This is a genomic window from Streptomyces sp. NPDC002566 (genome assembly GCF_042889585.1).
Lineage (GTDB): Bacteria > Actinomycetota > Actinomycetes > Streptomycetales > Streptomycetaceae > Streptomyces.
The window spans coordinates 1,538,273-1,592,955 of sequence record NZ_JBIARD010000001.1 but is presented as its reverse complement, the minus strand read 5'-3'; the positions used below and the strand labels follow the sequence as shown (position 1 = coordinate 1,592,955).

General features: G+C 73.3%; 54 protein-coding genes (2 of these 54 running past the window's edge). 23 read left to right on the top strand and 31 right to left on the bottom strand.

The window, feature by feature from the left end:
* Nucleotides 1-674, bottom strand: the start of a protein-coding gene (locus ACFYXA_RS07015; RefSeq protein ID WP_389028910.1) for a M1 family metallopeptidase. The gene continues 736 nt to the left of window position 1, outside the view; the window shows 674 of its 1,410 coding nt (coding positions 1-674); the start codon lies at nucleotides 672-674; the stop codon falls past the left edge of the window.
* 164 nt (nucleotides 675-838) lie between these two features.
* Here ACFYXA_RS07015 and ACFYXA_RS07010 point away from each other — a divergent pair, with 164 nt between their 5' ends.
* A complete protein-coding gene (locus tag ACFYXA_RS07010; RefSeq protein WP_389028907.1) occupies nucleotides 839-1,186 on the top strand; it encodes a DUF488 domain-containing protein in 348 nt (115 codons plus the stop codon).
* 56 nt (nucleotides 1,187-1,242) lie between these two features.
* Here ACFYXA_RS07010 and ACFYXA_RS07005 read toward each other — a convergent pair whose 3' ends face one another.
* Nucleotides 1,243-2,916 carry an FAD-binding dehydrogenase gene (locus ACFYXA_RS07005; protein WP_389028904.1) on the bottom strand — a complete coding sequence of 558 codons (1,674 nt, stop codon included), beginning with the start codon at nucleotides 2,914-2,916 and terminating at the stop codon, nucleotides 1,243-1,245.
* A gap of 61 nt (nucleotides 2,917-2,977) precedes the next feature.
* Nucleotides 2,978-3,637, bottom strand: coding sequence for a TetR/AcrR family transcriptional regulator (locus ACFYXA_RS07000; RefSeq protein WP_389028901.1), 660 nt, complete (start codon nucleotides 3,635-3,637; stop codon nucleotides 2,978-2,980).
* A gap of 131 nt (nucleotides 3,638-3,768) precedes the next feature.
* On the opposite strand from ACFYXA_RS07000, the gene ACFYXA_RS06995 reads away from it, so the two are divergent.
* The 3 genes from ACFYXA_RS06995 (at nucleotide 3,769) to ACFYXA_RS06985 (ending at nucleotide 6,451) form a co-directional block, all read left to right on the top strand.
* Nucleotides 3,769-4,395 carry an alpha-ketoglutarate-dependent dioxygenase AlkB gene (locus ACFYXA_RS06995; RefSeq protein WP_389028898.1) on the top strand — a complete coding sequence of 209 codons (627 nt, stop codon included), beginning with the start codon at nucleotides 3,769-3,771 and terminating at the stop codon, nucleotides 4,393-4,395.
* A gap of 61 nt (nucleotides 4,396-4,456) precedes the next feature.
* Entirely contained in the window at nucleotides 4,457-5,206 is a 750-nt protein-coding gene (locus ACFYXA_RS06990) for an MBL fold metallo-hydrolase (protein WP_352251370.1), read from the top strand.
* Nucleotides 5,207-5,215: 9 nt separating this feature from the next.
* Complete coding sequence (locus ACFYXA_RS06985) at nucleotides 5,216-6,451, top strand: DUF4032 domain-containing protein (RefSeq protein WP_356683194.1); 1,236 nt, start codon at nucleotides 5,216-5,218, stop codon at nucleotides 6,449-6,451.
* Nucleotides 6,452-6,461: 10 nt separating this feature from the next.
* Here the strand turns inward: ACFYXA_RS06985 and ACFYXA_RS06980 are convergent, their stop codons facing one another.
* The gene (locus ACFYXA_RS06980; protein ID WP_351096501.1) at nucleotides 6,462-7,334 is read right to left on the bottom strand and encodes a universal stress protein; all 873 of its coding nucleotides are present in this window, start codon (nucleotides 7,332-7,334) and stop codon (nucleotides 6,462-6,464) included.
* Nucleotides 7,335-7,587: 253 nt separating this feature from the next.
* Between ACFYXA_RS06980 and ACFYXA_RS06975 the strand changes: the two genes are divergently transcribed.
* From ACFYXA_RS06975 to ACFYXA_RS06940, 8 genes are all read left to right on the top strand, one after another.
* Complete coding sequence (locus ACFYXA_RS06975) at nucleotides 7,588-9,264, top strand: FAD-dependent oxidoreductase (RefSeq protein ID WP_389028892.1); 1,677 nt, start codon at nucleotides 7,588-7,590, stop codon at nucleotides 9,262-9,264.
* Between the two features lie 11 nt (nucleotides 9,265-9,275).
* Entirely contained in the window at nucleotides 9,276-10,763 is a 1,488-nt protein-coding gene (locus ACFYXA_RS06970) for an ATP-binding protein (protein WP_389028889.1), read from the top strand.
* A complete protein-coding gene (locus ACFYXA_RS06965; RefSeq protein WP_352251379.1) occupies nucleotides 10,760-11,113 on the top strand; it encodes a UBP-type zinc finger domain-containing protein in 354 nt (117 codons plus the stop codon). Before ACFYXA_RS06970 ends, ACFYXA_RS06965 begins: the two co-directional genes overlap by 4 nt.
* A gap of 169 nt (nucleotides 11,114-11,282) precedes the next feature.
* Entirely contained in the window at nucleotides 11,283-12,542 is a 1,260-nt protein-coding gene (locus tag ACFYXA_RS06960) for a serine hydrolase domain-containing protein (protein ID WP_389028886.1), read from the top strand.
* A gap of 184 nt (nucleotides 12,543-12,726) precedes the next feature.
* Nucleotides 12,727-13,767, top strand: coding sequence for a tetratricopeptide repeat protein (locus ACFYXA_RS06955; RefSeq protein ID WP_352251383.1), 1,041 nt, complete (start codon nucleotides 12,727-12,729; stop codon nucleotides 13,765-13,767).
* Nucleotides 13,764-14,801, top strand: coding sequence for a polyprenyl synthetase family protein (locus ACFYXA_RS06950; protein WP_389028882.1), 1,038 nt, complete (start codon nucleotides 13,764-13,766; stop codon nucleotides 14,799-14,801). Before ACFYXA_RS06955 ends, ACFYXA_RS06950 begins: the two co-directional genes overlap by 4 nt.
* 141 nt (nucleotides 14,802-14,942) lie before the next feature.
* Nucleotides 14,943-15,905, top strand: a complete 963-nt coding sequence (locus ACFYXA_RS06945; protein ID WP_389029110.1) for a threonine/serine dehydratase — start codon at nucleotides 14,943-14,945, stop codon at nucleotides 15,903-15,905.
* A 267-nt stretch (nucleotides 15,906-16,172) separates the two neighbouring features.
* Nucleotides 16,173-17,843, top strand: coding sequence for a serine/threonine protein kinase (locus tag ACFYXA_RS06940; protein ID WP_389028879.1), 1,671 nt, complete (start codon nucleotides 16,173-16,175; stop codon nucleotides 17,841-17,843).
* Here the strand turns inward: ACFYXA_RS06940 and ACFYXA_RS06935 are convergent.
* Nucleotides 17,835-19,295: a serine hydrolase domain-containing protein gene (locus tag ACFYXA_RS06935; protein WP_389028876.1), complete on the bottom strand. Its 1,461-nt coding sequence runs from the start codon at nucleotides 19,293-19,295 to the stop codon at nucleotides 17,835-17,837. The genes ACFYXA_RS06940 and ACFYXA_RS06935 overlap by 9 nt on opposite strands.
* 96 nt (nucleotides 19,296-19,391) lie before the next feature.
* Between ACFYXA_RS06935 and ACFYXA_RS06930 the strand changes: the two genes are divergently transcribed.
* On the top strand, nucleotides 19,392-20,363 hold the full coding sequence (locus ACFYXA_RS06930) for an LLM class F420-dependent oxidoreductase (protein ID WP_389028873.1): 972 nt from the start codon (nucleotides 19,392-19,394) through the stop codon (nucleotides 20,361-20,363).
* Between the two features lie 69 nt (nucleotides 20,364-20,432).
* Here ACFYXA_RS06930 and ACFYXA_RS06925 read toward each other — a convergent pair whose 3' ends face one another.
* From ACFYXA_RS06925 to ACFYXA_RS06915, 3 genes are all read right to left on the bottom strand, one after another.
* Entirely contained in the window at nucleotides 20,433-20,930 is a 498-nt protein-coding gene (locus ACFYXA_RS06925; RefSeq protein ID WP_351096517.1) for a DUF6328 family protein, read from the bottom strand.
* Nucleotides 20,931-21,089: 159 nt separating this feature from the next.
* Nucleotides 21,090-22,073 (bottom strand): aldo/keto reductase, encoded by a 984-nt coding sequence (locus ACFYXA_RS06920; RefSeq protein ID WP_389028869.1) that lies wholly within the window; start codon nucleotides 22,071-22,073, stop codon nucleotides 21,090-21,092.
* A gap of 95 nt (nucleotides 22,074-22,168) precedes the next feature.
* Complete coding sequence (locus ACFYXA_RS06915) at nucleotides 22,169-23,404, bottom strand: FAD-dependent monooxygenase (protein ID WP_389028866.1); 1,236 nt, start codon at nucleotides 23,402-23,404, stop codon at nucleotides 22,169-22,171.
* 350 nt (nucleotides 23,405-23,754) lie between these two features.
* Between ACFYXA_RS06915 and ACFYXA_RS06910 the strand changes: the two genes are divergently transcribed.
* From ACFYXA_RS06910 to ACFYXA_RS06900, 3 genes are all read left to right on the top strand, one after another.
* Complete coding sequence (locus ACFYXA_RS06910; RefSeq protein WP_352251768.1) at nucleotides 23,755-24,177, top strand: tyrosinase cofactor; 423 nt, start codon at nucleotides 23,755-23,757, stop codon at nucleotides 24,175-24,177.
* A 32-nt stretch (nucleotides 24,178-24,209) separates the two neighbouring features.
* Complete coding sequence (locus tag ACFYXA_RS06905) at nucleotides 24,210-25,034, top strand: tyrosinase family protein (protein ID WP_352251770.1); 825 nt, start codon at nucleotides 24,210-24,212, stop codon at nucleotides 25,032-25,034.
* A 97-nt stretch (nucleotides 25,035-25,131) separates the two neighbouring features.
* Nucleotides 25,132-25,584, top strand: a complete 453-nt coding sequence (locus ACFYXA_RS06900) for an SRPBCC family protein (protein WP_389028861.1) — start codon at nucleotides 25,132-25,134, stop codon at nucleotides 25,582-25,584.
* 28 nt (nucleotides 25,585-25,612) lie between these two features.
* On the opposite strand, the gene ACFYXA_RS06895 is transcribed toward ACFYXA_RS06900, so the two are convergent.
* The 4 genes from ACFYXA_RS06895 to ACFYXA_RS06880 form a co-directional block, all read right to left on the bottom strand.
* Nucleotides 25,613-26,323 (bottom strand): ribonuclease H, encoded by a 711-nt coding sequence (locus ACFYXA_RS06895; protein WP_389028858.1) that lies wholly within the window; start codon nucleotides 26,321-26,323, stop codon nucleotides 25,613-25,615.
* Nucleotides 26,324-26,389: 66 nt separating this feature from the next.
* Complete coding sequence (locus tag ACFYXA_RS06890) at nucleotides 26,390-27,184, bottom strand: VOC family protein (RefSeq protein ID WP_352251776.1); 795 nt, start codon at nucleotides 27,182-27,184, stop codon at nucleotides 26,390-26,392.
* 145 nt (nucleotides 27,185-27,329) lie between these two features.
* Entirely contained in the window at nucleotides 27,330-27,809 is a 480-nt protein-coding gene (locus tag ACFYXA_RS06885) for a VOC family protein (protein WP_389028854.1), read from the bottom strand.
* A gap of 103 nt (nucleotides 27,810-27,912) precedes the next feature.
* Nucleotides 27,913-28,317, bottom strand: a complete 405-nt coding sequence (locus ACFYXA_RS06880) for a helix-turn-helix domain-containing protein (RefSeq protein ID WP_389028851.1) — start codon at nucleotides 28,315-28,317, stop codon at nucleotides 27,913-27,915.
* Between the two features lie 238 nt (nucleotides 28,318-28,555).
* On the opposite strand from ACFYXA_RS06880, the gene ACFYXA_RS06875 reads away from it, so the two are divergent.
* The gene (locus tag ACFYXA_RS06875) at nucleotides 28,556-29,443 is read left to right on the top strand and encodes an RNA polymerase sigma factor SigF (protein WP_352251782.1); all 888 of its coding nucleotides are present in this window, start codon (nucleotides 28,556-28,558) and stop codon (nucleotides 29,441-29,443) included.
* A 141-nt stretch (nucleotides 29,444-29,584) separates the two neighbouring features.
* On the opposite strand, the gene ACFYXA_RS06870 is transcribed toward ACFYXA_RS06875, so the two are convergent.
* Together ACFYXA_RS06870 and ACFYXA_RS06865 are read right to left on the bottom strand one after the other, a co-directional pair.
* Nucleotides 29,585-30,037, bottom strand: coding sequence for an ATP-binding protein (locus tag ACFYXA_RS06870; RefSeq protein ID WP_352251784.1), 453 nt, complete (start codon nucleotides 30,035-30,037; stop codon nucleotides 29,585-29,587).
* Between the two features lie 122 nt (nucleotides 30,038-30,159).
* On the bottom strand, nucleotides 30,160-31,449 hold the full coding sequence (locus ACFYXA_RS06865; RefSeq protein WP_389028846.1) for a DUF6777 domain-containing protein: 1,290 nt from the start codon (nucleotides 31,447-31,449) through the stop codon (nucleotides 30,160-30,162).
* A 223-nt stretch (nucleotides 31,450-31,672) separates the two neighbouring features.
* Here ACFYXA_RS06865 and ACFYXA_RS06860 point away from each other — a divergent pair, with 223 nt between their 5' ends.
* Nucleotides 31,673-32,950, top strand: a complete 1,278-nt coding sequence (locus tag ACFYXA_RS06860; protein ID WP_389028843.1) for a streptophobe family protein — start codon at nucleotides 31,673-31,675, stop codon at nucleotides 32,948-32,950.
* A gap of 45 nt (nucleotides 32,951-32,995) precedes the next feature.
* On the opposite strand, the gene ACFYXA_RS06855 is transcribed toward ACFYXA_RS06860, so the two are convergent.
* The 5 genes from ACFYXA_RS06855 to mgrA all read right to left on the bottom strand — a co-directional run bounded on the left by ACFYXA_RS06855 (nucleotide 32,996) and on the right by mgrA (nucleotide 38,733).
* Nucleotides 32,996-33,964: a serine/threonine-protein kinase gene (locus ACFYXA_RS06855; RefSeq protein WP_352251790.1), complete on the bottom strand. Its 969-nt coding sequence runs from the start codon at nucleotides 33,962-33,964 to the stop codon at nucleotides 32,996-32,998.
* On the bottom strand, nucleotides 33,961-34,539 hold the full coding sequence (locus tag ACFYXA_RS06850; protein ID WP_389028839.1) for a hypothetical protein: 579 nt from the start codon (nucleotides 34,537-34,539) through the stop codon (nucleotides 33,961-33,963). Before ACFYXA_RS06850 ends, ACFYXA_RS06855 begins: the two co-directional genes overlap by 4 nt.
* Before the next feature lie 8 nt (nucleotides 34,540-34,547).
* Nucleotides 34,548-36,887, bottom strand: coding sequence for an FHA domain-containing protein (locus tag ACFYXA_RS06845; protein WP_389028836.1), 2,340 nt, complete (start codon nucleotides 36,885-36,887; stop codon nucleotides 34,548-34,550).
* Nucleotides 36,888-36,943: 56 nt separating this feature from the next.
* Nucleotides 36,944-37,354 carry a hypothetical protein gene (locus ACFYXA_RS06840; protein WP_389028833.1) on the bottom strand — a complete coding sequence of 137 codons (411 nt, stop codon included), beginning with the start codon at nucleotides 37,352-37,354 and terminating at the stop codon, nucleotides 36,944-36,946.
* A gap of 386 nt (nucleotides 37,355-37,740) precedes the next feature.
* Nucleotides 37,741-38,733 carry an L-glyceraldehyde 3-phosphate reductase gene (gene mgrA, locus ACFYXA_RS06835; protein ID WP_352251796.1) on the bottom strand — a complete coding sequence of 331 codons (993 nt, stop codon included), beginning with the start codon at nucleotides 38,731-38,733 and terminating at the stop codon, nucleotides 37,741-37,743.
* A 172-nt stretch (nucleotides 38,734-38,905) separates the two neighbouring features.
* Here mgrA and ACFYXA_RS06830 point away from each other — a divergent pair, with 172 nt between their 5' ends.
* On the top strand, nucleotides 38,906-39,814 hold the full coding sequence (locus ACFYXA_RS06830) for a LysR substrate-binding domain-containing protein (RefSeq protein ID WP_352251798.1): 909 nt from the start codon (nucleotides 38,906-38,908) through the stop codon (nucleotides 39,812-39,814).
* Between the two features lie 178 nt (nucleotides 39,815-39,992).
* On the top strand, nucleotides 39,993-40,508 hold the full coding sequence (locus ACFYXA_RS06825; RefSeq protein WP_352251800.1) for a DinB family protein: 516 nt from the start codon (nucleotides 39,993-39,995) through the stop codon (nucleotides 40,506-40,508).
* Here the strand turns inward: ACFYXA_RS06825 and ACFYXA_RS06820 are convergent.
* On the bottom strand, nucleotides 40,490-41,569 hold the full coding sequence (locus ACFYXA_RS06820) for an adenosine deaminase (RefSeq protein ID WP_352251802.1): 1,080 nt from the start codon (nucleotides 41,567-41,569) through the stop codon (nucleotides 40,490-40,492). The genes ACFYXA_RS06825 and ACFYXA_RS06820 overlap by 19 nt on opposite strands.
* A 62-nt stretch (nucleotides 41,570-41,631) precedes the next feature.
* Nucleotides 41,632-42,024: a VOC family protein gene (locus ACFYXA_RS06815; RefSeq protein WP_389028828.1), complete on the bottom strand. Its 393-nt coding sequence runs from the start codon at nucleotides 42,022-42,024 to the stop codon at nucleotides 41,632-41,634.
* Between the two features lie 626 nt (nucleotides 42,025-42,650).
* Between ACFYXA_RS06815 and ACFYXA_RS06810 the strand changes: the two genes are divergently transcribed.
* A complete protein-coding gene (locus ACFYXA_RS06810) occupies nucleotides 42,651-43,178 on the top strand; it encodes a DUF3291 domain-containing protein (RefSeq protein WP_352251806.1) in 528 nt (175 codons plus the stop codon).
* 35 nt (nucleotides 43,179-43,213) lie between these two features.
* Here ACFYXA_RS06810 and ACFYXA_RS06805 read toward each other — a convergent pair whose 3' ends face one another.
* Complete coding sequence (locus tag ACFYXA_RS06805; RefSeq protein ID WP_389028824.1) at nucleotides 43,214-43,777, bottom strand: cysteine hydrolase family protein; 564 nt, start codon at nucleotides 43,775-43,777, stop codon at nucleotides 43,214-43,216.
* Between the two features lie 145 nt (nucleotides 43,778-43,922).
* On the bottom strand, nucleotides 43,923-45,242 hold the full coding sequence (locus ACFYXA_RS06800; protein WP_389028821.1) for an aldehyde dehydrogenase family protein: 1,320 nt from the start codon (nucleotides 45,240-45,242) through the stop codon (nucleotides 43,923-43,925).
* A 308-nt stretch (nucleotides 45,243-45,550) separates the two neighbouring features.
* On the opposite strand from ACFYXA_RS06800, the gene ACFYXA_RS06795 reads away from it, so the two are divergent.
* Nucleotides 45,551-46,582, top strand: coding sequence for an acyl-CoA dehydrogenase family protein (locus tag ACFYXA_RS06795; RefSeq protein ID WP_389028818.1), 1,032 nt, complete (start codon nucleotides 45,551-45,553; stop codon nucleotides 46,580-46,582).
* Between the two features lie 13 nt (nucleotides 46,583-46,595).
* Here the strand turns inward: ACFYXA_RS06795 and ACFYXA_RS06790 are convergent, their stop codons facing one another.
* The 5 genes from ACFYXA_RS06790 to ACFYXA_RS06770 all read right to left on the bottom strand — a co-directional run bounded on the left by ACFYXA_RS06790 (nucleotide 46,596) and on the right by ACFYXA_RS06770 (nucleotide 50,954).
* Nucleotides 46,596-47,738: an LLM class flavin-dependent oxidoreductase gene (locus ACFYXA_RS06790; RefSeq protein WP_389028815.1), complete on the bottom strand. Its 1,143-nt coding sequence runs from the start codon at nucleotides 47,736-47,738 to the stop codon at nucleotides 46,596-46,598.
* A 46-nt stretch (nucleotides 47,739-47,784) separates the two neighbouring features.
* Complete coding sequence (locus tag ACFYXA_RS06785; protein ID WP_389028812.1) at nucleotides 47,785-48,978, bottom strand: SfnB family sulfur acquisition oxidoreductase; 1,194 nt, start codon at nucleotides 48,976-48,978, stop codon at nucleotides 47,785-47,787.
* Between the two features lie 7 nt (nucleotides 48,979-48,985).
* Nucleotides 48,986-49,540 (bottom strand): NADPH-dependent FMN reductase, encoded by a 555-nt coding sequence (gene ssuE / locus ACFYXA_RS06780; RefSeq protein WP_352251822.1) that lies wholly within the window; start codon nucleotides 49,538-49,540, stop codon nucleotides 48,986-48,988.
* Nucleotides 49,541-49,561: 21 nt separating this feature from the next.
* Complete coding sequence (gene sfnG / locus ACFYXA_RS06775) at nucleotides 49,562-50,710, bottom strand: dimethylsulfone monooxygenase SfnG (RefSeq protein WP_389028807.1); 1,149 nt, start codon at nucleotides 50,708-50,710, stop codon at nucleotides 49,562-49,564.
* A 166-nt stretch (nucleotides 50,711-50,876) separates the two neighbouring features.
* Nucleotides 50,877-50,954, bottom strand: coding sequence for a putative leader peptide (locus ACFYXA_RS06770; protein ID WP_352234107.1), 78 nt, complete (start codon nucleotides 50,952-50,954; stop codon nucleotides 50,877-50,879).
* Nucleotides 50,955-51,097: 143 nt separating this feature from the next.
* Between ACFYXA_RS06770 and ACFYXA_RS06765 the strand changes: the two genes are divergently transcribed.
* Nucleotides 51,098-52,009, top strand: coding sequence for a LysR family transcriptional regulator (locus ACFYXA_RS06765; protein WP_389028804.1), 912 nt, complete (start codon nucleotides 51,098-51,100; stop codon nucleotides 52,007-52,009).
* 22 nt (nucleotides 52,010-52,031) lie between these two features.
* Here ACFYXA_RS06765 and ACFYXA_RS06760 read toward each other — a convergent pair whose 3' ends face one another.
* The 3 genes from ACFYXA_RS06760 to ACFYXA_RS06750 form a co-directional block, all read right to left on the bottom strand.
* On the bottom strand, nucleotides 52,032-52,199 hold the full coding sequence (locus tag ACFYXA_RS06760) for a hypothetical protein (RefSeq protein ID WP_351096580.1): 168 nt from the start codon (nucleotides 52,197-52,199) through the stop codon (nucleotides 52,032-52,034).
* Between the two features lie 89 nt (nucleotides 52,200-52,288).
* The gene (locus ACFYXA_RS06755; RefSeq protein WP_389028799.1) at nucleotides 52,289-54,427 is read right to left on the bottom strand and encodes an MMPL family transporter; all 2,139 of its coding nucleotides are present in this window, start codon (nucleotides 54,425-54,427) and stop codon (nucleotides 52,289-52,291) included.
* A 174-nt stretch (nucleotides 54,428-54,601) separates the two neighbouring features.
* A protein-coding gene (locus ACFYXA_RS06750; protein ID WP_352251830.1) for a MarR family winged helix-turn-helix transcriptional regulator crosses the window boundary here: on the bottom strand, nucleotides 54,602-54,683 show its 3' portion. The gene runs 395 nt beyond the window's last position; only the last 82 of its 477 coding nucleotides appear in the window; its start codon lies beyond the right edge, outside the window — the gene reads right to left on this strand; the stop codon is at nucleotides 54,602-54,604.

The window sequence follows — 54,683 nt, the reverse complement described above, 5'->3', positions numbered from 1 at the left end:
TAGGCGGCCATGGGTTCCGTCTGCCGCCAGCGGAAGGTCGTCCGTCCGTGCGCGGTGCGCTTGCCGAGGAGGACGCCGTTGGCGACCGCGGTGCGGCCCTCGGGGACGGTGAGGGTGAAGTCGTAGGACGCCTTGTCCCTGGGGTGGTTGTTCGCCGGGAACCAGGTCATGGCGCCCTGGGGTTCGCCGGCGACGAACGCGCCGTCGTCGGTGGGGATCCAGCCGTCGAGGGAGCCGTCGGGGTCGGTGACCGGGCCGGGGACGCCGGAGTAGGTGACGGTGACGCGGAACCGTTCGCCGGCGCGCAGGGCGCGGCGCGGGGTGACGACGAGTTCCTGGCCGTCGCGCCGGTGCCGGGCCCGGGTCCGGTCGACGGTCAGGCCGGTGACCTTCAGTCCGCGCAGGTCGAGGTCGAAGCGGGTGAGGCGCTGGGTGGCGCGGGCGGTGAGGACGGCTCTGCCTTCGAGGCGCCGGGTCCGGGGGTCGTAGTTCAGGGTCAGGTCGTAGTGGTCGACGTGGTAGCCGCCGTTGCCGGCCAGCGGGAAGTAGGGGTCGCCGACGCCGGGCGCGCCCACGCCGCCGGCCGCGAGGGCCGGGTCGGCCGCGGCGAGCAGCGCGGTCACGGCGAGGGGTACGGCCGCCAGAAGGGCGGGGCGTCTGCGGGGGTGGATCACGTGCGCTCCTTGGGGGTGGCGTGTGAGCAAACGTGCTCAGACTAGGCATCCGTCGGGGCCATTTCCCCCTTGGACAGGTCAAGTTCGGCCGCGTCGCCGGCCGTGCGGAGTCGTTCGCGGCAGTACGCTCCCGGCACGGTCCCCGTCGACGAAAGGCCTCGCCCGTGAGCGTCCGCGTGCGTCGCGTCTACGACCCGCCCGAGCCGGACGACGGCGTCCGCGTCCTGGTCGACCGGCTGTGGCCGCGCGGCGTCTCCAAGGACGCGGCGCGGGTGGACGAGTGGCCCAAGGGCATGACCCCCTCGACGGAGCTGCGCCGCTGGTATCACGCGGGCGAGGGCTCCTACGAGGAGTTCGCCCGCCGCTACGAGGCGGAGCTGGCCACCCCGGAGGCGGCTGAACTCCTCTCTCATGTGCGCGACTTGGCGGGCGCGGGCCCGGTGACGCTGCTGACGGCGGCGAAGGAGCCGGACCGCAGCCACGCCGCCGTCCTGGTCCGCCTCCTGGGCTGAGCCCCGCGGCCGTCGCCGCGTGGCCGGCCCGGGGGCGCGTTCTCGCGTGGGCGTCCTCAGCCCGTCTGGGCCGCCGCCGCCCGGCCCGCCGCGCGGCCTGAGAAGAGGCAGCCGCCGAGGAAGGTGCCCTCCAGGGCGTTGTAGCCGTGCACGCCTCCGCCGCCGAAGCCGGCGACCTCGCCCGCCGCGTAGAGGCCTTCGATCGGCCTGCCGTCGGCGCCCAGGGCGCGTGAGTCCAGGTCGGTCTGGATGCCGCCGAGCGTCTTGCGGGTGAGGACGTGCAGCTTGACCGCGATGAGCGGTCCGGCCTCGGGGTCGAGGACGCGGTGCGGGGTGGCGACCCGGCCGAGGCGGTCGCCGATGTAGCGGCGGGCGTTGCGGATGCCCTGCACCTGGGCGTCCTTGGTGTAGGGGTTGGCGATCTGGAGGTCGCGGGCGCGGATCTGGCGGCGCAGGTCGTCGGCGTCGAGGAGCGCCTTGTCCGTGAGGGCGTTCATCTTCTCGACGAGCCGGTCCAGGGTGTCGGCGACGACGAAGTCCGCGCCTTGGTCGACGAAGGCCTGCACCGGGCCGGGCGCCCCCTTGCCGAGGATGCGGTCGCGCAGGAACGCCTTGCGGTCCTTGGCGGTGATGTCGGGGTTCTGCTCGGAGCCGGAGAGCGCGAACTCCTTCTCGATGATCTTGCGGGTGAGGACGAACCAGGAGTGGTCGTGGCTCGCGAGGTCGTCGGCGGTGCGCAGGTGCCGGAGCGTGCCGAGGGTGTCGTAGCCGGGCAGGCAGGGGTCGGGCAGCCGGCGGCCGAGGGCGTCGAACCACAGGGAGGACGGGCCGGGCAGGATGCGGATGCCGTGGCCCGGCCAGATCGGGTTCCAGTTCTGCAGGCCCTCGGTGTAGTGCCACATGCGGTCGCGGTTGACCAGGCGTACGCCGGCCTCGGCGCTGATGTCGAGCATGCGGCCGTCGACGTAGGCGGGCACGCCGGTGACCATCTCGGCGGGCGGGGTGCCCAGGCGCTCGGGCCAGTGGCGGCGGACCATCTCGTGGTTGGCGCCGATGCCGCCGCTGGTGACGACGACGGCCTGGGCGGTCAGCTCGAACTCGCCGATCGCGTCTCGGTTGGAGGCGACTCCGCGCGGGGAGTCGTCGGGCGCGAGGACCGTGCCGCGCACGCCGCGGGCGGCGCCGTCGGACAGGACCAGTTCGTCGACGCGGTGGCGGTGGTGGAAGGTCAGCAACCCGTCCCCGGCGGCCTGCCTGGCGTGGCGGACGAACGGCTCGACGACGCCGGTGCCGGTGCCCCAGGCGATGTGGAAGCGGGGCACGGAGTTGCCGTGTCCGTCGGCGCGCAGGTCGCCGCGCTCGGCCCAGCCGACGGTGGGCAGGAAGCTGATGCCGTGTCCGGCCAGCCAGGACCGCTTCTCCCCCGCCGCGAACTCGACGTAGGCGCGCGCCCAGCGCACCGCCCAGGAGTCCTCGTCGTCGGTGCGGTCGAACTGCGCGCTGCCCTGCCAGTCGTTCCAGGCGAGGTCGAGGGAGTCCTTGACGCCGAGACGCCGCTGTTCCGGCGAGTCGACGAGGAACAGACCGCCGAAGGACCAGAACGCCTGGCCGCCGAGGTTGGCGGCGTTCTCCTGGTCGACCAGGGCGACCCGTCGGCCCCTGCTGGTGAGTTCGTGCGCCGCTACGAGGCCTGCGAGGCCCGCTCCGACGACGATGACGTCCGCGTCCATGGCGACCGTTGCCCTTCTTTGTTGGTGGGGAGCCGTTGGTGGGGAGCCGTTCTTTCCCCGGTCATCGCGGGGTGCCGCTGCCGTCGGTCAGCAGCGCGGTGAGCAGTTGCTTGAGCCAGGCGCGGGCGCCGTCGACGTCCTTGTCCAGCAGCAGTTGGGTGGTGACCCCGTCGTACGCGGCGACCACCGCGTGGGCGGCCGAGTCGGCGTCGCCGAGCACGGCGGGCAGCGCGGCGCGGCCGCGGGCCCGGGCGAGCCGGTCGGCGACGGCTTCGCGCAGCCGGGAGCGGTGTTCCAGCAGGGTCTGCGCCACGGCGGGGTCGCGGGCGGCGTGGACCAGGAAGTCGGTCTTCACCAGGAGCCAGTCGAGGTCGAGGAGGAGCACCTCGGTGACGCGGTCCACGGAGGCGGGCACGTCGAGGTCGGGTCCGTCGCCGGCGAGGGCGTCGGCGACCTGGCGGGCGATCAGGTCCGCGCGCTGCCGGTACAGCGCGAAGAACAGTTCGTCCAGGCTGGCGAAGTTGGAGTAGAAGGCGCCCCGGCTGTAGCCGGCGGCCTCGCAGACCTCCTCGATGGAGACCCGTCCGAAGCCCTTCGCGGCGAACACCAGGAAGGCGGCGTCGAGCAGGTTGGCGCGGGTGCGCACCCGGCGCTTGGTGACACGCCCGGCCGCCTGCTCCGCCGGGTGCTCCGCCTGCTCCGCCGCCTGCTCTTTCGTCATGGTGTCGGACCTCCGTTCGATACGCGAATGTATCGGATACACCGATGTATCGAAAGGGCCTTCGAGCAAGACGCCCAATCGGGGGATCTTGCGATGGAACACACTTTCGATTCAGGAGTACGCTGGACGCCATGACCAGGCACCTCCAGGGTTCCCTCTTCGACCAGACCGACGAGTTGCGCCTCGGCTCCCTGGACGGGATCCGCCGGACGGCGCTGGACGCGGGCGCCTGGATCGACGTGCTGCCGGGCTGGCTCGCCGGCTCGGACGCCCTGTTCGAACAGCTGGCCGCCGACGTGCCCTGGCGGGCCGAACGCCGGCACATGTACGACCACGTGGTGGACGTCCCCCGGCTGCTCGCCTTCTACGGGCCGGACGACCCGCTCCCCCACCCCGTCCTGGACGAGGCCCGCGCCGCGCTGAACGCCCACTACGCCGAGGAGCTGGGCGAGCCCTTCGTCACCGCCGGCCTGTGCCACTACCGCGACGGCCGGGACAGCGTCGCCTGGCACGGCGACCGCATCGGCCGGGGGTCGCGCGAGGACACCATGGTCGCGATCCTCTCCGTCGGGGCGCCCCGCGATCTGCTGCTGCGCCCCGTGCACGGCGGCGAGACCGTACGGCGGCCGCTCGGGCACGGCGACCTGATCGTCATGGGCGGCTCCTGCCAGCGGACCTGGGAGCACAGCATCCCCAAGTCCACCCGCGCCACGGGCCCCCGCATCAGCATCCAGTTCCGCCCGCGGGGCGTGCGCTAGCTCCGCCGGGGTCTGCTTTGCTGTCTCCCGTCAGGTACGGACCTCACCCCACGGGACGAGCATGCGGGCAGACGTACGGCAAGTGGCGGACGGCGCCTACCTGGTGCACGGCGGCGAGACCAACTGGGTGATCCTCACCGAGGGGGACGCGGTCACCCTCATCGACACCGGCTACCCGGCCGACCGGGAGCGGCTGCTCGACTCCCTCACGCAGGTGGGCGGTTCACCGGAGGCGATCGTGGCCGTGCTCGTCACCCACGCCCACAGCGACCACCTGGGCTCCGCCGAGCACCTGCGCACGGCCCACGGCGTCCCGGTCCTCCTGCACCCGGCCGAAGTCCCGCACGCACGGCGGGAGTTCCTCCAGCAGGTGAGCGTGGGCACGGTGCTGGCCAACGGCTGGCGTCCCGGTGTCCTGCCGTGGGCGGTGCACGCGCTGCGCTCCGGCGGCACCGAGCGGCACCCGGTCGCCGCGCCCGAGCCCTTCCCCGCCGCGTCCGGCCCGCTCGACCTGCCGGGCCGGCCCGTGCCCGTGCACACCCCCGGCCACACCGACGGCCACGCCGTGTTCCACCTCCCCGAGGCGGGCGTGGTGGTCTCGGGCGACGCCCTGGTCAGCGGGCACGCCACCTCCCGGCTGAAGGGCCCGCAACTGCTGCCCGCGATGTTCCACCACGAACGGGACCGCGCCGTCGCCTCCCTGGACGTGATCGGGGAACTTTCGGCCGACGTGCTGCTGCCCGGGCACGGCCCGGTCCACCGGGGCTCCGTGCGGGAGGCGGCCGACCGCGCCCGGGAACGCGCCGTCTAAAGTCGGGCCATGGCTTTGCAGATCAGCGCCACCAACCCGGAGCACCCGGCCCTCCTGCTGGAGCTGCCCTGGCACCTGCCGCTGGAGGAGTGGCCCGAGGACATCCTCGTGCCGCTGCCGCGCGGCATCTCGCGCCACGTGGTGCGCTACGCCCGCGCCGGCGCCGAGGTGATCGCCGTCAAGGAGCTGGCGGAACGCCCGGCGCTGCGGGAGTACGAGCTGCTGCGCGACCTGGACCGGCTGAGCATTCCGGCCGTCGACGCGCTGGCCGTCGTCACCGGCCGCGCCGACCGCTCCGGCGGCCCGCTGGAGTCGGTGCTCGTGACCCGGCATCTGGGCGGCTCGATGCCGTACCGGTCGATGTTCGAGACGACCATGCGGCCGGCCACGATGCACCGGCTGATGGACGCCCTCGCGGTGCTGCTGGTGCGGCTGCACCTCGCCGGGTTCGCGTGGGGCGACTGCTCGCTGTCCAACACGCTCTTCCGGCGCGACGCGGGCGCGTACGCCGCCTACCTGGTCGACGCGGAGACCGGCGACCTGCATCCGCAGCTGAGCAACGGGCAGCGCGACTACGACCTCGATCTCGCCCGGGTCAACATCAGCGGCGAGCTGCTCGACCTGGAGGCGTCGGGCGCGCTGCACCCGTCGGTGGACCCGGTGGAGTTCGGCATGGAGATCTGCGCCCGCTACCACCGGCTGTGGGAGGAGCTGACCCGCACCTCCGTCTACCCGGCGGGCAAGTACCACTACATCGAGCGCCGCATCCGCCGCCTCAACGAACTCGGTTTCGACGTGGCCGAGATGCAGATCGAGCACTCGCCGGGCGGCGACTCGGTCACCTTCGTGCCCAAGGTCGTCGACGCCGGCCACCACCAGCGGCAGCTGCTGCGGCTGACGGGCCTGGACGCCGAGGAGAACCAGGCCCGGCGGCTGCTGAGCGACCTGGAGAGCTGGATGGCCACCCAGGACGACTACGCGCCCGGCGACCCCCTCGCCGCCCGCCCCGAGGTGCTCGCGCACCGCTGGGTGCGGGACGTGTTCCGGCCGACGGTGCGGGCCGTGCCGGTCGAGCTGCGCGGCTCCATGGACCCCGCGGAGATCTACCACGAGCTGCTGGAGCACCGCTGGTTCCTTTCGGAGCGGGCGCAGCACGACATAGGGCTCGACACGGCCGTCACCGACTACATCGAGAAGATCCTCCCCAAGGCGCGCGAGACGCTGGAGCCGACCCTCCCGCAGTGATCCCGCCCGCTCAGTCGTGCGGGACGACGGCGACCGGGCAGTCCGCGTGGTGCAGGACGCCGTGGGCGACGGAGCCGATGCGGGCGCCGACGGCGGTGCGGTGGGCGCGCCGGCCGACGACCATCAGCTGGGCCCGCCCGGACACCGACAGCAGCACCTGGCCCGCGCTGCCGATCTCCACGTGCTCGACCACCGGCACGTCGGGGAAGCGTTCCCGCCAGGGGGCGAGGGCGTCGGTCAGCGCCTTGCGCTCGTAAGGCTCCAGGCCGCCGGCGTCGTCGAGGAGCTTGAGGGAGGCGGGGCTGTAGGAGAACAGCGGCGGCAGCGTCCAGGCGCGGACGACGCGGACGGAGGCGCCGCGGGCGGCGGCCGTCTCGAACGCGAACCGCAGGGCGGGCGCGCTGTCCTCGGGGGCGCCCTGCTGGCCGACGACGATCTCGTGCCCGGCGACCTCGTCGCTGGGCTTGTCGCCGGCGCGGACGAGGACGACCGGGCGGGTGGCCTCGGCGATCACCTGCTGGCCCACCGAGCCGAGCAGGAACCCCACGACGGGGCCGTGGCCTCGCGAGCCCAGCACCAGCGTCTCGGCCTGCGCGACGGCGTCGGTGAGCGTGTCGACCGGGTCGCCCTCCAGCACGTCGGTGGTGACATCGAGGCCCCGGTGCCGTGCGGCGACCTCCGCGGCAGCCTGCTGCACCTCGGCCCGCACCCACTGCTCCTGCGCGTCCCGGTCGGCCAACTCGGCGGCCGTGTCCGGCTGGAACCGCCAGGCGTGCACCACCCGCAGCGCCCGGTCCCGCCGGACGGCCTCCCGTGCCGCCCAGGCGAGCGCCGCGAGGCTCTCTTCCGTCCCGTCGACCCCTGCCGTGATCGGGCGCGTCATCCCGCTGCCTCCTGAGTGTCGTCGTCGATCGTGCCCGCCCAGTCTTCACCACCGCCCGGCCGGCCGGACGCCCGGAGCGGGAACGGGCGCCGCGCACCCGGCGAGACCTTGCCCGAGAGTGCCGGGACCTGAACCAGGGGCGCACCCTCTCCCCCGGCCCCGCAGCGGTCCGGGGCGATCGAACATACGATGGCTGGAGCCGGCGCGGGGCTTGCCGTGCGGCGCGTTCTGACCGTTCTCGGGGTGGAGACGTATGGCACAGGCCGCCGAATCAGCGCGGACCGTCATCCTGACCGTGGACGACGACCCGGGGGTCTCCCGCGCCGTCGCCCGTGACCTGCGGCGTCGTTACGGCGCCGGGTACCGGATCGTGCGCGCGGAGTCCGGTGAGTCCGCTCTGGAGGCGCTGCGGGAGCTGAAGCTGCGCGGGGACCTGGTCGCCGTGATCCTGGCCGACTACCGGATGCCGCAGATGAACGGCATCGAGTTCCTCGAACAGGCGCTGGACGTGTACCCGGGCGCGCGGCGGGTGCTGCTGACGGCGTACGCCGACACAAACGCGGCGATCGACGCGATCAACGTCGTCGACCTCGACCACTATCTGCTCAAGCCGTGGGACCCGCCCGAGGAGAAGCTCTACCCGGTGGTGGACGACCTGCTTGCGGCGTGGCGGACGAGCGACCACCGGCCGGTGCCCAGCACCAAGGTGGTGGGGCACCGCTGGTCGGCGCGCTCCTCCGAGGTGCGGGAGTTCCTGGCCCGCAACCAGGTGCCCTACCGCTGGTACTCCTCCGACGAGCCGGAGGGGCGGCGACTGCTGGCCGCGGCGGGGCAGGACGGGCAGCGGCTGCCGCTGGTGATCACCGCCGAGGGCGCGCCGCTGGTCGAGCCGGACGCGCCCGAGCTGGCGTCGAAGGTCGGCCTGGCGACAACGCCGACGGCCGACTTCTACGACCTGGTGGTGATCGGCGGCGGCCCGGCCGGGCTCGGCGCGGCGGTGTACGGGGCCTCTGAGGGCCTGCGGACGGTGCTGGTGGAGCGGTCGGCGACGGGCGGGCAGGCCGGGCAGAGCTCGCGGATCGAGAACTACCTCGGCTTCCCCGACGGCGTCTCCGGAGCACAGCTCACCGACCGGGCGCGCCGTCAGGCGACGAAGTTCGGCGCCGAGATCCTCACCGCGCGCGAGGTCACGGGGCTCGACGTCAACGGGGCGGCGCGCGTGGTGCGGTTCTCCGACGGCTCGGCGATCGCCGCGCACAGCGTGATCCTGGCGACCGGTGTGTCGTACCGCGAGCTGCGGGCGCCCGGCCTGGAGGAGCTGACCGGCTGCGGGGTGTTCTACGGGTCGGCGCTCACCGAGGCGGCCTCCTGCCAGGGGCAGGACGTGTACATCGTGGGCGGCGCCAACTCCGCGGGCCAGGCGGCGATGTACCTGTCCCGGGGCGCGAAGTCGGTGACGCTGCTGGTGCGCGGCCCCGACCTGACGGCGTCGATGTCGTACTACCTGATCCAGCAGCTCGGTGAGGCGCCCAACATCTCGGTGCGCTGCGGCACGGTCGTCGAGGAGGCGCACGGCGACGGCCATCTGGAGCGGCTGACGCTGCGGGACGTGGAGAGCGGGAAGACCGAACTGGTCGACGCGCAGTGGATGTTCGTGTTCATCGGCGCGGCCCCGCTGACGGACTGGCTGGACGGCACGGTGCTGCGCGACGGGCGCGGGTTCATCCTGGCGGGGCCCGACCTCACGCCGGACGGGCGGCCGCCGGCGGGCTGGGAGCTGGACCGGCCGCCGTACCACCTGGAGACCAGCGTTCCGGGCGTGTTCGTGGCGGGCGACGCGCGTGCGGAGTCCGCGAAGCGGGTCGCGTCCGCCGTCGGAGAGGGAGCCATGGCCGTGATGCTCGTGCACCGGTATCTGGAGCAGTCGTGAGCGGGCGGGCGATGCCCTGCAGCCCGGGCGAGATCGGCGCGCTGTTCCTGTTCGAGAAGCTCTCCCCGGAGCAGCTGGGACGGCTGTGCGCCGAGGGGCGGGTGGAGAAGTTCGACCCGGGGCCGGTGTACGCGGAGGGCGACCCGGCGACCTGCTTCTACGTGATGATCGAGGGCACGGTGGTGCTGTCCCGCCGGGTCGGCGGCGACGACGTCGAAGTGGTGCGCTCCTCGCAGCGCGGGGTGTACTCCGGGGCCATGCAGGCCTACCTCGGGGACCGGGTGCCGCAGGTCTACACCAACTCGATGCGGGTGACGGAGCCGACGCGGTTCTTCGTGCTGCCCGCGCAGTCGTTCGCGGACGTCATGCAGGAGTGGTTCCCGATGGCCGCGCATCTGCTGGAGGGGCTGTTCTTCGGCACGAAGAACACCCAGCGGGCCATCGGACAGCGCGAACGGCTGCTCGCCCTCGGCTCGTTGTCCGCGGGGCTCACGCACGAGCTGAACAACCCGGCCGCGGCGGCGGTCCGGGCCACGGCGACGCTGCGGGAGCGGGTGGCGAAGATGCGGCACAAGCTCGCCGTCATCGCGCAGGGCTCGTACTCGCCGGAGACGCTCGCGGAGCTCATCGAGATCCAGGAGCGCACCGCCGAACGCGTCGCGAAGGCACCGGCGTTGAGCCCTCTGGAGGCCTCCGACCGGGAGGACGAGCTGACCGACTGGCTCGACGACCACGACATCCCGGAGGGCTGGCGGATCGCGCCGACATTCGTGCAGGCCGGGCTGGACGTGGACTGGCTGGAGCAGGTCGCCGCGGCGGTGGCCGCCGACATCCTGCCGGGGGCGATCGGGTGGCTCAACTACACCGTCGAGACCGAGCTGTTGATGGACGAGATCGACGACTCCACCACCCGCATCTCCCATCTGGTGGACGCCGCCAAGCAGTACTCGCAGCTCGACCGGGCCCCGTACCGCGTCGTCGACGTCCACGAACTCCTCGACAGCACCTTGCTGATGCTCTCGGGCAAGATCGGACGGCGCATCGAGGTCGTCAAGGACTACGACCGCGGGGCGCCGAAGGTGCCTGCGTATCCGGCGGAGCTCAACCAGGTGTGGACGAACCTCGTCGACAACGCCGTCTTCGCCATCAACAGCGCCGGTGGCGGCGGGACGTTGACCGTGCGGACGGCGCGGGAGGCGGACCGGCTGCTGGTGGAGTTCCGCGACACGGGGCCGGGCATCCCGCCGGACATTCGGGACCGCATCTTCGACCCCTTCTTCACCACCAAGCCGGTGGGCGAGGGCACCGGGCTGGGCCTGGACATCTCCTGGCGGATCGTCGTCAACAAGCACCACGGCGGCATACAGGTCGAGTCCGTGCCGGGCGACACCCGCTTCCAGGTCCTGCTGCCGCTGACGGCGCCGGATCCGGAAGACGCCGGGCCCGACCCCGAGAACGTGATCAGCGAGGACAGCGCATCAGCGGAGGAGCCCGTATGACCGACGCCCACGCCATCGACCCGGACGTCCCGCCGAGCGGCGCCGGCTGCGTCGAGTGCGACGCCGCGGGCGGCTGGTGGTTCCATCTGCGGCGCTGCGCCTCCTGCGGGCACATCGGCTGCTGCGACTCCTCCCCCGCACAGCACGCCACCGCCCACTGGAAGGCGACGGGGCATCCCCTGGTGCGCAGCTTCGAGCCGGGCGAGGAGTGGTTCTGGGACTACGGCGCCCAGGAACTGTTCGACTCCGGGCCCGAACTGGCCCCGCCGGTCAGCCGTCCGGAGGACCAGCCGGCGCCGGGCCCGGCGGGCCGGGTGCCGGCGGACTGGGCGCGCTCGCTGCACCGCTAAACCGGCGGCCTCCGCGCCTGAACCGACGGCCTCCGCGCCGAACACCCGGGCGCGCACGCCCAAATGATCGCTTTCTTCCGTCCCCGCGCACATACTGGGCCGACCACGCGCGGTGATCCATCGGTCACCAACTGCGCTTCGGCCGCGGAGATGTGACGGGACGGGAAGCATGTCACTCGGGGTGTTCGGAAAGTTCACAAGGGCGGCACTGTGTGTGTCGCTGGGGGCCGCCCTGGCCGCCCTTCCGGCGGCTCCCGCGCAGGCCGCGCCGCCGAAGCCCGATCTCACCGGGCTGCGGGGCGTCCTGCGCACGGCGGTGGGCCAGGGCGCGCCGGGGGCGGCGGCGCTGCTCGACGACGGCGGGAGTGTCCACCGGCTCGCCGTGGGCGTCTCGGACCGGAAGACGGGCCGCGCCCTGACCGCCGGCGACCGCTTCCGCATCGGCAGCGTCACCAAGGTGTTCTCGGCGGTCGTGCTGCTGCAACTCGTCGACGAGCACAGGCTCTCCCTCGACGCGCCGGTCAACCGCTATCTGCCCAGGCTGCTTCCCGACAGCCGGATCACCGTCCGGCACGTGCTGAGCCACCGCAGCGGTCTGTACGACTACAGCAACGACATGTTCGCCCGGAGCGTGGCCGGCTTCGAGGCCGTGCGCGCCAAGGTGTTCACCTACCGTCAGCTACTGGACCGCTCACTGCGCCGGCCGCGCACGACCGCGCCCGGCGGCGCGTACTCGTACTCCAACACCAACTTCGTCGTCGCCGGGATGCTGATCGAGAAGCTCACCGGGCGCCCGGTGGGCGCTGCGTACCGGAGCCGGATCATCGGCCCGCTGAAGCTGCGGGACACCTTCTACGTGCATCCGGGCACCGCCATCCCCGGCGTCCACACGCGCGGCTACCTCACCCCCGACGCGCCGGCCACCGCGCTGGTCGACGCGACGCGGCAGACGGTGTCCTGGGCGCAGAGCGCGGGCGCGCTCATCTCCAACCCCCGGGATCTCACCACGTTCCTGGCGGCCCTGCAGCGCGGCCGGCTGACCTCGGCGGCGTCGCTGGCGCAGATGCGGCGGTGGACGCCCGCGGGCGTCCATCAGGCGTACGGGCTGGGGCTGCGGCGGCGGGACCTGTCGTGCGGGGTGTCCGTGTACGGGCACACGGGCGCGGTGCAGGGCTACTACACGTACGCGTTCACCTCGTCGGACGGCCGCCGCAGCCTGGCCGCGCTGTCCAACGCCTCCAACAGCTCCCGCGTCCACAACACGATGCTGCGCACACTGGAGTCGGCGTTCTGCGGTACGGGCAGGCGCACCCGCACAGGCAAGGACGACGCCCACCGGGGCGCCGTACCGCCGTACGAGCGGCCTGAGGACATGCCGGGGAGTGCGGAGGCCGAGCCGGGCTCGCAGCCGGCCGCCGCCACGCCGTAGGGCTGACGCCGGGCGGGTGATCTGCGCCTCACAGGCAACCCCGCCCGGGAGGCCCGCGTCTTGATCGACGACAGCGGAACACGACGACTCCACCCCTCCCCCCGCGGGGGTACGGGGCTGAAGTCCGCTGCACTATACATGCCATGTATACACAGAGTGTATACATCATTGCCGAAAGGACGCGATGTACGGCAAGGCTTTCGCCCCGGAGTACCAGGGCGCCCTCACCACCCTGTCCGTGAACTCCTCCCTGGTCGACGTACTGGCCGCCGGCACCGAGCGGTTGGCGGCGGCGGAGCGGGCCGGGGAGCACGCCGAGGCCGCCCGTTCCGGCCTCGCCGTGGCCGAGGCGCACCGCCGGCTGGGGCAGGTGCGGGAGGCGGACCGGGCCTGGAAGGCGAGCTACCGGGCCGCGCGGGACGCCGACGACACCGCGGCGATGGCCTGGGCGCTGTGGAGCGGGGGCACCCTGGCCCGGCAGCGCGGCTCGTTCCCGCTGGCCCGGCGACTGCTGGCGCTCGCCGCGGAGCTCGGCGAACACGCCGGGGACGTGGTCGTCCGCGGGTACTCGCTGGCCGGGCTCGCGGAGACCGGCCGGATACAGGGGGACTACGAGGCGGTCGGCAGGCTGCACGAACAGCTGCTCGCCGAGGCCCGACGGCGGGGCGAGGCGCGCCACACGGTGTGGGCGCTGGAGGGCATCGCACAGATGCACCGCAACGCCGGCGCGTACGACACCGCCTACGCGCTGTTCGAGGAGGCCGCCGAGATAGCGGGGCGCGCGGACGACCGGCGAGGGCACGCGTGGGCGCTGCGCGGGCTGGCCGACATCGTCTCGGCGCGCGACGGCGACGTGGAGCGGGCCCTCGCCCTGCTGTCCGAGGCGGAGACGACGTGCCGGACGATGAACCTGTCCAGCGCGCTTGCCTACAACCACAAGATGCGGGGCAACGTCCTGTACCGGGCGGGCCGTTACGCCGAGGCGCGGGAGCTCTACGAGCTGGCGCTCGACGAGTTCGGCGCGATGAGCGAGCCGCGCGGGGAGGCACTGGCCCGGCTCGGCCTGGCCAAGTCGCTGGCCCGCCTGGGCCGCGACCGCGCCGAGACGGCGGCGGAACTCGCCGAGCTCGCCGGACGGTTGGAGCGGATCGGCCTGCGGCACGCGCGCGAGATGGTGGCGCGGGCGCAGAAGGAACTCGGCCTCGACGCGGAGGCCGCGCGATGACGACCTCCTCCCCGACCGCCGCCGCACCGACCGCGCCGGCCTCGATCCTCGATCGGTGCCGCACCCTGGTCCGGCCCGCGCTGACCGAGGCCGTGGGGCGGCTGCACCCCTGGGTGGGCGAGATGGCGGCGTACTCCCTGGGCTGGTGCGAGGTCGGCGGGGCGCCCGCCGCCGCCTCCGGCGGGAAGGGGCTGCGGCAGGCCCTGGCGGTGCTGGGGGCGGAGGCGGCCGGCGCGCCCGCGCGAGCCGGGACGGCCGCGGCGGTCGCCGTGGAGCTGGTGCACACCTTCTCCCTGCTCCACGACGACATCATGGACGGTGATCCGACGCGCCGGCGGCGCCCCACCGTCTGGAAGGCCTACGGCACGGGTCCGGCGGTACTCGCGGGCGACGCCCTGTTCGCCCTGGCCGTGGAGACGCTGGCCGCGGCTCCGGGCGGCGCGCCCGGCGTACGGCTGCTGTCGGCAGCGCTCACCGAACTCGTCCGCGGGCAGGCCGACGACCTGCTGTTCGCCGCCCGCCCCTTCCGGGGACCGCAGCGGGTGCTGCCGCACGAGTACCGGGCGATGGCCGAGGGCAAGACGGGCGCGCTGCTCGGCTGCGCGGCCGCGCTGGGCGCCTCCCTCGGCGGCGCGCCGGAGACGACGGTGACGGCGCTGGACCGGGCCGGCCGGCATCTGGGCGTCGCCTTCCAGATCGTCGACGACATGCTCGGCATCTGGGGCGACCCGGCCGTCACCGGCAAGCCCGTCCACGGCGACCTGCGCGAAGGCAAGAAGACCTTCCCGATACTGGCCGCCCTGGCGGCCGCGACCCCCGAGGCGCGTCGGCTGGCCCGGCTTCTGGAGTCGCGGACCGACCACGCCGAGGCGGCCGCCCTGGTGGATCTGGCAGGCGGCCGCGCGGCGGCCCTCGCCGAGGCGCGCCGCCGGACGACCGCCGCGGAGGCGGCCCTCACCGGCGTCCCGCTGCAGGCGAGGGCCGCAGCCGACCTGCGGTCACTGGTGGACTTCCTGGCGCGGCGCGAGGTGTGAACCGCGGTTGACCGGGGCCGCCGCCACGCGAAAGGGTGCGAAGCGGGCACGCGGAGCGCGCGCCCCGGTGAGCGCGTAACAGGAAAGGTGGTCGCCTTGGCCGGCATCCCCCACGTCGACGAGGTCGCAGAAGGCTCCGGCATCCTCGACGTCTCGGCCGTCGAGGCCATGGCGGAACGGATCGCCGGGCACGTGCTGCGCACTCCGACGCTGCCGAGCCCGGGTCTGTCCGCGCTGCTCGGCGCTCCCGTCACCGTGAAGCTGGAGTTGTTGCAGCGCACCGGCTCCTTCAAGGCGCGTGGGGCGACGGCGAAGCTGCTGTCGCTGAGCGAGGCCGAGCGGGCGGCCGGGGTGGTGGCGGTGAGCGGCGGCAACCACGGGATCGCGGTGGCGGTCATGGCCGCGGCGCTCGATGTGAAGGCCACGGTGGTGATGCCGCGGACGGCGCCGGCGCGTTCGGTGCGGATCGCCGGGGAGGCGGGCGCGTCGGTGCGGCTGACGGACGGCATGGCGGAGGCGTTCTCCCTGGTGGACCGGTTGCGGGAGGAGGGGCTGACGCTCGTCCACCCGTTCGACGATCCGGCGGTCGTCGCCGGTCAGGGCACGGTCGGCCTGGAGCTGGACGAGGACGCGGACGACGGCCTGACCGATGTCCTGGTGAGCGTCGGGGGCGGCGGGCTGATCTCCGGCGTCGCGGCGGCCCTGCGGGCCCGTCGGCCCGGGGTGCGGGTCTGGGGCGTGGAGACCGAGGGCGCGGAGGCGATGTCCCGGGCGCTGGCGGCGGGCGGCCCGGTGCCGGTCGAGCTGTCGTCGGTGGTGTCCACGCTCAGCGCTCCCGCCGTCTCGCGGTTGACGTACGACCATGTGGCCGCGCTGGTGGGCGAGGTGCTGGTGGTGCCGGACCGGGAGGCGGTGCGGGGGGCGGTGGAGTTCGCCGAGCACGGCAAGGTGTGGGCCGAGCCGGCCGCCGGGTGTCTGCTGCCGGCCGCCCGGCGGGTGCTGGAGCGGGTCGGGGACGAGGCCCGGCTCGGATTGGTGGTGTGCGGGGGCAATGCCTCGGCCGCGGACATCTCGTCCTGGGTCGAGCGGTTCGGGCTGGAGTGAGATAGGAAAAACCCGCCGGGCCCTCCGTCACGCCAATCCGCGGCGGCGCGGCGAACGTGTTTCCGAAGGCCGCCCGAGAGCCGTCCGGGGTTGTTTACCGCTGGTTACACCACTGGACGACCCCAGGTAATTTCCTTTCGTCGTACATATGCTCGGCCTTTTTTGAATGAAAGACAGGAATCGTGGCGGAGTCGCGGTTCTTTTGAACGCAGCCCCTCTCGGCCGCCGTACCACTGGGAAAGGAGAACTCCGGCGGTTCAGCGAAGGATGGCCATGGTCAAGGCGCATGTCTCCAGGAACGAGCTGGTCGCCGGGCGGTACCGGCTGCTCGACGTCGTCCACCATGAGACGAACCGCGTCAGCTGGTACGGGGAGTACGAGGGGGACCCGGCCGGACCCCGGCCGTGCCTGGTCACCCGGATCGGACTGCCCGAGGGCCAGAACCCGGAGGACGCGCTCCGGGCCGCCGACCGCGTGCTGCGCATGTCGCAGACGATGGCGGGGCTGTGCCCCGGCCGGGTCGCCACCGTCCTCGACGCCCTGCCTGAGGACGGCGCCCTGTGGACCGTCACCGAATGGATCGACGGACTGCCGCTCGGCCAGCTCATCGAACAGAAGGGCGCCTTCCGGGCGGCCCGCGCCGCCGCCATCGGGCTGGAACTGCTCGACGTGCTCGAGGCCGCGCACGGCGAGGGCATCACCCACGGCGAGCTCAGCCCCGGCCAGATCTACGTGCGGGCGCGCGGGCCGGTCGTCGTCACCGGGTTCGGTCTCGCCGGCGCGACCCTCGCCCCGCGCCTGGCCGCCCCGGCGTACGCCTCCCCGGAGCAGGCGCGGGACGAGCGGATCGGCCCGGCGGCCGACCTGTGGGCGCTGGGCGCGATCCTGTACACGATGGTCGAGGGGCGGCCGCCGTACCGGGACCGCGACCGGCCCGAGACCACGCTGAAGGGCGTGGACCGGCTGCCGCTGCGCACCCCGGTGCGGGCGGGCGCGCTGGCGCCGACCGTGCAGGGGCTGCTGCGCAAGGACTCCCGGGAGCGCCTGACCCGGCCGGTGGTGCGCCAGGCCCTTGAGCGCGCCCTGGACGAGGACCCGCACACGCCGCCGGCCGAGACGCGGCTGCCCCGCGCGTACGCCGCCGCAGGGTTCGGCGGGAGCCGGTGGAGCGGCCGGACCGTGACCGCGGGGGCCGCGCTGGCCGTCGTCGCGGTGGCGGTGGCCGCGCTCGCGGCGACCGGACGGCTGCCCGGCACCGACGGCTCGTCGTCCACCGACGCGCAGAGCGCGCCCAGCACGGCCCCGAATGCGCCGGGCGGCGACGGCGGCAGGGCGACGAGCGCCCCGGCCCCGGCGCCGCCCGCGCCCTCGACGCCGGCGACGTCCGCCCCGGCGTCGCCTCCCGCGGCCTCGCGGGCCCCGTCGCCCAGCCCCAGCCCCAAGCCCTCCGCGACCCGCACCACCGACGCCCTGCCGGCCGGGTTCCGCGTCTACCGCGCCCCCGAGGGCTTCTCGGTCGCGCTGCCGGGGAACTTCAAGCGGGTGGACACCACGCGCTCCTCCGACCTCGCCTACCGCGTGACCTTCGGAGCGGCGGGCGACCCGCGCACCCTCGCGGTGACCTACAGCGAGGTGCTCGGCCCCGACCCGGTGGCCGTCTGGCGGGAGACCGTCGAGCCCGGGCTGCGCAAGACGGACGGCTTCCGCCGCATCGGCGACATCGAGGCGACGACGTACCAGGGGTACAAGGCGGCCGACATGGAGTGGGTCATGAACGTCCACGGCAAGCAGGTGCGGGTCTTCGGCCGGGGCTTCCTCATCGGCGACCACCGCGGCTTCTCCCTGCGCTGGACGACGCCCGCCGCGGACTGGGACAAGGCGGCGAACGAGCAGGCCCTCGCCGCGTTCCTGAAGACCTTCCGGGGCACGTCAGCCTGAGCCGCGCGGCGCCGGGCGGGCGGGCGCGCGCATCCGGCGCAGCGGTCCGGCGTGCAGGGGCCGCGTCGCCCAGCGGGCGGTGAAGGTGCGGTCGGCGAGCGAGCAGGACACCCGCAGCCGGTGCGGGGTCTCCAGGAAGACGGCGTCCACGGTGAGGACGCCGGCGTCGGTCCAGCCGCCGCTCACCGCGACGGGCAGCGGCTCCTCGGCCACCCGCCAGCCCTCGTGCCCCGGGCGCAGGAGGGTGCGGTGGCCGTCCTCCTCCAGGGTCAGCGTCCAGCCGTCCCCTTCGGCGGTGACGACGGCGCGGGTCAGGCCCGGCTGGTCGGCGCAGACACCGCCGTACGGCGTGAACCGCGCGCCCTCCCACTCCCCCGCCCGCTCGGGCGGCGCGGGCTTTCCGGCGGCCGGCGGCAGGGCGAGGTCCGCGAGCCGCTCGGCGAGGGCCGCGTCGGCGCGTTCCCGGCCGGTGAGCGGGCCCGGCCGGAACGCCGGCAGGAGGTGTTCCCAGACCAGGTCCAGCAGGGCCTGCATGTCGTCGGTCGCGGCGGTCGTCGCGATCACCGCGTCCTGCTCGGGCAGCACCAGGCAGAACTGCCCGTACGCCCCGTCGCCTCGGTAGCCGTGCCGGGAGCGCCAGAACTGCAGGCCGTAGCCCCGGTCCCAGTCTGACCGGTCGCCGTCGCCCATGGCGCCCGCCGTCGGGATGTGCGCGCGGGTCGCCTCGGCGACCCACTCGGCGGGCAGCAGCCGCTCCCCCTGCCACCGGCCTTCGCGCAGGTACAGCAGGCCGAGCCGGGCGACGGCGTCGGTGGCGCCGTGCAGGCCGCTGAAGCCGAGCTCGCGGCCGGAGCGGTCGCTCACCCAGGCGACCTCGCCGATGCCGAGCGGATCGAGCAGCCGGGGCCGCAGCCAGTCGGTGAGCCGGGCGCCGGTGACGCGCTGCAGGATCGCGGCGAGGGTGAAGGTGGCGGGCTGGTTGTAGGCGAACACCGTGCCCGGCTCACGCTCCGGCGGCAGCAGCAGGAAGCCCCGGACGAGGTCGTCGGGGTCGAGCGCGCGCGCCCGGTCCAGCGTCTCGCTCTCGTGACCGCTCGCCATGGACGCCACGTGCCGCACGCGCAGGGCGCGGCTGCGCGGGTCGGTGACGTCCGCGTCGAGTTCCGGGAAGTACCGCAGCACCGGGTCGTCGAGCCCGATCAGCCCCTCGGCGACGGCGAGGCCCGCGGCCGTGGACGTGAAGCTCTTGCTGAGCGAGTACAGCAGATGGAGGCGGTCCGGTGTGTACGGCGCCCACCAGCCGGCGGCCACGACGTGGTCGTGCCGAAGGATCATCAGGCTGTGCGGTTCGACGACCTCGGAGGCCTCGACGGCGTCGAGGAACGCGTGGACGCCGTCGGCTTCCACGCCCTGGGCGGACGGCGGGCTCACGGGCAGGGGGCGCGCGCTCATGAACGCATCCTTTCGCACGGGGCGGGTGCCTATCGACGTCTTTTCCGCACCGCCGGCGGCCTGTTTCCACCGTCGCGGGCCGGGGACTCGGGGCGCATGGTGCGAATCGGATACACGATGATGACCGAACAGGCAGGCCCGCGGGAGCTGGTCGACCATGTGGTGCGTGCGGAGGAGGTCGGTTTCGACTTCTCGGTGACGTCGGACCACTACTTCCCGTGGCTGCGGTCCCAGGGCCACGCGCCGTACGCGTGGAGTGTGCTGGGCGCCGCTGCGCAGGCCACGTCGCGCATCCCGCTGATGACGTACGTGACGTGTCCGACCTTCCGCTACCACCCGGCGGTCGTGGCGCAGAAGGCGGCGACTCTCCAGTTGCTGTCCGAGGGCCGTTTCCGGCTCGGCCTCGGCTCCGGCGAGAACCTCAACGAGCATGTGGTGGGCGGCGGTTGGCCCGCCGTCGACGTACGGCACGAGATGCTGGAAGAGGCCGTGGAGATCATCCGCGCGCTGTTCGAGGGCAAACACGTCACGCGGCACGGCACCCACTTCGACGTGGAGTCGGCGAAGCTGTGGGACCTGCCCGAGCAGCCGCCGGAGATCGGCATCGCGGTCTCCGGTGAGCAGTCGTGCGAGCTGGCGGGACGGCTGGGCGACCTGGTGATCGCGACGGAGCCCAAGGCGGACCTGCTGGAGGCGTTCGACCGGCACGGCGGCACGGGCAAGGCGCGCGTGGGCCAACTGCCGGTGTGCTACGACCGCGACCGGGAGGCGGCGGTGGAGCGGGCGCACGCGCAGTTCCGCTGGTTCGGCAGCGGCTGGAAGGTGAACGCCGAACTTCCGCACCCCGACTCCTTCGAGGGGGCGACCCAGTTCGTCAAGCCCGACGACGTGTCCGCCGCGATCCCCTGCGGCGACGACCCCGAGGCCTTCGTCGAGGCCATACGCCCGTACGCGGAGGCCGGGTTCACCGAGGTGGCCCTGGTGCAGATCGGCGGCGACTCGCAGCCGGCGTACCTGGACTGGTCCGAGAAGACGCTGCTGCCGGCGCTGCGCGACGCGTTCGGCTGACGTGCTCCGGCCCCCTGCCGGGGCGGGCGGGGGGCCGGTCTTCGGAGCTCAGCTCTCAGCGTTCAGCGCTCAGCGCGAGGAGTAGCGGTGGCGCGTCCACAGCGGCACGCCGAACCAGAACACCAGGTACCACACGACCACGGCGGTGACGAGGTAGGGCACGAAGCCGTCGTGGGTCGCGACCCTGAGGATCAGCAGCAGGGACGAGGTCATGGTGGCGAGCAGCAGCATCAGGCCGACGAAGGTCATCCGGGAGGCCCAGACGACGGCCTGCGGCTTGACCTGGCGGCCGGAGACGAGCCGGTGCAGGGAGACGGGGCCTATGAGGGCGCCGGTGGCGCAGGCGCCGAGGACGACCGTCACGATGTAGATCACCTGGTCGATGTCGGCCAGTTGCGCGTAGCGCGGGGTGAACACGACGGTGAGCAGGAAGCCGAAGAGGATCTGGACGCCCGTCTGGGCGACGCGGACCTCCTGGATCAGCTCCCCCCACTTCCGGTCCGCTCTCTCCTCCTCGGTCTCGTCGCGCCCTCTGCGCCGGTCGACGCCCGCTGACGTGTCCGTCACCTGTTCCTCCCCGGATGTTCCATGACCGTTCAGGTCTCCTGTCCGGCGAGTACCCCCTGATCGGCGTTTTCTTCCGCCCGGCTTCCCGGGCGGCAGGGCGGGGCGGGGTGCGGGGGACGGGACGGTCGCAGCGGGGCGGTGCGGCTACCGGCGTCGCGGCTACCAGCGTCCTTCGACGTGCTGCCGGATCCGGCGTTCGTACAGTTCCCGGATCGCGGCGAGCGTCTCGCCGGGGAGGTCGGGCAGCTTGGCGGCGGCCGCGTTGGCGCGGGCCTGCTCGGGTGAGCGCGCGCCCGGGATCACCGTGGTCACGCCGGGCTGCTGGACGATCCAGCGCAGGGCCAGCTGGGCCGGGGTCCAGCCCTCGGGGGCGAGGGCGGCGAACTCGGCGGCGGCGCGCACCCCGGTGTCGTAGTCGACGCCGGAGAAGGTCTCGCCCTGGTCGAAGGCCTCGCCGTGCCGGTTGTAGGTGCGGTGGTCGTTCTCCGGGAAGACGGTGGCCTCGGTGTACTTGCCGGACAGCAGACCGGAGGCGAGCGGGACGCGCGCGATGACGCCGACGCCGGCCTCCCGGGCGGCGGGGAGCACCTCGTACAGCGGTTTCATCCGGAACGGGTTGAGGATGATCTGGACGCTGGCCACGCCCGGGCGGGCGATCGCCGTGAGGGCCTCCGCGCAGGTCTCCACGCTGACGCCGTACGCGGCGACGCGCTCCTCCTCGACGAGGGTGTCGAGGGCGTCGAAGACCTCGTCGGACGAGTAGACGGGGGTGGGCGGGCAGTGCAGCTGCACCAGGTCGATGCGGTCGACGCCGAGGTTGCGGCGGGAACGGTCGTTCCAGGCGCGGAAGTTGTCCAGGACGTAGTTCTGGGGGATCTGTTCGACGCGGCGGCCCATCTTCGTGGCGACCAGCACATGCAGGTCGGGCCGGCCGCTCAGGAAGGCGGCGATGGTCTGCTCGCTGCGTCCGTCGCCGTAGACGTCGGCGGTGTCGAAGAAGGTCACCCCCGACTCGGCCGCCGCCTCCAGAACCGTGAGGGCCTCCTTGTCGTCGACGTCACCCCAGTCGGCGCCGAGCTGCCAGGTGCCGAGACCGACGACGGATGCGTGCTGATGAGACCTGCCGAATTCGCGCTCGTCCATGGCGCAAGTCTGTCACCCGCGCGCCCCCTGGAGCGGACCGGCCGCGGCAGGGGGCGCGTACGAGGGGTCGCGCGCGGAGAGCGCTTGCGCGGGGGTCACTCGCGGGAGGCGAGTTCCCGGGCGTGCGCGGTGCGGGCGAGCCGGGGGCCGAGCCAGCGCTTGAGGCGGCGCAGCGACTCCAGCTGTCCGGCGGCCCGGTCGAGCCGGTAGTACAGCTGGGGCGGGACGTGGGGCAGCAGGGGCGAGTGGCGCTGGCCGAGCAGGGCGAACATCCGCTCCGGGGGGAGGCCGATGTAGCGGTCCAGGTTCTCGTACCACTGGGCGCTGTAGCGGGCCGCGCTCTGCGGGGAGAGCAGCTCGGACCGGCGTACGCGCTCGTACCGGGCGAGGGCCTGCGGGAGGTCGGGGCACTCGCGCAGGGCGGCGGCCAGCGCGAAGGCGTCCTCCAGGGCGAGGGTGGTGCCGGCGCCGATGGAGTAGTGGGTGGTGTGGGCGGCGTCGCCGAGGAGGACGAGGTTGCCGCGGTGCCAGGTGCGGTTGGTGAGCGTGCGGAAGTTCAGCCAGGAGGTGCTGCCGTCGGCGGCCGCGCGCCCGGTCAGGGGGTGGCCGTCGAGGATGTGCGCGAAGAGCTTCTCCAGCCGGGCGAGCGCGTCGCTCTCCGCGGTCCCGCCGGGCTCGCAGGCGCGGTCGAGGCCGAGTCCGGCGAGGGTCTCGGGGCCGCACTCGATGACGCAGGTGCTCCGCTCGTCGCTGAAGGGGTAGCCGTAGCACCAGATCCAGCCGTGGTCGGTCTCGACGAAGGCGAAGGTGAAGGAGTCGAAGACCTTGGTGGTGCCGAGCCAGACGTAGGGGTTGCGGCCGGGCGTGAGTTCGGTGCCGAAGTGCCCGGCGTGGTGGGTGCGCAGGGCGCTGTGGACGCCGTCGGCGGCCACGACGAGGTCGGCGTCGGGGACGTTCGCCGCGGTGATCTCGTGGTCGAACTCCAGGCGTACGCCGAGGGCGCGGGCCCGGTCGGCGAGGATCTCCAGCAGCTTGTGGCGGCCGATGCCGTGCCCGGCGTCGCCGGGCTGACGGGTCGACAGTCCCCGTACGTGGGCGACTCCCTGGGTCCAGCGGACGGAGCTCTCCTCGACGGCGCGGGCCGACTCGGGGTCGTGGGCGTGCAGCCGGTCCAGAAGCGCCCGCCAGTAGGTGACGCCCCAACCGTAGGTGGATCCCTCCGGGTTGCGTTCGTAGACGGTGATGTCGTGGGACGGGTCCTGCCGTTTGAGCAGGATCGAGAGATACAGGCCGGCGGGCCCGCCGCCGACACAGGCGACCTTCACGCACACCCCTAGGTATTACCGGACGCGGTCAGTTGACGACGCAGGGTAGCAACGGTCGAGGGGTGCCTTAGAGGGGCCGACTGCCGGATTCCGTCAGTTTCCCCACGTGAGCCACGCCACCGCCAATGTCGCGCCGCGCCAAAAGTCCCCCGAAAGAGTGGTGCGGAAGGCAAGGAATTGCCCCTTCCGCCCGGCACGGCATCCACTCGGCGACAAGATCATCTTCATTCAAGATTGCACGACATGTGATTACTTGTCCTGATCGCAGCCAACCGATCTTGAGGGATTACCCCGGTTCCAGGACCTGCGGATAGGCATGCGGAGTCCCCACCGCAACGCACCTCAGGAGGTCCCGCATGCCCGAACTCAGCCGTCGCCGCGCGCTCACCGCCGCGGCCGCCCTCGCCGCGACCGCCGGCGTCCAGACCGTGGCCCGCGCAGCCACCCCCGCCACGGCGGGCAACGCGCACACCACAGGCACAGCCTCCCTCCCCGGCTCCCCCGCCGCCTTCGACGAGGTCTACAAGGGCCGCCGGATACAGGGCCGTCCGACGGCCGGGGGCGGTCACCACGGCGGCGGCCACCACGGGGGCGGCCACCACGACGCGGGTTACGAGGTGCTCGTCGACGGGGTCCCCCTGCATGTGATGAGCAACGCCGACGGCAGCTGGATCAGCGTCGTCAGCCACTACGACCCGGTGGCCACCCCGCGCGCCGCGGCGCGGGCCGCCGTGGACGAGCTGCGGGGCGCCCCGCTGCTGCCGTTCCCCGCCAACTGACCGTCCGTCCCGCACCTCTGGAGCCTTCGCACATGACCGTCCGCAAGAACCAGGCGTCCCTCACCGCCGACGAGAAGCGCCGCTTCGTCGCCGCCGTCCTCGAACTCAAGCGCAGCGGCCGCTACGACGCGTTCGTCACCACGCACAACGCCTTCATCGTCGGCGACACCGACAACGGCGAGCGCACCGGCCACCGTTCACCGTCGTTCCTGCCCTGGCACCGCAGATTCCTGCTGGAGTTCGAGCGGGCGCTCCAGGCGGTCGACGCCTCGGTCGCCCTGCCCTACTGGGACTGGTCCGCGGACCGCACGGCCCGCGCCTCGCTGTGGGCGCCGGACTTCCTCGGCGGCACGGGGCGCAGTGTCGACGGCCGGGTGATGGACGGGCCGTTCGCCGCGTCCACCGGCAACTGGCCGATCTCGGTGCGGGTCGACGAGCGGACGTATCTGCGGCGTGCGCTGGGGGCCGGCGGACGCGCGCTGCCCACGCGCGCCGAGGTGGACTCGGTGCTGGCGATGCCGACGTACGACATGGCCCCGTGGAACAGCGGCTCGGACGGCTTCCGCAACCATCTGGAGGGGTGGCGGGGCGTGAACCTGCACAACCGCGTCCATGTGTGGGTCGGCGGGCAGATGGCGACCGGAGTCTCCCCCAACGACCCGGTGTTCTGGCTGCACCACGCCTACATCGACAAGCTGTGGGCCCAGTGGCAGCGCCGGCACCCGGGGTCGTCGTACGTCCCGGCCGCGGGGACGCCGAACGTCGTCGACCTCCGCGAGACCATGAAGCCCTGGAACGACACCTCCCCCGCCGATCTCCTCGACCACACCCGGCACTACACCTTCGACACGGACTGACCTTCGACGCCAAGTGATCGCGGGCACGTGGTTTGCCGCACCGCGCACGGGTACCCGGGCGACACGTACCCGCAAGCGAGCGAAGGAGGAGACGACTGTGACGAAGGTCGAGGAATCCATCGAGGTCAGCGTGCCCGTGCACACGGCCTACAACCAGTGGACGCAGTTCGAGACGTTCCCCGAGTTCATGAGCGGGGTGGAGCGCATCGAGCAGCGCACCGACACGCTCACGCACTGGGTGACGGACGTGAACGGCGTGCACCGGGAGTTCGACGCCGAGATCACCGAACAGATCCCCGACGAGCGAGTCGCGTGGACGACGGTCGCCGGCGACTCCCGGCAGGCCGGCGTGGTGACCTTCCACCGCCTCGACGACGAGCACACCAAGGTGATGCTTCAGCTCGACTTCGAGCCGGAGGGCCTGACCGAGACCATCGGCGACAAGCTCGGCTTCGTCAAGCGGCAGACGAAGGGCGACCTGTCGCGCTTCAAGGAGTACATCGAGGAGCGCGGCCGCGAGTCGGGCGGCTGGCGCGGCGTGGTGACCTGACCGGTGCCGCGACGCCCACCCGGCGTGCTCAACCCGCCGACGCGGTACGGCACTCCGGGTGGCCCCAGCCCTGATCGTTCTTGGCGATCGGCTCCCCCGCCGCGTACGAACGCCCGCACACGCAGCGGCCGGGGAACTTGGCCTTGATGGTGCGGGCGGACGAACCGCCGGGCCGCCGGGGGGACTTGCCCCCGGCGCCCTTTCGGCGTGCGCCGCCGCCGGTTGCCGGGGTGTCGGGCGAGGGCGGCGGCTCGGGCGAGCCGAGGTCGCTGCCCGCGGCCTGCTGGGCGCTCGCCGCCTGGCTGGCGGCCCGGTCGGCGAAGTCGTTCAGCGGGTCGCCGTCGACCTGGTGGGCCGGCACATAGCGGAAGTCGACCGAGCGGCCGTCGAGCAGTTCGTCGATGCGGACGACGAGTTCCTGATTGGCGACGGGCTTGCCGGCGGAGGTCTTCCAGCCGTTGCGCTTCCAGCCGGGCAGCCAGGTGGTGACGGCCTTCATGGCGTACTGCGAGTCCATCCGGACCTCGAGCGGCACACCCGGGTCGGTCGACGCCAACAGGCGCTCCAGGGCGGTGAGTTCGGCGACGTTGTTGGTGGCCCTGCCGAGCGGGCCGGCCTCCCAGCGGACCGGGGTCCCCGAGTCGTCGGACACCACCCAGGCCCACGCCGCCGGCCCCGGGTTCCCCTTCGAAGCCCCGTCGCACGCGGCCACCACACGTTCACGCATGCGCACGATCATGCCATGGTCCGGTGCCGGCCCGGCCCCGCGCCCGGCCCGGACGGGCACACCGTACGGCCAGGGCTATCACACCTCGGTGGTCCGCGGGGGCTCGCCCTCGGTGGTGGTGACGTCGATCACCGACAGGTTCGCGCCCTGCGGGTCGCTGAGGGCGGCGAACCGGCCGAACGGGGTGGTCATGGGGCCGAACCGCAGGACGCCGCCGAGCTTGGTCGCCCTGGCGACGGCGTCGTCGCAGTCGGGGACGGTGAAGTAGACGTTGATGTAGGAGGGGACCTCGGGCGGGAACTCCTCCCCCATCCGCATCCGGCCGAGCAGCGGGCGATCACCGAGGTCGTAGAGGCGGAAGTCCATCTCCTCGCCCTCCATGCGCTGTTGCCGGTAGCCGAAGACGGCGGAGAAGAACGCGTCCGCCTTCTCCGGCTCGCGGGTGAAGACCTCGCTCCAGGCGTACGCGCCGGGCGTGCCCATCGCCTCGAAGCCCTCGTGGGTGCCCGCCTGCCACACCCCGAAGACGGCGCCGCTGGGCTCGCGGGCCAGGCACATGCTGCCGAACTCTCCGACCCGCATCGGCTCCATCAGCAACTCCCCGCCGTTCTGACGGATCTTCGCGGCGGTGACCGTCGCGTCCTCGGCGGCGAGGTAGAGGCACCACTGCGACTGGCCCTCCTGGCCGGGCATGGGCGGGACGACGGCGGCGACCGCCTTGCCGTCGGCGTAGGCCTGCGTGTAGTTGCCGTACTCCGACGACGACTCGCCGAAGGTCCAGCCGAGGACCTCGCCGTAGAAGCTCTTGGCTCCCTCGATGTCGCTGAACATCGCGTCGGCCCAGCAGGGCGCTCCCTCGGGTTGCACGGCCATGGCGGCGCCCCTTCCGCAGAGGTGGATCGTCCGTTCCCTCACGCTATCCACCCGCCTGCCGCCCCGCGCGCCGAACGGCCCGGCCGGGCCGGAATCCTTCGGACGGCGGGGACGAGCGGCGCGTCGGGGGCGAACCGCGGTTCGGCTATTCGCCGGCGTAGGCCTTCTCCAGGGCTGCGATGTCGAGCTTGCCCATGGTGAACATGGCCTTCATGGCGCGGGCGGCGTTCTCGCCGGGGCCGTCGATCATCTCCAGGAGCCGGCGGGGGACGACCTGCCAGGACAACCCGTACTTGTCCTTGAGCCAGCCGCAGGGGCCGGGCTCGCCGCCGCCCTCCAGCAGCCTGCTCCAGTAGTGGTCGATCTCCGCCTGGTCGGCGCAGTCGATCTGGAAGGAGACCGCCTCGTTGAACGTGAACTCCGGGCCGCCGTTGAGGGCGACGAACTTCTGACCGTTCGCGGTGAACTCGACGGTGAGCACGGTGCCGGGGACGCCCGGACCGGCCTCGCTGTAGCGGGTGACGCGGCCGACGCCGGAGTTCTCGAAGATCGACACGTAGTGGTGGGCCGCTTCCTCGGCCTGGCCGTCGAACCAGAGGCACGTGGTGAATCCGTCGGTGGTCATGGGGTCCTCCTGGAAGGGGGCGGGCGCGGAGCGCGGTCATCAGTGTCGACCGGTCCGCGCGCCGGAACTCATCGGCCGCACCGCGCGCCGCCCCCCGAACGGGTCAGGCGGCCAGGGCCAGCCCCCGGTACGGCGCGGCGCTCGTCGCCGACGGGGCCGAGCGCCTCGACGGCGCGGCCGCGGGGCGGGAGCGGTGGCTGCCGAGGCGGACCGGTGCCGCGGGCGGCGGCGCGAGTTCGCGCTGCGCGCGGGCCAGGAGGTCGCCGAGGCCGAGGCCCAGGGCGTGGGCGGCGGCCGCGAGGACCTCCGAGGAGGCCTCCTTGCGGCCGCGCTCCACCTCCGACAGATACGGCACGGAGACGCGGGCCGCGTCGGATACGTCCTTCAGCGTGCGGCCCTGGGCCTGGCGCTCGCGGCGCAGGACCTCGCCGACGAGGTCACGCCAGAGCGGCTCGGCAGCGGGGCGCAGCGGAATCACACGGGCCGTGTTAGGCGCTTGATTGTTCACCCATACAGCCTAGAATCGTCTCTCGCCGGGGACAGGTCCCGGCGTTCCGCCCAGAGGGGAAACGGAGCGCGGGCCACCGCCCCGGCCGGTGTTCCGGCCCGTTTCCGGAACCGGTTGGGCATGGGTCGGCGAAGTCGGGGTATCCGCTCCGCAAGCAGGCCCTCGGCGTCCCGGCCCTCTCCCGGACCGGGCACAGCACACATCGAACCGTGACTTCCGGACTTCCGTGGGAGAGGCAATGCACACCGCCGTGATCGGGTCGCAGGCACAGGTCGTCGAGGACACCGCCCAGGCCGGCACGCGCCGTGCGCCGCTCCCGGAGGTCGGTGACCCCCGCTGTGTGGCCCCCCAGGACGCCCGGGAGCTCTCCCGCCAGTTCTTCCGCCGGCTGGCGGAGCTGGAGGAGGGCACGCCCGAGCGCCAGTACGCGCGCAACACCCTCATCGAGATGAACATGTCGCTGGTGCGCTTCGCGGCCGGGCGCTTCCGGGGCCGGGGCGACGACATGGAGGACGTCGTCCAGACCGGCATGATCGGCCTGATCAAGGCCATCGACCGGTTCGAGCTCTCCCGTGAGGTGGAGTTCACGTCGTTCGCGCTGCCGTACATCGTCGGCGAGATCAAGCGGTTCTTCCGGGACACCACCTGGGCGGTGCACGTGCCGCGGCGGCTCCAGGAACTGCGCGTGGAGCTGGCCAAGGCGCGCGACGAGCTCGCCGGCCGCCTGGACCGGGAGCCGACGGTCGCCGAGCTGGCCACGCTGATGAACCTCCCGGAGAAGGAGGTCGTCGAGACGCAGATCGCCTCCAACGGCTACAACTCCTCCTCCCTCGACGCGGCGCTCACCGGCGACGGCCCGGAGCACGGCGAGGCGGTCCTCGCCGACTTCATCGGAGTGGAGGAGGACGGGCTGCGGCTCGTGGAGGACTTCCAGTCGCTCGCCCCGCTGATGGCGGAGCTCAGCGAGCGGGACCGGGAGATCCTGCACATGCGGTTCGTGGAGGAGGCCACCCAGGCGGAGATCGGCGAGCGGCTCGGCTGCTCCCAGATGCACGTCTCCCGTCTGATCAAGCGGATCATCGCGCGGCTGCGCCGCGGCATGCTGGGCGAGCTGGGCTGCGCCTGAGCGAAGCGGCGGTCGCGGCGGCGTCAGGGCCGGCCGTGGACGAGGCGGGTGCCACGGCGTCCGGGCCGGCCATGAGTCAGGCGGGAGCGGCGGCGTCCGTACCTCGCCCGGGCGAGGCGGTCGCGGGAGCGGCGGCGGGGGTCACCCGGCGAGCGTGAGCCGGGCGCGTACCCGCTTGCCGACGGGCACCCGTTCGGCGGTGACCTCCGCCGCGACCGCGTGGACGATCTCCAGGCCGTGCCGGCCGATCCGCTGGGGGTCCTTGGGGTAGCGCAGGGGCAGCGCGTCACTGCTGTCGTACACGGCCACCGACACGACGGCGTCCGTGCCCTCCAGCTCCAGGATGTACGGACCGTTGCTGTGGCGTTCGGCGTTGGTGACGAGTTCGCTGACGACCAGCATCAGTTCCCCGTTGAGCCGCTCGTCGACGGCGGCGCACCACTCCGTGCGGAGCTGGTCGACGAAGTGCGCGGCGAACTCGCGCGCCTCGGCGATGCAACCGGGCTCGCCGGTGTAGTGCGCCGCTCGCCGGAGGGGTTCCACGGGTACGTCGAAACCAGTCGGTATCACTGCCCCGTCCAGGTGCTCGATCATGCGTTTCTCTCTAGGAGGCCGGACTGGCCGGACGCTGCTGCACGAGAGCTCGTACCCCGTACCGCGCGACGCAGTCCACCCGTTTGTGCGGCGGCCGCATGGAGTGGCTCACAGCGACCGGCTCACAGGGTGGGCCCACCGGTGGCGGAGTCCGGGGGCACCTGGGGAGTCACGCCGTGTCCGGCCGAGGAGGGCGCCGAGTCGCTGGGCGCCTCGGTCTGCGGGGGAGGCTCGGGCGACGGTTCCTCGGTCTCCGGTGCGCTCTCCGGTTCACTCTCGGGCTCGGGCGTCGCTTCGGACGACGGCGGTGGCTCGGAGGGCGGCGATTCGGGCTTCTCGGGCGATTCCGATCCGGGGCCGGGCGGGGACGGGGCGGTGGACGGCGAGCCCGGGCCCTCGGACGGTGAGCCGCTCGGCGAGAGGGCGCTCGGGGAGGGTTCGGGCGTGGTCGCCGGGGGCTTCGCGGGGCGGTCCTTGTCGCCGGTGTCGCCGCGGTCCCGGGTGAACCAGGCGTGGGCGGCGGCGTCGTAGAGCACGAACGTCTCGACGACCTTCGCCGACGGTGTGATCACGACGACCTTCGAGGCGTCGTAGCCGGGCCAGGGTTCGCCGGTGATGCGGGGCGTGGTCCGCTGGGCGACGGGCGGGGTGAGCGGGTTGCCGCAGGCGCAGCGCACCCGGGGCACGCCGCGCGCGTCGACGAGGACGGCGGTGCCGCTCTGCAGGACGGCCTGGTAGGGGGTGGCTCGGCCGTCGCGGTAGCCGTGGTTGGTGACGCGGGTGTCCATGCGCAGCCGTACGGGGGTGAGGGAGCGCAGGTAGGCGGGGACCGCGGCGGGTCCGACGCCGGCGACGGAGGCGAACGCGCTGTTCTTGGCGGGCTCCGCCTTGAGCGCGGCGATCTGTTTCTCCACGTCGCAGGCGGCGACCTTACGGGTGCCGCCGTACAGGCCCGGGGTCGCGCCGTCGACGCCCCGCAGGGTGTTGGCGGGCGGGGAGGCCGGGCCCGACGGGGTGGCGGAGGCGGTCGGGGTGGGCGGGGCGGAGCTGTCGTTGACGGTGGACCCGGTGAAGGGGTCCGGGCCGGTCGCCCCCGCCGGCTGGAGGAACACCTCGCCCTGGCTCGCGGGGGCGGCCCCGCCACCGCCGCCGCCCCGGGTCAGGGTCACGACGAGGGCGACGACCACCGCGACGACGAGGGCGGCGGCGAGCAGTGCGGTGCGGGAGGCGTGTCTCCACCAGGGGCGGCGCGGTCCGGGGCCGCCGGCGGACGAGCCGCCGGGAGGGCCGCCCCCGAAGCCCCCGGGCGGCCCGGGCGGGGAGGGCGGGGGCTGGGACGGGCCGGACAGGGGGCCCGACGGCGGGCCAGTGGGGCGGGGCCCTGCCGGGCCGTCCGGGGGTTCGACGCTCACGAGCACTCCCCACCTGCGCGGCTGCCCCGCGCGCTGTCTGCGGCGGCACTGTCGCCCAGGGCAGCGCTATCGGGCGAAGTGCACCTCTTTGATCCACATCATCCCCATTGTGTGCTCCGGTCGTGCGCCGCCCGCAAGCGGACGCGTCCCCGGAGGGACGCCGCGGGACGCGGACGGCTCTCCTGGGCGCGCGCGGGCCGGTGGGGGTGCTTAGCGTGGCAGCGTGAGCCGGCCCACCCCCTCCCACCAGGCAGTCGCCCGTCGTCACGGCTGGGTGCAGGCGCTCGGCGTGGCCCTGGCCGCGCTGGTCGTCATGGGCGTCGTGGCCGCGCTCGGGCTGTGGGCGGCGGGGGCGGCGGATCTGCCCGACGGGGCGTTCCCCCGGGTGGTCGCGGCGACCGTCGTGACGGCCGTCGGCGGCACGGTCGAGCTGTCCGGGGACGCGGGCGGCATCGCCGACACGCAGGCGGGGCTGACGGTGATGCCGCTGTCGGTGACGCTCGCCGGGGCGCTGGTGGCGGCCGCCGGGTTTCTGTGGCCGCTGCGTCATCGCGCGGTCGCCGGGGCGGCGGAGCTGGCGGGCTGGGCGGCACGGATCGCCGTGGTGTTCCTGCTCGGTCTGCTGGCGGCGGCCCTCGCCGCCCGCCAGACCTTCGCCGTCTCGCTGGGCGACGACACGCTGACCGACCTGGGCGAGGTGTTCGGTGTGGCCCCGCGCGTCGGCTTCACGGCGAACGTGCCGCTGACGCTCGTGGTGGGGCTGCTGTGGCTGGCCGGGGTGCTGGTGCTGGCCCTGCTGGCGTCGCGCGGGGCGCCGCTGCCGGGCCGTCTGCTGCGCTGGCGGGAGCCGGTGCGGCCGGCGGCGTCGGCGATGGTGGCGCTGCTGCTCGCGTGTGTGGCGCTGGGCGTGCTGGCCGCCCTCGTCGCCGCGGCGAGTCGCGGTCATCCGGCGCGCACGGCCGCGGTGGTGCTGCTCGGGCTGCCCAACCTGGTGTGGCCGGCGTTCACCATCGGGCTCGGCGCGAGCTGGGAAGGGCGGGTGCAGGGGCCGTTCGGGCTGCCGATGCCGCCGGTGCTGGACGAGGCGCTGCGCGGTTCGGACACCGCGACGCTGAGTCTGAGCACGCTCGCCGAGCGGGACGGCCGGGTGTGGTGGCTGGTCGTGGTGGACGCGGTGCTGCTGGTGGGTGCGGCGTCCCTGATGGCGGGCCGTTCACCGGAGCGGACACCGCTGTGGCGGCACGCCGTGCGGATGGGCGTCGCGTTGACGGTGACCGTGCTGGCGATCTGCCTGCTGGGGCGGGTCTCGGCGCATTACGGCCTGTCGCTGTTCGGGATCAGCGACCTGGGCGGCGAGGGGTTGTCGGGGGACGTGTACCTGCGGCCCCGGCTGTGGACGGCGCTGGTGCCGGCCTTGCTGTGCGGGGTGGCCGCGGGATTCCTGGGCGGCCTGCTGGCCCGGGCGGCGCGCCGACGGGACGGGGCGACGCGGGCACGTTGACGCCTGGACGGGCACGTTGACGTCTGGACGGCGCTGGAGGCGCGCTCAATGGCGGGCCCCGATGACCGGGGTGGCCCAGGGGGGTGGTGGGGGCGGGGGATGGGGGTGGGGCTGGGTCGGGGGGTGAGGTGGGGAGTGGGAGGCGCCGGCGGTGCGCAGGGCGGCCACGAAGGTGAGGCAGGTGGGGTGGCGGTCCTCGGCCGTCTTGGCGAGGGCCCGGGCGAACACCTCGTCGACGGGTGGGGGCAGGTCGGGGCGGAGCTCGGTCAGCGGGGTCGGCTCATCGTACTGGTGGGCCCACAGCAGGGCCATGTCGTCGTCGCGCCGGAAGGGCGGCCGGCCCGCGAGGGTCTCGTAGACGACGCAGGCGAGCCCGTAGACGTCGCAGCGGCCGTCGACCGGGCGGCCGGAGATCTGCTCGGGGGCGACGTAGTCGAGGGTGCCGACGAACTGGCCCACGCTGGTGAAGCCGGTGAGGGACAGCGACTTCTTCGTCAGGCCGAAGTCGGTGAGGTAGACGTGCTCGGGGTGGTCGCTGTCGGTGCCGCGCGCGACGAGGATGTTGCCGGGCTTGACGTCCCGGTGGACGAGCCCGTGCTCGTGGGCCGCGTCGAGCGCGGAGGCGACCTGGGCGGCGATGCGGACGGCGGACGGCAGCGGCAGCGGGCCCCGGCTGTCGATGAGGTGGCGCAGGTCGCTGCCGGGGACGTAGCGCATGGCGATGTAGAGGACGCCGTCGGTCTCGCCGGCCTCGAACACGGGCACGATGTGCGGGTGGTCGATCGCCGCGGCCACCCGGGACTCGTGGGTGAACCGTCCGCGGAAGGTGTCGTTGCGGGCCAGTTCGGGCGCGAGCAGTTTGAGGGCGACCGTGCGGTCCAGGCGCAGGTCGCGGGCGCGGTAGACGACGGCCATGCCGCCGCGCCCGATCTCGGCCTCGATGCGGTAGCTCGCCACCTCCCGGCCGACCAACGCGGACGGCCGGCCGGAGAACAGGCTGGACTGGCGGCTCATCGGGGTTCGCCCTTGGGGGTGACGACCCGGGTGGGGGCGTGCCCGAGGTCCTCGGAGGCGGTGGCGGCGTGTCCGGCGTCCTCGGGCGGGGCGGGCGGTTCGTCGGCGGCGTAGGTGCTCAGCCCGGTGCCGTCGCCGTACGCCCAGCGCTCCTCGGCCGGGTCGTACAGCCACATGGACTCGCCGTCGACGACGACCCCGATGCGCAGGCCGCTGGTGCGGCGGCGGAAGGCCTCCCCGTCGAGCCCGCCGCCGGCGAGTTCCTCGACGGCGGCCCGGTAGCGCGCCAGGGCCTGTTCGGCGCGGCCCAGCAGGGGGCGGGGGTCGGCGACGGCGCCGCGGGGGGCGTCCGTGCCGGGCGGGTCCTGGGGTACGGCGATCAGACGGCGGCCGTCCACCCAGGCCGACCAGCCGTTGGCGCACAGCACGTGCCCCCAGTCGCCGCGCCGCTCGGTGAGCCGTACGGGCAGCAGCGCGTCGAGGGGGACGGTCGGCCGGGCGGGGTCGGGGGCCTCCCAGGCGGGCATCCCGTGCGGGGGGACGACGTGCGTGGGCAGGAAGCCGGGGGTCGCCATCGCATCGCCTACTTCCGCATCACGGCGGGCTCGTGCCGGCGCAGCAGACGGGAGACGACGAACCCGAAGACCGCCGACAGGACGAGGAGCATGCCGATGTCGAGGAGCCACACGCCCGCCGAGTGCGCGAAGAGCGGGTCGCCGGTCAGGTGGCCGGGGACGATGCGGGCGAGGTCCAGGGTGCCGGCCATGGCGGCGAACGCCCAGCGCGATGGCACCAGCCACGCGAGCTGCTCCAGGCCGGGCACGCCGTCCAGTTCCAACAGCGCGCCGCAGAACACCACCTGGACGATGGCGAGCAGCACCAGCAGCGGCATGGTCACCTCCTCCTTGCGCACGAGCGCGGAGACGAGGAGGCCGAGCATCATCGCCGTGAAGGACAGCAGGGCGACGGCGAGGGTGATCTCGATCAGCGGCGGCATCAGCACGCCTTCGCCGCCGGGTGCGCCGAGGTCCACGCCGAGCAGGGCGACGAGCGTCAGGACGACGGCCTGCACGATCGTGACGGCGCCCAGGACGACGATCTTCGACATCAGGTACATGGATCTGGACAGGCCCACCGCGCGTTCACGCCGGTAGATCGTGCGTTCCTTGACGAGTTCGCGCACGGCGTTGGCCGCGCCGGTGAGGACGCCGCCGACGCACAGGATGAGCAGCGCGTTCATGGCGGTGTCCCGGGTGAGCCGGCCGCCGGCGAGGGCGCGGCCCATGGCGCCCATCACGAACGGCAGGGCGATCATGATGATCAGGAAGGTGCGGTCGGCGAGCAGCGCGGCCGTGTAGCGGCGGACCAGCGTGCCGAGCTGGGCGATCCGGCTGCGGGGCCGGGGCGGCGGCAGCATGATCACGGGGCCTTCGCGGTCCAGGTGCGGCTGGGCGCTGGAGTTGGCGACGTAGTGCCGGTGGAACGCCGAGTCGCGGTACTCCCCCGCCCAGTCGCGTTCCCGGTCGCGTTCGAAGGCCTCGAACGCCTCGGGCCACTGGGTGAAGCCGAAGAAGGCGAGGGCGTCCTCGGGCGGGCCGTAGTAGGCGACCTTGCCGCCGGGCGCGAGGACGAGGAGCCGGTCGCACACGTCGAGGCTGAGGACGCTGTGGGTGACGACGATGACGGTGCGCCCGTCGTCGGCCAGACCGCGGAGCATGTGCATCACCGAGCGGTCCATGCCGGGGTCGAGCCCCGAGGTCGGCTCGTCGAGGAAGAGCAGCGACGGCTTGGTGAGCAGTTCGAGGGCCACGCTGACGCGTTTGCGCTGGCCGCCGGAGAGGCTGTGCACGGGCTGGTCGGCCCGCTGTTCCAGGCCCAGTTCGCGCAGGACCTCCTCGACCCGCTCCCGACGCTCGGCCTTCGCGGTGTCCTGCGGGAAGCGCAGTTCGGCGGCGTAGGCGAGGGCGCTGCGCACGGTGAGCTGGAGGTGCAGGATGTCGTCCTGGGGGACGAGGCCGATGCGCTGGCGCAGTTCGGCGTAGTCGCGGTAGAGGTCGCGGCCGTCGTAGACGACGGTGCCGTGGTCGGCGGGGCGCTGGCCGGTGAGGGCGTTGAGGAGGGTGGACTTGCCGGCGCCGCTGGGGCCGACGACGGCGAGCAGGCACTTCTCCCCCACCGGGAACGACACGTCGTCGAGGAGGACCTTGCGGCCGTGTTCGACGGCGACGGTGAGGTCCTGGACGTCGAGGGAGACCTCGCCGGTGTCGACGTACTCCTGGAGTTCGTCCCCGACCAGGCAGAACGCCCAGTGGCCGATGCCGACGATGTCGCCGGGGCCGATCGGGGCGGCGGTGACGGGCAGGCCGTTGAGGTAGGTGCCGTTGTGGCTCTCGAGGTCGGCTATCTCGTAGCCCCCGTCGGGCAGGGCGCGCAGTTCGGCGTGCCGGCGGGAGACGACCAGGTCGTCGAGGACGAGGTCGTTGTCGGGGGCGCGGCCGATGCGGACGGTGCGGGCGGGCAGCGGGCGGACGCTGGTGGGGTGCCGGAAGGTGCCGGTGAGCGCGGGCTCGGAGACCGCGGCCGGGCCGGGCGGCTCGGAGGCGGGGTGGTCGGTGAGCAGGACGCTCGGGCCGTCGTCGGGGCTGCCGAAGCGCAGGACGCTGCCGGGGCCGATGTCCGAGACGCGGACGCGCCGGCCGTCTACGTAGGTGCCGTTGGTGCTGTCGGCGTCCAGTACCGTCCAGTGGTCGCCCTCGGGGCGCAGGACCGCGTGGTGCCAGGAGACACGGGCGTCGTCGAGGACGATGTCGCTGAGCGGGTCGCGGCCGACGTGGTAGTCGCGGCCGGGAAACATCACTGTGGAACCCGTCTCGGTGTTCAGGACGAGTTCGGGAGCCGTCGAGGCGAACGGGCGCTCCACCATGACCGGATTCTATCGATTCGCCACCAGGTGCGCCCATTCGGAGTACGAGGCGGTCGTCAGCCGACGGGGACGAACAGCGCCGGAACGGTGCGCTGCATGCGCAGGGCGTCGACCGACTCGGCGAGCAGTTCGTACTCGGTGGTCTCGTCGCTCACGGCGATCCGCACCAGCCGGCCGCCCGCCAACTCGTCGGCGACCAGTTCCTGTCGGCCCGGGTCGGCGCACCAGGCGCGCAGCAGACGGGGCACGTCGGCGACGGTGTCGGCGACCGGGACGAGGGCGCCCGGCGGGAAGGCCTCGTCGTCGGGACTGGGGTCGAGCCGTTCGGCGATCCAGGAGGCCCGGTCGCGCAGCCACCACAGGGCGAGGGCCAGGGTCGGGGCCCGGTAGGTGCCGAGCGGGACGCCGATGCGCCGGCCGGCGCAGACCCCGTATGCGGTGACATGGCACAGGAATTCGTCGTGCACGACCTTCTCCCCCGTCGCTCGCCTGCCGGTGCGGCCTCGCTTTCCGTGCGGCTCCTGTGGGGTGAACTGCCCCTGACCTTCGAGTATGTTCACATCTAAAACACTGTCACCACGACATTCCGGCCAGTCTCCTGGCATATTCCGTGGCGTTCATGGCCGAAAGCGTTTGCCGACCGGGGGCGGGGGAGGTCGCCGGTACCGGGGCGCGCTGCGGGAGTTGCCCGCCGGCCTGCGCGGACGCGCGTGCGGGAGCCGGGCGGGGCCGGGGCTCGGGCCGTGGTGGGGCGGAACTTCGTCGACTTCTTACGGACCCGCGGGCTTGCCAGGACCCGCGGGACCGTCGGGGGACGTCGGTGAGGTCGGCGCACGGTGACGCCTTCGGCGGTTCAGCCGCTGATCACCGCGTCGATCCGGGCCAGTTCACCGGCCTCGAAGTCCAGGTTGTCCAGGGCGCCGACGCTGTCCTCGATCTGCCGGGCGCTGCTCGCGCCGACCAGGGCGGAGGTCACACGCCCGCCGCGCAGCACCCAGGCCAGCGCCATCTGGGCGAGGGACTGGCCACGGGACTTGGCGATCTCGTCCAGTGCGCGCAGCTTGCCGACCAGTTCGCCGGTGAGCTTGTCGGAGTTCAGGAACGGGCTGTCGCTCGCGGCCCGCGAGTCCTCCGGGATGCCGTCGAGGTAGCGGCCGGTGAGCACGCCCTGCTCCAGCGGCGAGAAGACGATGGAGCCGACCTGGAGTTCGTCCAGGGCGTCCAGCAGGCCGCCGGTCTCGGGCCGGCGGTCCAGCATCGAGTAGCGCGGCTGGTGGATGAGGAGCGGGGTGCCCAGCTCGCCGAGGATGCGGGCGGCCTCCCGGGTCTGCTCCGCCGAGTAGTTGGACACGCCGACGTAGAGCGCCTTGCCCTGCTGGACGGCCGAGTGCAGCGCGCCCATCGTCTCCTCCAGCGGAGTCTCCGGGTCGGGGCGGTGCGAGTAGAAGACGTCGACGTAGTCCAGGCCCATCCGCTTCAGGCTCTGGTCCAGCGAGGACAGCACGTACTTGCGCGAACCCCACTCGCCGTACGGGCCGGGCCACATCAGGTACCCGGCCTTGGTGGAGATCACCAGTTCGTCGCGGTAGGCCGCGAAGTCGGACTTCAGGAAGCCGCCGAGCGCGGTCTCGGCGGCGCCGGGCGGCGGGCCGTAGTTGTTGGCGAGGTCGAAGTGCGTCACGCCGAGGTCGAAGGCGCGCCGCAGGATCGCCCGCTGGGTCTCCGCGGACCGGTCCGGGCCGAAGTTGTGCCACAGGCCGAGCGACAGTGCGGGGAGCATCAGGCCGCTGCGTCCGGTGCGCCGGTAGGGCATGTCCGCGTAGCGGTCGGGGTGTGCGGTGTACAACGCGACTCCAGGAAGGGTTGGCTCGGACGCCGGGCGGGCCGACGGGAGCGTCGGCGTGGCGGGGTCCGGGTGGTCGGTGCTTCTCGTGAACGCCCGGTCCACTCTGTCGCGACCTGCGGGTAGTGGTCCAACAGAAGAATCCGATGGTATTCAGCGGATACGCTTCTCAATCATGGAACTGCGCCACCTCCAGCATTTCGTCGCGGTCGCCGAGGACCAGCATTTCACCCGGGCCGCCGAACGCCTCATGGTGTCCCAGTCGGGCCTGTCAGCCTCGATCCGGGCGCTGGAGCGGGAGCTGCGGGCGCCGCTGTTCGTGCGTACGACCCGCCGGGTGACGTTGACGGAGGCGGGGCGTGCGCTGCTGGCGGAGGCGCGGCGGATCCTGGCGCAGGTGCGGGCGGCCCACGAGGCGGTGGCCGCCGTGCAGGGCGTGGTGCGGGGCACGCTCGCGGTGGGCACCGAGCAGTGCATCGCGGGCGTGCACGTGGCGGGGCTGCTGGCGGCGTTCCGGCGGCGGCACCCGGACGTGGAGATCCGGCTGCGGCAGTCCGGATCGGGCGCGCTCGCCGAGGAGGTAGCCGCCGGGCGGCTGGACCTGGCCTTCGCCTACCGCACCCGGGCCGACAGCGACCAGCTGCGCTCCGTCCCCCTGGCCGGTGAGCCGATGTACGTGCTGTGCCATCCCGACCACCGGCTCGCCGGCGGCCCGGCGGCGCTGGGCCCGGCCGACGTCGCCGGGGAGGTGTTCGTCGACTTCCACCCGGACTGGGGGCCGCGCCGGGCCACCGACGCCGCCTTCGCCGCGGCCGACGTCCACCGGACGGTCGCCCTGGAGGTCAACGACGTGCACAGTCTGCTGGACCTGGTGGACGAGAACCTCGGCATCGCCGTCGTACCGCGCCACTTCCGGCACAAGCGGACGGCGCTCACCGCGCTGCCGCTGAAGGGCGCGGACGAGGTGGTGTACGAGACGGTCGCCCTGCTGCCGCCCCCGGAGGCGACCAGCCCCGCGGCGCGGGCGCTGATGGCGCTGCTGGAGACGGGCGGCGGCGAACGGCACGGCCTCGGGGACGGGTGAGCGGGGGCGGCTGCCGGGGCGGACGGGCGGGGCCGGATCGGAGGCGGGCGGGGCCGGATCGGAGGCGGGTGCGGGCGGGGCCGGATCGGGGGCGGGTGCGGGCGGGGCCGGATCGGGGGCGGGTGCGGGCGCGGCCGGATCGGGGGCGGGTGCGGGCGGGGTGCGCGATGGTGGACGTATGCACGCCAAGGACATCCTCATCGACGCGTACGGCCGGGTCCGGGAAGAGGTCCACGCCGCCGTCGAGGGCCTGGACGCCGACGAGCTCAACGCCCGCCCCACCGCCGAGACCAACTCGGTGGCCTGGCTGGTCTGGCATCTCACCCGCGTCCAGGACGACCACGTCGCGGACGCCTTCGGGCTCGACCAGGTGTGGCCGTCCCAGGACTGGGAGAAACGGTTCGGCCTGGACCTTCCGCGCCTCGACACCGGGTACGGCCACAGCGCGGCGCAGGTCGCCCGGGTGCGGGTCGACTCACCCGCGCTGCTGACCGGCTACCACGACGCCGTCCACGCGCAGACGCTCCAGGCGCTGCGCACGATGACTGCGGCGGACCTCGGGCGGATCGTGGACGAGCGCTGGGACCCGCCGGTCACGCTGGGCGTGCGCCTGGTCAGCGTCCTGTCCGACGACCTCCAGCACGTCGGACAGGCCGCCTATGCGCGCGGGCTGCTTCAGAGCGCGGTGGCGTAAGCCGGCAGGACGACGTCCTCGATCAGGGCGTTGCGCTCGTCGAACGGGACGAACGCGCTCTTGAGGGCGTTGACGGTGACCGTGCGCAGGTCCTCGACCGTCCAGCCCGCCTCCTCGACGAGGAGGGACATCTCGCGGGTCATCGTGGTGCCGGAGACCAGGCGGTTGTCGGTGTTGAGGGTGACGCGGAAGCCGAGGTCCTTCAGCGCGGTGATCGGGTGCTCGGCGATGGAGGACGCGGCGCCGGTCTGCAGGTTCGAGGTGGGGCACATCTCCAGCGCGATCCGGCGGTCGCGCACCCAGCCGGCCAGCCGGCCGAGCTTGCCGCCCGCGAGGTCGGGGATGTCGTCGGTGATGCGCACGCCGTGGCCGATGCGCTGGGCGCCGCACACGTGGAGCGCCTGGTGGATGCTGGGCAGGCCGTGGGCCTCGCCGGCGTGGATCGTGAACGGCACGTTCTCGCCGCGCAGGTACTCGAAGGCGTCCAGGTGGTCGGCGGGCGGGAAGCCGTCCTCGGCGCCGGCGATGTCGAAGCCGACGACGCCCGCGTCCCGGAAGGCGACGGCGAGGTCGGCGGTGGCGCGGGTGCGGTCGAACATGCGCATGCCGCAGAGCAGGGTGCCGACGCGGACCGGCGTGCCGGCGGCGGCCGCCCGGGCCATGCCGGCGGCGAGCCCCTCCTGGACGGTCTCGACGACCTCGGCGAGCGTCAGACCGCCCTTGAGCATCAGCTCGGGGGCGTAGCGGACCTCGCCGTAGACGACACCGTCTGCGGCCAGGTCGAGGACGTACTCCTCGGCGGTGCGCAGCAGCCCCTCGCGGGTCTGCATCACGGCGAGGGTGTGCTCGAAGGTGGCGATGTAGCGGACCAGGTCGCCGGAGTCGGCGGCCTCGACGTACCAGGCGGCCAGCTCGTCCGGGTCGGTGGTGGGCAGGGTGTGGCCGACGGCCTCGGCGAGCTCGACGACGGTGGCGGGACGCAGTCCGCCGTCGAGGTGGTCGTGCAGGACGGCCTTGGGGAGCCGGCGGATCAGGTCGGCGTCTACGCGCGTAGCGGTCATGGTGTGCGGTTCCTCGGGCGTGGCGGGAGGGAGGTGGAGAGGAGCGGGAAGGGCGCGGGGGCTCAGCCGGCGGGCTGGAGCAGGTCCCAGCGGTTGCCGTACAGGTCCTGGAAGACGGCGACGGAGCCGTACGGCTCGTGGCGGGGCTCCTCCAGGAAGGTCACGCCGGCGGCATGCATCCGGGCGTGGTCGCCGGCGAAGTCGTCGGTGTGCAGGAAGAAGCCGACGCGGCCGCCGGTCTGGTCGCCGACCCTGGCCCGCTGGGCGTCGTCCTTGGCGCGGGCGAGCAGCAGCCCGACGCCGCCCTGACGCTCACCCGGCCGCACGACGACCCACCGCGACCCGTCGGGCCGCGGCTCGTCCTCGACGAGCCGGAAGCCGAGGGCCTCGGTGTAGAAGCGGAGCGCGTCGTCATAGTCGTCGACGACGAGGGTGACCAGGGCGATGTGTGCCATCGGGACCTCTCGGAGGGGCGATTGACGGGAGAGGTTATACGTAAAACTCACCGGACGCCAGTCGTGCCCGGGGCGGGCGGAGGCGCACGGTGCGGCGGCCGGTGGGGGCGGGCCCGACATCGCGCGCGGGTCGGGGTGACGCCGCGACACCCGGAGGGCGTGACCGGGGTGGCCGGAGGGCGGGACGGGGTGCCCGGAGGGCGTGACCGGGGTGCCCGGAGGGCGTGACCGGGGTGCCCGGAGGGCGTGACCGGGGTGCCCGGAGGGCGTGACCGGGGTGCCCGGAGCCGAGCACCGCCCCCTACGGGTCGGACGCGTTCTGCGGCACAGGTACCGCGACTCGGGCCCGCCGAGCAAGCACGGATCACCCGATGACACGCGGCCCGCCTCACCGCCCCGACCCCGCAACCACCCGCCACAGGAGGCCACTTAGACGAGGAAAACGCAACTTCGACATGGTTCGCAGAGGCGGCTACCTTCACCTGGTCCTCGGCTGTCGGCCACGGCCGCGCAGGAGTTCCTTCAGGCTGAGCCGGCCGCGACGGGATGCGTCGGCCACGCATCCTCGCCCCACGCGTAAGCCGCCCCACCGGGTCCACGACAGGCCACCCACCAAGGAGAGACGCATGCCCCGCCTCGCGCTGTACACGTTCGGCGTCCTGAAGTCACCGCTCGCCGATCCCGGACGTCTCACACGGGAGTTCTACGACAGCGGTGATGCCGTCTACCGGCAGATCAGTCAGTACCCCGGGTACCTCGCGCACGCCGAAGCGGCAGACGGTGAGCGGGGCATGCTCTTCGGGGCCGACTGGGGCGCGTGGGGAGAGTTCGCCGTGCCGGCCTGGTACGGCAAGGGCCGTACGGCGCACACCACCGCCCTGGCCGCGACCCTCTCCCTCTGGACCGGCCCGCGCCCCGCCTTCGAGGCCGTCTACGCCGGCCCGCACCGCGAGGCGCTGAACAGGCGTCACGACTGGTTCGAGAGGACGGAACACCCGACGCACGTGCTCTGGTGGGTCTCCGACGCCGTGACACCCGTCTGGCAGGACGGGGTTGCCGGACTGGAACACCTCCACGCTCACGGCCCCGCGCCGCACGCCTTCACCTTCCGCCACTCGTTCGCCCCGGACGGAACCGCGACGGCCAGGAGGTGATGCCGGCTTGCCCTGCACACGAGGACGGCTTTCGGCTACCGCGGTGCCATGGCTTTGAGCCAGTCCTCGACGGCGACGACTTCCGCCCACTGCGGGAACAGCTTTTCGGTGAGCATCCGGTGCACTTCGGGGTCGGTGTCGAGGCAGGCGTCCGCCAGGACGGTGACGCCGAAGTCCAGATCGATGGCGTGCCACAGGGTGGACAGCACCACGGCGCTGGTGGCGATGCCGGTGAGGACAAGACTGTCGATGTCGCGAGCCCTGAGTACCAGGTCGAGGTCGCTGCCCGAGAAGGCGCTCCCCCGCCTCTTGGTGACCACGACGTCGCCTTGCCGGGGCGCGACGTCGTCATGGATCTCGGTGCCGGGCCGGCCCTCGGTGAACAGGCCGGCCCGCACGGCGTTCGTCATCACCTTGTTGCGGGGGCTGACTTCCCGATCGCCCGGCCGTAACACGAGCACCACGTAGATCACGGGGATCCCGGCAGCCCGCGCTCCGTCGATCGCCCTGCGCAAGCGCGGCAGATATCCCGAACCGTCGTCCGCGATGGCCACGACGTCCCGTTGGACGTCCATCACCAGAAGTGCACTGTTCGCCATGCTCGCCGTCCCTTCTCCGCGAGGAAACAGGAGCAAGTCTGATGGATCGACCGAGCCGTGGTGGGGGTTCAGGAGATCTTCATCAGCGCCGCGCCGCAGTGCACCCATGACGGGTGTCAGTCGACCCCGATCCGCAGGCGCCATCTCAGCTCAGGGGCTTGTCGAGGACCGCCTTGCGGTGGCTGAAGGTCTCCAGTGAGTAGCGGCCGTGGTAGTTGCCCGTGCCGCTCTCGCCCACGCCGCCGAAGGGAAGGTCGGAGACGGTGAGGTGGGCGAGGGGGAGGCCGTGGCCGAGGCCGCCGGAGGACGTCTCGGCGGCGACGCGGCGGCGGGTGTCCTCCGACTCGCTGAAGACGTACAGGGCGAGCGGCTTGTCGCGGTCGTTGATGAAGGCGATGGCCTCGTCGAGGCCGGAGACGGTCAGGATCGGCAGGACGGGGCCGAAGATCTCCTCCCGCATGACGGGCGACTCGGGGTCGACGTCGGCGAGGACGGTCGGCGCGATGTACTTGGCGGTGCGGTCGCTGTCGCCGCCCACGACCGTGCGGCCCGAGTCCAGGAGGGCGGTGAGCCGGTCGAAGTGGCGCTCGTTGACGATGCGGCCGTATTCCTCGCAGGCCTGAGGGTCCTTGCCGTAGAGCGCCTCGACGGCGGCGGTGAGCGCCGGTTCGAGGGCTGCGGCGGTCTCCGGGTCGGTCAGGACGTAGTCGGGGGCGACGCAGGTCTGGCCGGCGTTCAGGAACTTTCCGCGGGCCAGCCGGTCGGCGACCACCGTCAGGTCGGTGTCCCGGTCGATGAACACCGGTGACTTGCCGCCGAGTTCGAGGGTGACCGGGGTGAGGTGCTCGGCGGCGGCGCGCATCACGACGCGGCCGACGGTGCCGTTGCCGGTGTAGAAGACGTGGTCGAAGCGCTCGGCGAGCAGCGCCGTCGTCTCGGGGACGCCGCCCTCCACCACGGCGACGGCGTCGGTGTCGAGGTAGGCGGGCAGCAGCCGGGCCAGGGCGGCGGAGGTGGCGGGGGCCAGTTCGCTGGGCTTGGCGACGACCGCGTTGCCCGCGGCCAGGGCGCCGACCATCGGGGAGAGCAGGAGCTGGGCCGGGTAGTTCCAGGGGGCGATGACGAGGACGACGCCGAGCGGGTCGTACTGCGTCCAGGCGGTGGCGTCGTCGCCGAGGTGGGCGGGGACGGGGGCGGGCTCGGGGCGCAGCCAGTCGTCGAGACGGTCGAGGGTGTGGTCGATCTCGCGGACGGTGAAGTCGATCTCCGTGCGGTAGGCCTCGGTGCGGCTCTTGCCCAGGTCGGCGTGGAGGGCGGCGGCCAGTTCGGGGCCCTGTTCCGTGAGCATCTCGCGCAGCCGGCGCAGCTGCCCCGTGCGCCATTCGACGGGCTTGGTACGGCCGGTGCGGAAGGTGGCGCGCAGTCGGGCCACGGTCGCCGCGGGCTGCTCGGGGGTGTTGCTCATGGGTGCCTCGCTGGGTGGTTCGGATCCGGGGCCCTGGGGCGGGCTCCGGCTCGTCGTACGGGTGCGTGTTATTGGATGTAATGGCCAACCATCTTCGCGTGCCCCGCATTCCCGCACTCACGCATCGGTTTCCGGGGTCGGTCCGGCCTCCGCTCCAACGGCGGCCCCGCATCGGACGCCCCCGCATCGGACGCCCCCGCGCCAGGCGCCCCGCACCCCGACCGGGAGACCCGCGGCAGACGCCCCGCACCCCGACCGGAAAGAGCCGCGGCAGGCGCCCCGCACCCCTGACCGGAAGAATCGTCCGCATGACCGACGCCCCGCACCCCCTCGTCGCCGCCGCCCGGCGGCTCGCCGACGACCTCCTCGCCCCGCACGCCGAACGCGTCGACCAGGAGGGCGTGCCCCTGAGCCATCTCGCACAGATCCGGCGCTCGGGGCTCCTCGGCATCAACGCCCCGGTGGCGTACGGCGGTTCGGCCGCGCCCGCGGCTGTCGCACGGGAGACGGCGGAGATCCTCGCCGGGGCGTGCTGTTCGACGTGGTTCGTGCAGACGCAGCACCACACACCGGTGCTGACCCTGGCGAAGGGCGAAGGCCCGGCGCGCGAGCGCCTGTTGGGCCCGCTGGCCCGCGGGGAGCTGCTCTCCGGGGTCGCCTACGCCCATCTGCGGGCGCATCCGAGGACACCCGTGCGGGCGACCCGGGAGCGCGGCGGCTGGCGCTTCGACGGAACCGTGCCCTGGTACACGGGGTGGGGTCTGAACGACGTGATGCTGCTGGCCGGAGTGACCGAAGCCGACGAGGCGCTGTTCGTGTTCGTCGAGGCCCGCGAGCAGCCGGGCCTGACCGCCTCCGAGCCGATGCGGCTCGCCGCCCTGACCGCCGCCCGGACCGTCTCCCTGCGCCTGGACGGGCTGCGGGTGCCGGAGGAGGCGGTCGCGCTGCGGACGCCGTACGAGCGGTGGGCGGCGGCGGACCGCCCGAAGACGGTGAGCGCGAACCCGGCCGTCTTCGGTCTGGCGCGGGCCGCCCTCGCACTGCTCGACGAGGACACCGCCGCTCCCCTGCGCGCGCGTCTGGCCGACGTCCGCCGCCGGGCCTACGCCCTGGCCGACCGCCCCGACCCGCAGGAACGCGCGGCGGAGCCGCTGGAGCTCAGGACGCGGGCGTACGAGATCCTCCAGGCGGCCACCGTCGCCGCCGTGGTGTCGGGCGGCGGCCGCTCGATGCTGCTGACAAACCGGGCCCAGCGGCTGGCGCGCGAAGGCCTGTTCCTCCTCGTCCAGGGGCAGACGCGGGAGTCACGGGCCTCCCACCTGCGGGCGCTGGCGAGCTGACCTCGCAGGGAGCTCAGCTCGCGAACGGCACCTGCGCCGAGGGGGCGGTGTCGACGCGGAAGGGGTGGCGCCACACGCCCTGCTCGGCGAGGATCGGCAGCACGCCCTCCCCGAACCAGTACGCCTCCTCCAGGTGCGGGTAGCCGGACAGCACGAACTCCTCGATGCCCAGCTCCGCGTACTCCCGGATCCGTTCGGCGACCTCCGCGTGGCTGCCCACCAGCGCGGTGCCCGCGCCGCCGCGGACCAGTCCGATCCCGGCCCACAGGTTGGGGTGGATCTCCAGCCCGTCCCGGCCGCCGCCGTGCAGCGCCAGCATCCGCCGCTGCCCCTCGGACTCGCTGCGGGCGAGCCCGGCCTGGACGCTGCGTACGGTCTCGGGGTCGAAGCCGTCGAGCAGCCGCCCCGCCTCCGCCCACGCCGCCTGCGAGGTGTCCCGGGTGATGACGTGCAGCCGGATGCCGAACCGCAGCCGGCGCCCCTGCTTCGCCGCGAGCCCCCTGATCCAGGCGATCTTCTCGGCGACCTGGGCCGGCGGCTCGCCCCAGGTGAGGTAGACGTCGACGTGCCGGGCGGCGACCTCGCCGGCGATCGGCGAGGAGCCGCCGAAGTACACCTCGGGCACCGGGTCGGGCACCCGGGCGAGCCGGGCGTCCTCGACCTGGAGGTGCTCGCCGTGGAGGTCGACGGTCTTGCCGTCCCACAACTGCCGCACGATGTCGAGGAACTCGCCGGTGCGGCGGTAGCGGTCGTCCTTGTCGAGGAAGTCGCCGTAGGCCCGCTGCTCGTGGTTCTCGCCGCCGGTGACGACGTTCAGCAGGAGCCGTCCGCCGGACTGCCGCTGGAACGTGGACGCCATCTGCGCGGCCAGCGTCGGGGAGACCGAGCCGGGCCGGAAGGCGACGAGGAACTTCAGCCGCTCGGTGTTCTGGCTGACCATCGCCGTGGTCAGCCACGCGTCCTCGCACCAGGCGCCGGTCGGGGTGAGCGCGCCGACGAAGCCGAGGTCCTCCGCGGCGCGGGCGATCTGGCTCAGGTAGGCGACCGTCGGCGGGCGGTCCCGTCCGGAGGCGGTGGCGGGGGTGCCGTGGCCGCCGCCGACGACATGGCGGCTGTCGCCGTTGGTGGGCAGGAACCAGTGGAAGGTGAGGGACACGTGGGGTCTCCGATCGGGGGGCCCGCCGGCGGGCGGGGCGTGAGGGCTACAGCAGGCCGTGGCGGGGCGGCCGGGTGCCGTTGAGGACGTACCGGCCGATGTGCTGGATCTTCCAGTGGGCCGGATCGTGCAAGGTGTGGGTGCGGGCGTCCCGCCAATGGCGGTGCAGGTTGGACGAGTCGAGCGCGGAGCGGGTGCCGGAGACCTCGAACAGAGCGCTCGCCGTGTCCACCGCCGTCCGTGCCGCGTGCGCCTTGGCGGCGGCGACGGCGACGGACGCCTCGGCGGCGGTGTCGTCGGTCAGGTCGGCGCGCGCCGCGTCGACCGAGCGGGCGGCCTGCGCGAGGAGGGCCTCGGACGCCCGCAGCTGGACGGCGAGTTCACCGAAGCGCTGGATCAGCAGCGGGTCCTCGGCGGCCGTCTCCACCCCGCTCTCGAACCACGGGCGGCTCTTGGTCCGCACGAACTCCGCGGCCTCGGCGAGGGCCCCCGACGCGATGCCGGCGTCGATGGCGGCGTGCAGCAACTGGGCGTACGCGCCGTGGAGTTGCGGCCCCTCGAAGGTGAGGTGATGGGGCAGGACCCGGTCGCCCGGGACGGCGACGGATTCGAGCCTGACCGTCCCGCTGGCCGTCGTCCGCTGCCCCATGCCGTCCCAGTCGTCGACGACGGTGACGCCGGGCGCGTCGGACGGCACGTACGCCACGTGCAGCCGGTCGTCGTCGGCGCGGGCGAGCACCGGTATCCAGTCGGCGAAGAGGGCGCCGGTGCAGTAGTGCTTGACGCCGTCGAGCAGGTACGAGCCGTCGGGCCGGCGCCTGAGGCGGGTGCGGATGTGCTGGACGTGCCGGGTGCCCGCCTCGGACTGGGCGTTGCCGAAGCGGCGGCCTGCGAGGAGTTCCGCGAAGAAGAACTTCCGTTGCTCAGGCGTTCCCTGACGGCGGATCACGTTGACGTAGGCGAAATGGCTCTGCGGGATCTGGGCGAGGCTGGCGTCGGCGGCGCCGAGCAGCCGGAAGACCTCCGCGAGGGTCCGCGCGCCGACGTCCGCGCCGCCGTGCTCGGCGGGAACGGTGACGGCGAGCAGCCCGGAGCCGGAGAGACGGTCCAACTCGGCCCTCGGCAGCCGTCGTTCGGCGTCACGCTCGGCGGCTCCGGTACGGAACTCCTCGGCGAGGGCGGCGGCCACGGCGAGGGCCTCGGCGTCGTCGGCGATCACCCGGGCGGGCGGTGCTGTCACGGTCGCCTCAGCTCGCCGCGGCCAGGTGGGGCGTGCGGCCCAGGACACCCGAGAACTGGTCGAGGACCTGGCCGAGGGCTTCCGCGGCGGCCGGGGCGAGAGTGACCGAGCCGTCCTCGTGGGCGGTGATGTCCTTGTCCAGGGTGAACCAGCCCTGCACGATGTGGGCCGCGCCCATGGAGTTCAGGACGGGCCGCAGCGCGTAGTCGATGGCCAGCACATGGGCGACGGAGCCGCCGGTGGCGAGCGGCAGCACGGTCTTCCCGGCGAGCGCGTACTGCGGCATCAGGTCGAGGAGCGCCTTGAGGACACCGGAGTAGGACGCCTTGTAGACGGGGGTGCCGACGACGATCCCGTCGGCGCGGGCGAACAGTTCGGTGGCCTCGACGATCGCGGGGTGGCGGAAGTCGGCGCCGAGCAGGGCTTCGGCGGGGACGGTGCGCACGTCGAGGGGGATCACCTCGTGGCCCTGTGCGGCGAGCCGCTGGTCGAGGTGGCGCAGCAGACGGCCGGTGCGGGAGGAGGCGGAGGGGCTGCCGGAGACGGACAGGACGGTGGCCATGGGCCCTCTTTTCAGGTGTGGTCAGGCGTGGGCGGGGACGGAGCGCGGATCCCGTGTCTCCTCGTCCGGGAGCGCGGCCTCCAGCTCGCGGACGAGGGGCAGGACACGCCTGCCGAAGTACTCGACCTCCTCGTGGTAGTGGAGGAAGCCGAGGAGGAAGAGGTCGACGCCGAGCCTCTTGTAGGCGACGATCCGTTCGGCGATCTGCTCGGGGGTGCCGATCAGGCCGGTGCGGAAGCCGTCGTTGTACTGGACGAGGTCCTCGAAGGTGGAGTCCTGCCACATGCCCTTGCCGTCGGCGGTCGACCGGCCCGCCTGCTTCACGGCGTCGCCGAAGCCCGCCACCGCCTCGCTGTCGGCCTGCGCGACGATCTCCCGGAGCGTCTCGCGGGCCTCGGCCTCGGTGTCGCGGGCGATGAGGAAGGCGTTGAGGCCGAACTTCGGCGCGGTGCGGCCTGCTTCGGCGGCGGACCGGTGGACGTCCGCGATCTGCTCGGTGACCCCGTCGAAGTCCTTGCCGTTGGAGAAGTACCAGTCGGAGACGCGGCCGGCCATGGCGCGGGCGGCCGTGGAGTTGCCGCCCTGGAAGATCTCGGGATGGGGGCGCTCGGGGGTGTTGAGGGGCTTGGGCTTGAGGGAGAAGTCGCGCAGCCGGTAGAAGTCGCCGGCGAGTTCGGTGTGGTCCTCGGTCCAGATCTGGCGCAGGGCGCGGATGAACTCCTCGGAGCGGCGGTACCGTTCGTCGTGTTCGAGCCAGGGTTCGCCGAGGGCGGTGAACTCGCCCTTGAACCAGCCGGACACGACGTTGACGGCGAAGCGGCCGCCTGAGAGGTGGTCGGCGGTGGCGCCGAACTTGGCGAGCACGCCGGGGTGCCAGAGGCCGGGGTGGACGGCGGCGATGACCTTCAGCCGCTCGGTGGCGAGCAGCAGGGCGAGGCTGAAGGCGGTCGACTCGTGCTGGTACTCGGCGCCGTAGCTGGCCATGTAGCGGACCTGGCTGAGGGCGTAGTCGAAGCCGTTGTTCTCGGCCAGGACGGCGAGTTCGCGGTTGTACTCGTATCCCCAGTCCGTGCGCTGCTCGATCTTGCTGGTGACGAGTCCCCCGCTGACGTTGGGGACCCAGTAGGCGAACTGCAGGGGCTGCACGGGGTGTTCTGGCGCGGCGGACATGCGGGCTCCTGTCACGGAAGTTTTCGGGCACGCCGAATTCACACGGTGCGCGATTCACGAGGTGCGCGGGCGCGAAAAAGCCCGGGCGGGCACGGGAATGCCCGGACGCATCGAATTCAGGCGGGAAAAGGGAAAAGCGCGGCGGTTCTCGCCGGAGAAGGGGGAATCAGGCCGCGCTGCGACAGGAGGCGCTGGAGACGCGCGCGAGGTCGACGTGGCGTCGCCGCGTGAGGTCCAGTCGCATCTTCATGTCGTAGAGCCTGGCAGCCGTCCGTCCGGGCCGTCAAGGCAAACCCGACCGGTCTCGTATCGCGGACCATTGAATTTCACGAAGGCGTGACAGGGAAACCCTTGAACCGGGAGGGAATGGGCGCGCATGGTGCCGGGGTGCGAACAGAACAGCTGGAATACATCGCGGCGGTCACCCGGCTCGGTTCACTGCGCCGGGCCGCCGAGGAACTGCGCCTTTCGCAGCCCGCGTTGAGCGAGACCGTGCGGAATCTGGAGCGTGAGCTCGGCGTGGACCTGCTGGAGCGCAAGCGGTCCGGCGCCACGATGAGCGCCTCCGGCCGTGAGCTCCTCCCCCACATCGTCGATGTGCTCGACGCGGTGGACCGGCTGCGCTCGGCGGCGGGCGAGCAGCACCGGATCAGCCGCATGGTGCGCGTCGGCACGGTGAACGCGGCGACCGTGCCGCTGCTCGTCCCTGCGGTGCGGGACTTCCGCGCCGAACATCCCCTGACGCAGGTGGAGGTGGTGGGCGCCCAGCAGACGGACATCCACCGGGGGCTGCTGGAAGGCGGGTTGGACCTGGGGCTGGTGAACCATCTCGACGGCGACGACATGCCGGCCGAGTTCGATTCCACCGAACTGCTGCGCGGCCGGCCGGTGGTGTGCGTGCGCCCGGACAGCCCGCTGGCCGCGCGTGCGGAGGCGTCGGCGGACGACCTGCTCGACGTGCCCCTGATAGGGATGCGGTCCGGGTATGTGATGCACCGCTATGTGCACCGGCTGCTCGGCGGCCGGGCTCCGGCCTTCGCCTACTCCACCGACGGGGCGGAGATGGGCAAGCTGATGGTCGCCGAGGGGCTCGGAGCGACGGTGCTGCCCGACTTCAGCGTCGTCGGGGACCCGTTGGAGCGGCGGGGCGCGATCGTGTGCCGGCCGATCCGCGGGGAGGACACCCGGGTGCTGCTGATGCTGCGCCGGCGCCGCGCGCACTCCGTGCCGCAGGCCGCGCGGGACCTGCACGAGGTGTTCGTGCGGACGGCGCGCGGCCTGGCGACGGCCGGCCGCTGAAGGGCGGTCCGGCTCGGCTTGTTCACTCCTCTTCGCCCGCCGGCACCACGACGAGGAACGCGTCCGACTTCAGGTCCATGACGACGGTCGCGGGCTCCCCCTCGGCCCGCCGCCGCGCCGCGTACTCCTCCGCCGGCCACGATCCGCGCGGAGCTCCCGCAGGAAAACGCTCCAACACCTTCGCGCCCATAGCGGCAGACACCTCCAGTTCCGACCCCGATGGCTCACTGTCTCCTCACTTGCTGTCTCCGCGTGTGCCCGGGATCGGCGCGAGCATGTTCAGGTGCGTGCGGCGAGGTCCGGGTCGCCCTCGGCGCCGGAACGCGCGGGGTCGGCGGCGCGGCTGAGCCGTCCGGGCCACCAGGCGCGCCGGCCGATGTCGCGCACCAGGGCGGGCACCAGCAGCGAGCGCACGACGAGCGTGTCGAGCAGGACGCCGAAGGCGACGATGAAGGCGATCTGGGCGAGGAAGGCCAGCGGGATCACGCCGAGCGCGGCGAAGGTCGCGGCGAGCACCACGCCGGCGGAGGTGATGACGCCGCCGGTGGTGACCAGTCCGCGCAGGACGCCTTCGCGCACCCCGTGCCGCAGTGACTCCTCGCGGACCCTGGACATCAGGAAGATGTTGTAGTCGACGCCCAGCGCCACCAGGAAGACGAAGCCGTACAGCGGCACGGAGGGGTCGGTTCCGGTGAAGCCGAGGACGTGCCGGAAGACGAGGCTCGAAACGCCCAGCGTGGCGAGGAAGTTCAGGGCCACGGTGGCGACGAGCAGGGCGGGCATCAGCAGCGAGCGCAGCAGCACGGTGAGGATGAGGAAGATGATCGCGAGGACGGCGGGGACGATGAGGGCGCGGTCGCGTTCCGCCGTGCGCAGGGTGTCGTACTGCTGGGCGGTGTAGCCGCCGACCAGGGCGTCCGCGTCGGGCACGGCGTGCAGGGCGGTGCGCAGGCGCGCCACGGTGTCCCTGGCCGCGTCGCTGTCGGCGGCGGCGTCGAGGGTGACGTCGACGCGGACACGGCCGTCGACGACCAGAGGCGTCCCGCCGGGCCGTCCGGACGCGGCGACCGGGGCGGCGGAGGCGACGCCGTCGGTGGCCTCGGCGACGGCGACCACGCGCCCGGCGCGTGCGGCGTCGGCGATGACGACCGTGGGGTTGCCGGCGCCGCCGGGGAAGTGCTGGGCGAGGGTGCTCTGGGCGGCGACGGAGGGGGCGTCGTCGACGAAGGTCTCGTCGAGGGGCACGCCCCGGGAGGCGAGGGTCGGGGAGAACGCGGCGCAGGCGAGCAGGCAGGCCAGGGACACCGCCCACACCTTGCGGGGCGCCCGGTCGACGAGCGCCGCGATCCGCTGCCACACGCCGGTGCCGGCGCTCGGGCGGGCCGGGCGGGGGGTCGCCGGCCAGTAGGCGGCGCGGCCGAGGAGGACCAGCACGGCGGGCAGGAAGGTCAGGGTGCTGACGACGGCGGCGGCGATGCCGATGGCCCCGACCGGTCCGAGGGCCCGGTTGTTGGTGAGGTCGCTGATCAGCAGGGCGAGCAGCCCGAGGGCGACGGTCGCGGCGCTGGCCACGACGGCGCTCCAGGAGCGTCGCAGCGCGGCCCGGGCGGCCGTGAACCGGTCGGTGCGGGCGGCTGCCTGCCGGGGCATCAGTTCCTCCCGGTAGCGGGCGGTGAGCAGCAGGGCGTAGTCGGTGGCGGCGCCGATCACGAGGATGGACAGGATGCCCTGGACCTGTCCGTCGACGCGCACCACGCCGTGGTCGGCCAGCGCGTAGACGACCGCGCAGGCGAGGCCGAGGGAGAACACCGCGCCGAGGATGATCACCAGGGGGAGCAGCAGGCTGCGGTAGACGAGCAGCAGGATGACGAGGACGGCGACGAGGGCGACCGCGAGCAGCAGTCCGTCGATGCCGGCGAAGGCGTCGGACAGGTCGGCCTGGGTGGCGGCGGGTCCGGCGAGGTGGACGGTGGTGCCGGGGACGCGTTCGGCGGCGGCGCGGACGCGGTCGAGGGCGGGGGCGAGTCCGTCGCCGAGGTCGGGGCGCAGGGGGACGACCCCTTGGACGGCCTTCCCGTCCTGGGAGAGCAGGGCGGGCGAGGCCCGGCCCGTCACGCCGGGGGCGTCCGCCAGGGAGGCGAGAGCCCGGTCGGCGTCCGCACGCCGGTCGCGGACCGTGCCGCCCCCGTCCGACGTCCATACGACGATCGCGGGGAGCGCCTCGTCCTGCCGGAAGGCCCGCTGCGCGGCGATCACCTCGGTGGACTCGGCGCTGCGCGGCAGGAAGGCCGCCTGGTCGTTGGTGGCGACCTCGCCCAGGCGCCCGGCATAGGGGCCGAGGACGCCGCCGACGCCGAGCCAGACGGCGACGAGGAGCAGCGGGACGAGCCAGCGGGCGCGTCGGCGTGTGACGGACATCGTTCTCCCACGGAAGGTGTCTCGACGACTGGCAGTCCCTCGGCGATCGAGGGATCGCGTCGCTCTCTCGACAACTGACAATCTCAATGATCGAGTTACTTTGCTGGCGATCGTAACCGGCATCTGTTCTTCCGCCGGCGGCCGGCCCCCGGATGCGGGAGTTCGAAGCCGTTCCTAGCGGACGGGTGGCGTGACCTCCGCCAGTTCCTCGCTCATCGCCGTGAGGAAGCGCAGCACCACCGACAGCTCGTCCTCC

Bases quoted from the DNA above. Each gene is read 5' to 3' on its own strand.
- ACFYXA_RS06755 (WP_389028799.1), bottom strand. From the start codon at position 54,427: ATGTCCGTCACACGCCGACGCGCCCGCTGGCTCGTCCCGCTGCTCCTC.
- ACFYXA_RS06995 (WP_389028898.1), top strand. From the start codon at position 3,769: ATGACCAGGCACCTCCAGGGTTCCCTCTTCGACCAGACCGACGAGTTG.
- ACFYXA_RS06820 (WP_352251802.1), bottom strand. From the start codon at position 41,569: ATGACCGCTACGCGCGTAGACGCCGACCTGATCCGCCGGCTCCCCAAG.
- ACFYXA_RS06990 (WP_352251370.1), top strand. From the start codon at position 4,457: ATGCGGGCAGACGTACGGCAAGTGGCGGACGGCGCCTACCTGGTGCAC.
- ACFYXA_RS06930 (WP_389028873.1), top strand. From the start codon at position 19,392: ATGGTGCGAATCGGATACACGATGATGACCGAACAGGCAGGCCCGCGG.
- ACFYXA_RS06940 (WP_389028879.1), top strand. From the start codon at position 16,173: ATGGCCATGGTCAAGGCGCATGTCTCCAGGAACGAGCTGGTCGCCGGG.
- ACFYXA_RS06950 (WP_389028882.1), top strand. From the start codon at position 13,764: ATGACGACCTCCTCCCCGACCGCCGCCGCACCGACCGCGCCGGCCTCG.
- ACFYXA_RS06850 (WP_389028839.1), bottom strand. From the start codon at position 34,539: ATGGCGACCCCCGGCTTCCTGCCCACGCACGTCGTCCCCCCGCACGGG.
- ACFYXA_RS06885 (WP_389028854.1), bottom strand. From the start codon at position 27,809: ATGACCACCGACGGATTCACCACGTGCCTCTGGTTCGACGGCCAGGCC.
- ACFYXA_RS06960 (WP_389028886.1), top strand. From the start codon at position 11,283: ATGTCACTCGGGGTGTTCGGAAAGTTCACAAGGGCGGCACTGTGTGTG.
- ACFYXA_RS06965 (WP_352251379.1), top strand. From the start codon at position 10,760: ATGACCGACGCCCACGCCATCGACCCGGACGTCCCGCCGAGCGGCGCC.
- ACFYXA_RS06830 (WP_352251798.1), top strand. From the start codon at position 38,906: ATGGAACTGCGCCACCTCCAGCATTTCGTCGCGGTCGCCGAGGACCAG.
- ACFYXA_RS06875 (WP_352251782.1), top strand. From the start codon at position 28,556: ATGCACACCGCCGTGATCGGGTCGCAGGCACAGGTCGTCGAGGACACC.
- ACFYXA_RS06810 (WP_352251806.1), top strand. From the start codon at position 42,651: ATGCCCCGCCTCGCGCTGTACACGTTCGGCGTCCTGAAGTCACCGCTC.
- ACFYXA_RS06800 (WP_389028821.1), bottom strand. From the start codon at position 45,242: ATGAGCAACACCCCCGAGCAGCCCGCGGCGACCGTGGCCCGACTGCGC.
- ACFYXA_RS06985 (WP_356683194.1), top strand. From the start codon at position 5,216: ATGGCTTTGCAGATCAGCGCCACCAACCCGGAGCACCCGGCCCTCCTG.
- ACFYXA_RS07005 (WP_389028904.1), bottom strand. From the start codon at position 2,916: ATGGACGCGGACGTCATCGTCGTCGGAGCGGGCCTCGCAGGCCTCGTA.
- ACFYXA_RS06890 (WP_352251776.1), bottom strand. From the start codon at position 27,184: ATGGCCGTGCAACCCGAGGGAGCGCCCTGCTGGGCCGACGCGATGTTC.
- ACFYXA_RS06795 (WP_389028818.1), top strand. From the start codon at position 45,551: ATGACCGACGCCCCGCACCCCCTCGTCGCCGCCGCCCGGCGGCTCGCC.
- ACFYXA_RS06970 (WP_389028889.1), top strand. From the start codon at position 9,276: ATGCCCTGCAGCCCGGGCGAGATCGGCGCGCTGTTCCTGTTCGAGAAG.
- ACFYXA_RS06975 (WP_389028892.1), top strand. From the start codon at position 7,588: ATGGCACAGGCCGCCGAATCAGCGCGGACCGTCATCCTGACCGTGGAC.
- ACFYXA_RS06855 (WP_352251790.1), bottom strand. From the start codon at position 33,964: ATGAGCCGCCAGTCCAGCCTGTTCTCCGGCCGGCCGTCCGCGTTGGTC.
- ACFYXA_RS06920 (WP_389028869.1), bottom strand. From the start codon at position 22,073: ATGGACGAGCGCGAATTCGGCAGGTCTCATCAGCACGCATCCGTCGTC.
- ACFYXA_RS07000 (WP_389028901.1), bottom strand. From the start codon at position 3,637: ATGACGAAAGAGCAGGCGGCGGAGCAGGCGGAGCACCCGGCGGAGCAG.
- ACFYXA_RS06760 (WP_351096580.1), bottom strand. From the start codon at position 52,199: ATGGGCGCGAAGGTGTTGGAGCGTTTTCCTGCGGGAGCTCCGCGCGGA.
- ACFYXA_RS06845 (WP_389028836.1), bottom strand. From the start codon at position 36,887: ATGGTGGAGCGCCCGTTCGCCTCGACGGCTCCCGAACTCGTCCTGAAC.
- ACFYXA_RS06980 (WP_351096501.1), bottom strand. From the start codon at position 7,334: ATGACGCGCCCGATCACGGCAGGGGTCGACGGGACGGAAGAGAGCCTC.
- ACFYXA_RS06905 (WP_352251770.1), top strand. From the start codon at position 24,210: ATGACCGTCCGCAAGAACCAGGCGTCCCTCACCGCCGACGAGAAGCGC.
- ACFYXA_RS06805 (WP_389028824.1), bottom strand. From the start codon at position 43,777: ATGGCGAACAGTGCACTTCTGGTGATGGACGTCCAACGGGACGTCGTG.
- ACFYXA_RS06815 (WP_389028828.1), bottom strand. From the start codon at position 42,024: ATGGCACACATCGCCCTGGTCACCCTCGTCGTCGACGACTATGACGAC.
- ACFYXA_RS06870 (WP_352251784.1), bottom strand. From the start codon at position 30,037: ATGATCGAGCACCTGGACGGGGCAGTGATACCGACTGGTTTCGACGTA.
- sfnG (WP_389028807.1), bottom strand. From the start codon at position 50,710: ATGTCCGCCGCGCCAGAACACCCCGTGCAGCCCCTGCAGTTCGCCTAC.
- ssuE (WP_352251822.1), bottom strand. From the start codon at position 49,540: ATGGCCACCGTCCTGTCCGTCTCCGGCAGCCCCTCCGCCTCCTCCCGC.
- ACFYXA_RS06955 (WP_352251383.1), top strand. From the start codon at position 12,727: ATGTACGGCAAGGCTTTCGCCCCGGAGTACCAGGGCGCCCTCACCACC.
- ACFYXA_RS06825 (WP_352251800.1), top strand. From the start codon at position 39,993: ATGCACGCCAAGGACATCCTCATCGACGCGTACGGCCGGGTCCGGGAA.
- ACFYXA_RS06770 (WP_352234107.1), bottom strand. From the start codon at position 50,954: ATGCGACTGGACCTCACGCGGCGACGCCACGTCGACCTCGCGCGCGTC.
- ACFYXA_RS06895 (WP_389028858.1), bottom strand. From the start codon at position 26,323: ATGATCGTGCGCATGCGTGAACGTGTGGTGGCCGCGTGCGACGGGGCT.
- ACFYXA_RS06910 (WP_352251768.1), top strand. From the start codon at position 23,755: ATGCCCGAACTCAGCCGTCGCCGCGCGCTCACCGCCGCGGCCGCCCTC.
- ACFYXA_RS06935 (WP_389028876.1), bottom strand. From the start codon at position 19,295: ATGAGCGCGCGCCCCCTGCCCGTGAGCCCGCCGTCCGCCCAGGGCGTG.